Source organism: Mucilaginibacter rubeus (assembly GCF_003286415.2).
GTDB lineage: Bacteria > Bacteroidota > Bacteroidia > Sphingobacteriales > Sphingobacteriaceae > Mucilaginibacter > Mucilaginibacter rubeus_A.
Genome location: NZ_CP043450.1, coordinates 692059 through 749729, shown reverse-complemented (window position 1 = coordinate 749729; position 57671 = coordinate 692059). Strand labels below are relative to the sequence as shown.

The window sequence follows — 57671 nt, the reverse complement described above, 5'->3', positions numbered from 1 at the left end:
TCGGTAGGTGTAAAACCTATCCAGGGCGCGTGATCAAGCGGCGACCATACGTTTGCCCCCGAACCGGGGGCATTAACGATGATCATGAAGCAAATGGTCATACCACGGAAAACATCAAGTGCAGTAAATCTTTCGGTTGTTGTAGCCATGTGCTGTTATTAATTAAGGGGTATTGAATATTCTTTAATTGACCGGCCCGCGGCTTCTTCGGCCGCGATCCGTGTTTTATTGATACCATTGCCGTCTTCATCATAAACCACCACCTGGTTTAACCCGGGTTTAAGCCAGCATTCGGGGATATAAAGGCCTTTCATATCCAGTTTTTCGGGGTACCGGCCCAGGTTATGACCGTTAATCCAAACAGAGCCATGGCCTAAACCTTCAGGGTCAAAACGCCAGATGAAGGTGTTTCCATTTGATGGTGGTAAACTGAATGTTGTACGATAAAAGACCGGCGCGTTTTTCATTTGTTTAGCAGCATCGGCCATTGTCCAACCCTGAGCAGCCAACGCGTCGCCGGGGCCTCCCTTCAGTTGCCAGTTGGTTACCGCTGTGGCATCACCAATGGCGTTGATTTTTACAGGCTGATCGATACCACCTTCGTTTGAATAATTCTCGATAAAGACCGTAAGATCAACCGGATGTTTTAATATTTCGGCATCGGTAATATTAACTTCAAAAGGCTGGTTCCAGCCATCGTGATGTGCTACCTGTTTGCCATTGATAAATACAGTGGCGTTTTCATCAACGCTTTTAAACAGCAACTGTATTTTAGCAGTACCTGCAGACTGCTGCGGAATGGTGGCGTGGAACCATGCGTAACCCTCTTTCAGGTTAAAAACATCATTGCCTATTTTATATTTTTTGTACACCGATGTATCAAATGCCGGCGGCCCTTGTTTTACATCATCTTTTTTGCTGGCCTTGGCAAAATACCAGTCGCCAAGTTCAGAAATAAACGGCCCTCCCTTTTTGATAAACGCCTTGCCGAAAAGCCCTTTGCTATCCACCTCATCTATTGGCCCAAGGTAGGCAGCCAGTTTGTCGCGCCCGTCATGTGCCGCGAAAACGGCTAACGTATGTTTCCCTTTTGTTAGATTAAGGGTTAGCTCATTATCATTCAGCTTCCACTTAGCGGCAGGTTTACCATCAATAAAGGCTTGTCCCCTGCCACCGCCTTTTACTTGTAAGGTATATTTTCCGTTGGATGGGATATTTAGCGTAGCCCTGTACCAGGCATCAGCGGTTACATCAGCGTCCGCACCCATAGGTTGCGGATCGGTTGATTTGAGCCAGCCGCTTGTATTAACATTGGTTGCAGCGTTTGTAGCCGCGGTTTTAAATTGCCAGTTAGATAGGCTGATAGTTTGCTGTTGGTTACTCTTTTGCCCATCAATGCTGAAAGCAATCCCTTTACTATCAGTATATAGTATCGCTTTCTGAACTGCATTTTGCGCCAAAGGAGTCTCCGTGGTTAATTTAAACTGCTCATTTTTTATAGATGCATCACCAACATAATTCAGCCCCGTGATAATGTAGTTTTTGCCGTCCGTTTCGGTGATCCATGTTTTATCAGTCAAAGTGCGGTTCATTGCTACAATCCGAATGGTTCGTGAACCTGCGTTGAAAGTATATTCAATAGGCTTTTCGACGGTTGCAACCATTGACTCATTAATTAACACGCTATTATTGTCAATTTTTACAGAACCCGATGCTGATGACGCTTTAACTTTAGTATCGAAACGAAGCAACAACGGATCGCCGGCTTCAGCATCAACAACTATCGTTGTGGTGTTAGCCTGTTTAACAATAGCAAATACACGGGTGAGCACCCAATCGAGGGTTGCATCCTCATTAAGTTTATAATTATGTACTAAAGGATAAATTTCTTTAGGCTGCAGGTTGATCTTTTTACCAGCAAACAGATCTTCGCTGCCTTTGATATTTAATGATGTGCTTACTTTAGCTATCCCCGGATTATCCAGGAATATTAGATCACCAGCTGGACTTGTGCGGGCGGATACTTTTATAGCAGTATCAGCCGCGATGCCTTTATAATTGTCCGACGCATTGGTACTATTCTCCAATACATCCTGAAAACTACGCGAAAACCAGGCGGCACGTTTAAAGGTATAATAGATAGGCCGTAAATCACCCGCCTGACCGATACCTGTGCCATAATCGTACGAAGCGGCATCCTCATCATTATTGGTATAACCAAAGTTTGAACCGCCGTGTGCCATGTAGTAATTATAACCGTTACCTCCATGAGCGATAATTTTCCAGGTACGCCTGTCATAAAGTTCAGCATCACCCGGCTTAGCACCGTATTGAGAATACCAAACGGCCCAAAACTCGGTAGAGAACCATGGGTTTGGACGTTTATCATCGTCAAGTTTTCCATCGCCGGCCGGGTCGCTGGCATGATGTAAGCCGCTGAAAAAATATGGAACCTGCATACCCATATTCAAAGCTTTTGCCTGCAGATGTTTAAAATAACCATCGGGCATTATAGTTCCCCAACCGTTGGGATGCTCGTTCTCCAACTGAACCAATATCACAGCGCCGCCTTTATTGATTTGCCTTTGGAATACTACCGGCAAAAGATGATCAAAAAAGCGATCTACATATTGCTCAAAAGGCTTATTGTCCTCCCGTACCCTCAGGCCTTTTTTAAACTTAAGCCATATAGGGTAGCCGCCGTTATCCCACTCGGCACAATAATATGGGCCAACACGCACAATAGCATATAGGCCAAGTTGCTTTACAATATCCAGGAATTTACCCAAATCACGGTCGCCGGTAAAATTGAATTTACCCTCTCGCTCTTCATGAAAATTCCAAATGGTATAGATTTCGATACAATTAAAACCTGCCCGTTTGATCCTCAACAGTCTATCGTACCAAAGTTCGTGTGGTATACGGGCATACTCCAACCCGGCCGACGCTATGAACGTACGTTTACCGTTTACCAAAAAGCCTTTACTGTCAAAATCAATAAAAGGTTTGGCAATTGCAGAAGCCGGGAAAATATGATCGTTAGATCCCTGGCTGTGCGCTGTGGTAAAACCGGTTATTAGTAAAATGGATGTTAATATAGTGTAGCGTAGTCTCATGATTTTTTACAATCCTGTCGTTCAGTAAAACTAAAAAAGGCGTCATTGCGAGGTACGAAGCAATCCCCGATTAGCCGGGCCGTCCTGTATAGTTCGCGATTGCTTCGTACCTCGCAATGACGTTTTATTATGCTTAGTGAGTTCCCAAAATCGCCGCATTATACTTTGCAAACAGTTGTTTCGCTTTTTCAATCGGGTCGCCTTTAGCGGTGTCGGTGTAGGCATTATCATGTTTGTTTACCCATTGCCATTCCCAGTCTTTTACCTGTTTGTCAAAAGCTTCAGCGTTAAAGTCTGTTTTAGTTGATAATGATTTATCCAGCTGACCAAAATACAATGCCCAACGTGGTTTGTAATAGCCCTTGATTAAACCTGCCCATTGACGGTTTGAGTATTCCCTTAAACCGCTTTCCTTATCGCCCCAAAGGGTAACCAGGTCGCGGGCGTTAAATTCGTACAGATTTTTCTCTTTATCGGTTACTCCATTAGCCCTTGCTTCATTGATCCATTTGCCTAACAGGAAATCTTTACAGGTACTGAGCAGGGCATCCATATCATCCATCAGTTCCAGGAACTGGCTGCTGTATAATTTAAATTGCTGCTGATCTTTATTTTGATAAGCCTGTGCCATTTTCTGCTGTAGCGGACTTGCATAATTGGCCAATACCTGGCGGGTTACATCAACCAGATCATACTGAAATCCGTCGCTTTGTTTCAGGCTATCAGCAGCATTAATGAGTAATGTCCAGGCTTTAACCAATTGCATTGGGTCATAATCCAGTTTGGTAAGTACCCTGTCTATATATTTTTTCATTGTCGGTCTTGCTACGATGATCGATTCTGGTCCGCCTTCAGTTAAACCACCCGAATACACCGAATTTAGGAGGATATGCCATGCTTCACTGGCCTGGGTATTAACCTGTCCGTAGCGGCGTTGGGCATAGTTAGCAACCCAGGCATCGGCATCAATTGGCGTATCGCGCCATACGTTTTCCAGCATCAGGGCAAATAGGGCCGGGTTTTGCTCAATGCCCTCGGGTGTAACACCAATACCGCGCATATTTTTTGATTCGGGATCGTGCAGGGCGATGGCAGGATCGGCAGCTACATGGCGCATACGGCCAAACAAGCTGATATTACCACCAAAGTTTTGCAGCATACTCCAGATCCATGGCTTACCATAATAAGCCTCGGTACGGTTCCAAACGGGGTGGGCATCGCTGTACAGGTCAAGCACAATCATTTGCTCATTCGGCACAGCATTAAGCAAAGCCTTGATCTGTTGCGGCTGCCAAAATTTGTTGTTGTAGTGGAACATCCAACCCTGCATCACCCAAATAGCTTTAGGATCTGCAGCAGCCATCGAGTTGAACACTTTTTTACTCATGCCATCCAGGTAAGTAGAATCATTGGTTGGTGGCACGTTTTCATTAAAAGTATCAGCCGAGTACAGATGATCGGTACCAAACTCTTTGGTTTGTGCTTCTATATATTTTTTACCGATGGTTTCAAACATCGGATCGTCGGGGTCAAGTATAAATACATCGGGAAAACCGGCATCCCAGTTGGTTCTTTTAACCTTAGCACCGGGGAATTTATCTTTAAATGATGGTGGCACGTGGCCGGTAAATGACGACAGAACAGGTGTCATCCCAAATGAGCGTTCACGCTCCAGGATCTTTTTTTGTAATGCTTTGTGCGAGTCCATCCAATGCTGCGGCAGCGGGCCACCCCAGGCGTCAATGTTTCCCATCCAAAACCATGAAAAGTAAGCAGGGCCGCTAAAAAACTCATCCAGTTGTTTATCGGTAAAGCCCATGTCTTTGTAAACGGTTTGCCAAACGGCTTCTTCGCCGGTTATGGCCAGTGGCATGTTAATACCATTCAGGGCCATCCAGTCAATTTCTTTTTGCCAGCGGGCCCAGTCCCACCAGGCCATGGTATAATTAAAAGTGCAATAATTTAAATAGTAGCGGTATTGATAAGGCGTAGTTTTATGGATAAGGCCCTTAACTGCTGGTAAGGTAGCAGGCAAATTAAGGTTAGTGCCATTCCAGCCGATATCGCAAAAGCAATAATTTTTAAGATAGTAGTTTAATGCCGATGCTATTGACAGGCCATTGTTACCTCTTAGCACAATTTTACCATTACGGCTTTCCAGCTCAAATACATCTTTGCCGTTCTGTTGCGGGATAGCCTCAACAGTAAACAAATTACTCTTGCCGGGTATTACCCTTTCAATAAAATCATAAGAGGCTTTCTGATCAACCTGGGCATGAGCATTAAAGCCCAATGCAATAATAGCAGCTACAACAAGTAAACACTTTCTCATTCAATAGATAATTAAGCGACGGCATTGGCCGGAATAAATACCGGCAACAGGGGTTATCCCTATCGCCGGTATGAGGATATTATTAATTAAAATTAGGGTTCTGTACTAATACGCCTTTACTCTTATCAATCTCAACCTGAGGGATTGGGAAGTAATAGTTTTTAGGGCGAACAAAGGTTACCGTTTTGTTTTGATCGAGCGGAGCTTTAGATACAGCAAGGTTATAAATGGCTGCTATATCCACAATTTTAGCTTTATCCCAACGCATCAGATCCTGGTGACGCTGATCTTCGCCGGCCAATTCAACACGGCGCTCGTGGATCAACTCTTTCATGCCAGCTCCTGAAACCGGTTTCAACGAAGCCGACGCACGGCGCCTGATCTGGTTGATCAGCGCGTCACCTGCTCCAGCGCCTTGCGTACGGATCAAGGCTTCGGCTACCAACAAATAGATATCGGCAGAGCGCATTAACGGAACAGCATAGCTATGATCAACACCGCCACCGGCAGCAGCAGTATTGAACACTGCATACTTTTTGAAAGCAAAACCGGTAGCAGAAAGATCGGCCGTAAAGGTTGTTAAACCGTTGCCATCGCCCAAATCAACTTTGTCGCCAACACTTAATAAAGTAGCTTCTTTACGCGGATCGCCTGCCTCAAACTCATTGGCAAGGCCTTGCAATGGCTGACTAAAGCCGTAACCGCCCCACGGACGCGGGATGTAGTAAACGGTAAAGTCGTTTTGTACCACGTTTTGTACAGCCTGAATTGAGAAAAGTAACTCAGTACTGTTTTCATTTGCACGGGTAAAATTATCAGTATAATTTGCAGCAAGCGCATAAGCAGGGTTCGAGATCACTTTTTGCCCTGTAGCGATAGCTTCAGGAAGTTTTTCCCAATACATATAAAGCTTGGTCAGTAAACCCAACGCGGTTCCTTTGCTCACCCGGCCACGATCAGCAGCAGCATAGCTTTCAGGCAACAGATCAACCGCTTTCAACAAATCGGATTCAATTTGTTTGCGAACATCTTCTATAGGCGATTTTGGAACATTGAAATTCAGTGAAGTATAATCAGCCTCGGTAATGATAGGAACATCACCATGAATGATCATTAAACGCCAGTAACCAAAAGCCCTTAAAAAGTAGGCCTCACCCATGCTGCGATTTTTCACATCGGCAGAGATAGCGGTTATTTTAGGAATGTTAATGATACAGTTGGTAGCACGGTTAATTTCCTCATAACGCCATTTCCACGGATAGCGGATAGCTGCGTTTGAAGCATCATAGGTCAGGTTTTCGATAGCCTCGTCTTCGCCGTGGTCACCAGAGCGCCAGTAATCATCAGATGGCGTATCAAATGTTGATTCGGCATGGCCTATATAATCTTCTTCAGGTAAAATACTGTAGATACCGGTTACCGCATTAACAGCGTCAACTTCATTACGGAAATAATTGGTTGAGCTGTAAACACCTTGTTGCTTTAAATCAAGCGCTTTTTTACAGCCGCTGCCCATCAGGGCCAGTGACACAAGCGTATATATTAGTTTGTTTGATTTCATGATGATGTTATAATTTAACTGTTACACCAAATGTTATTGTCCTTACCGATGGGTATTGAGCTACGTCAACACCTCTTTGCAAATTGCCGTTGGTATAACCCAACTCAGGTGTATAACCTTTATATCCGGTTATAAAAAACAGGTTTTGACCGGAAGCATATAACCTTACACTTTTTAAAGTTGCCTTTTTAGCCCAGCTAACAGGAAGCGTATAACCTAATGTGGCATTTTTAAGGCTTACATAGCTTCCGCTTTCAACAAACAGATCAGATGTGCGGTAGTTATCATTAGCACGGTCAAGCGATAAACGAGGAATGGTATTGCTGGTACCCGGACCTGTCCAACGACCCAAAGTTTCGGCATAAAGGTTAAACGGATAAGTTGGGTCGATACCCTGCATCCTATCGGCATTGTAAAGGCTCACACCAAATACACCGGTAAAGTTTGCCGAAAAATCAAAGCCTTTGTATGATATACTGCCCTGTAAGCCGGCAGTAACTTTAGGGTTAGGATTACCCAGGTTGGTGCGGTCGTTACCGTCAATCAAACCATCACCATTCAGGTCAAGGAAACGTACATCACCAGGTCTGATGCTTGCTTTACGCGGGTCATTTTTTAGGGCCGGATCATTATCAATGTCGGCTTGTGTCTGGTATAAACCGTTGGTTTTCCAACCGTAAAAAGAAGCTATTGGCTGGCCTTCATAGGTACGGGAAATTTCCTGGCTTGAACGACCGTAAACAGTTGAACCTACAAATGTACCTTCGCCATTTAACTTAGTTACCTTGTTTTTGATATATGAAGCGTTAGCGCCAACCGAGTATTTTACTTTATCGGCACCACCATGGTAGTTAACTTCAAACTCAATACCCTTGTTGTTCATGGTGCCAATGTTTTGGTTAGGGATATTTACCGAACCGGCCGCACCCACAACAGGAGGTGACAGAAGCATATCCTTGGTATTTTTATTGAACCAGGTTAAAGTTGTTGTTAACTGGTTATTTAAAAAACCTGCATCTAAGCTAATGTTAGTCATAGCAGTACGTTCCCAGGTAATATCCGGGTTGGCAAGGCTATAAACTGCCGCGCCTGTATAGCCTGTACCACCAAAGGTATAACCGTTATTTTCATAAGTACTGCCTAACCTGATTAAGCTGGTATATTGGAATGTACCAATGTTTTGATTACCAAGCTCACCATAACCACCCGATAATTTCAGGTTGCTTATCCAGGTTATGTTTTTGATAAATTGCTCGTTAGATAGCCTCCAGCCCAAAGAGAATGCCGGGAAATATCCCCATCTTTTTGATGGTGCGAATTTAGACGATCCGTCTGCACGGAAAGTTAAAGTAGCCAGGAAACGGCTGTCGTAATCATAAAACAACCTGCCGAAACCTGATTGTAATGATGATTCATCCGGCACTACGCTTGAATTAAACTGGCTGTTACCTAAACTAAGCACGCGCTGATCTTGTGAAGTATCATCATATCCAATCCGCCATGCATTAAAACCATATGTTTTAAAGTTTTGGTAGGAGTAACCACCGGTAAATGTTACGTGGCTTTTGCCAAACACCTTATCATAGCTCAGGAACGACTCAATTAATTGTGATGACAGCTCACCCTCATTTTGTGTTAGCTGCGAGGTGGTATTTTGCCTGGCCTGGTTAACATCAGCTATACTGAAGTTGTAAGCACGGTTTAAAGTACCATCATATGCGTAGTTTACACGCAGTTTTAATTCTTTTAGGAAAGAGATCTCGGCAAAGGCATTTGCAAGTGCACGATATTTTTTATTAAACCTGTCTGCCTCCTGTATGGTAGCATAAGGGCTATTTATATCTCCTAACTGGTTGGCAAATGCTTTTGACGTACCGTATGTTCCATCAGGATTAACCAACGGAATGGCAGGATTAAAACGTAAAGCCGAGAAGATCAAACCTGTTTGCGAGTTGTTATTATCAAACCCAACATTGTTGGCATAGCTTAACTGGATATTCTCGCCCAATTTTAACCATTCGGTTACTTTATGCTCCGAGTTGAAACGTGTGCTGAAACGTTTGAAGTTGGTTTTATCGATTATACCATCTTCATTATAAACCGAGGTAGACCAATAGTAGTTAGATACCTCATTACCTCCCTGCAGGTTAACATCGCCATTAATTACGTGGCCGGTTTTCATGATAGCCCGTTGCCAATCGGTTCTTTGAGTAGCGTAATACTCATCGTTCCATGGCGCGTCGATAGCAACGCCATCATTGGTATAACGCTCTCTTTTTAGCTGATAAAGCTGCGGAGCAGTTAACAGGTTAAGGTATTTGGTGGTGTTAGAAAAACCGTTGTAAAAATTGATATTGGTGGCTAATTTCTGATTGTAAGTACCTTTTTTAGTAGTAACCAATACAACGCCGTTAGCTGCACGCGTACCATAAATAGCTGCTGCCGATGCATCCTTCAATATATCAACCGAAGCAATATCGTTAGGGTTGATATCGCTTAAAGCGTCGGGATTGCTGGTAGGCACACCATCAACAACAATAAGCGGGTTGGCGTCATTAAGCGTACCAGTACCACGGATCCTGATACTTGAGGCCGCACCCGGCGAACCATCATTACGCACAATGTTTACACCAGCCGCACGGCCGTCTAAAGCCTGAGTTGCTGACGCTACGGGTAGATTTTGAATATCGCTACCCTTTACGCTGGCTACCGCGCCGGTAACATCAATCTTTTTGGTAGTGCCGTAACCAACTACAACAACCTCGGTTAAGGCAGATGGCAAAGCAACCATGGTTATATTCAAAGTTTGGCTTCCGGTTATGGTAACCACCTTTTTTTCAAACCCGATATAAGATATTTCCAACACGCCGTTAACCGGTGCATCAATGCTGAAATTACCATTTATATCTGTAGTGGTACCCTGATTGGTACCCTGTAGGCGAATGTTTACGCCAATAAGCGGTTCGCCTTTGGCGTCAACAACCTTACCTTTTACAATGGCCAGGCTTTTGGCTTCTTCATGATTAGCAATGATCACCACATGATCTTCATTCATCTTGTAAGCAAGCTTATCATCAATGATAACGGCAAGTAGCTCGTCAATTGTCGCGTCTTTCACATCAAGGTCAACCTTACCCAACTTTTTGATGGAGGCGTAGTTGTAAAAGAAGCGGTAATCGCTTTGTTTTTGAATTTTAGTAAGGATACTGCTTACTTCAGCCTGCTTCAGGCTAAGCGTAAATTTCTGCTGTGAGTATACTTTTGCAGAAACTTGCACACAGGTAACCAGGACCAATAAAAATACTGCTTTCATCAGCAAAATAACTTTGAGACATACGGGCGCGCCACGAAGCGGAAACACCCTTCTTGTTTTTTTCATTACATTTGTTTTGAAAATAAATGGATGGAGTAAGCGCTGTATTACAATAGCTTACTCCGTTAATAAAATCCTATTTGTTTGCAGGGAGGAGTGGCAGCTCTTCCCTTTTTGTTTGAGGATATTTCAGGAATCTGATAAGTAAGTTTTCAATATCATAAGCTGTTGGTTAGTGGTTAGTTAGTTTATTTGATTTCTATTTTTCTTTTTTTGACAGGTAAACGGTTTGCCCCTCTATCCTGAATTTGAATGGCGTTGTCAATTCAATAATGCCCAAAGCTTCCTGTAACGACTCTTTATCAAGCAAACCGCTTATCTGCTCAGTACGCAGCTTCTGATTTTCAAATACAACCTGCACGTTGTATTTGCGCTCAATTTGTACAGCCACATCTTCAAAGGCCTCATTGGTGAACAGTATCCTGTTATCAACCCATGCGGTTTCTTTTACCTCGTCGGGCTTAACATCCGGCAATTCGGTTACCTGGTATTCAATTTTACTCTCTTTAGGCTTCGCGCTTTTAGGCTCCCTGTTATTAACAACAATCAGCTTTTCATTGGGCAAGAGGATAATCCTTTTCTCGGGATTGTTTTTTAATTCAACCTGTACCTTGCCTTTTAACAGCGTAGTTTCAACTGTTTTATCATTATTGTATGCCTTAACATTAAACACCGTTCCTAATACCTTTACAACAAGTTTAGCCGTGTGTACCAGAAAAGGTTTCTTCGCGTTTTTAGTTACCTCAAAAAAGCCTTCGCCGGTAAGACTTACATCCCTGCTGTTTTTTTCAAAAGCTTCGGGGTATGAAAAAGTGCTCCCGGCGTTTAGGGTAACCTGTGTTCCGTCGGGCAGTTTCAGCTTTTCGGTTTTACCGTAAGGCACACGAATTTCATGTAATATATTCTCGGCGGTCAGGCTGTCCTGCTGCTCTGTTTTCTTGTAAAACAAAGCTCCCGCCGCAACAAGTAACAATACAGCGGCAGCAACCCATTGCCACCTGAACATTGGTTTTACCTTAGCATCATTCGCCGTATTTTTATTTGAGCTTTTAATCCTGTTCCAGATCTCCTCCAGGTTGCTGTTAACCTCTTCCGGTTTTGTTTCTGCCAACTCAGCACCATTTCCTTTTAATGCATTGGTAACCTGGTACGTTTTTTTATAGTCGGGAAATTGTTCAAGAAACATGTCGAGTTCGGCCAACTCCTCAGCATTGGCAGTTTTGCCCATACTTTTGGCCATTAACTCAATAAACCTGGATTTGCTCATAGTAATACGGTGTTCTGCGTTAAGGACACAGCTCACCCAGGTTTTTCCTAAAAGAAATTAAAATATTTTTTGAGGGGGGATTGATTCCAACATTTTTCAATTTGCTTTCTAACTAGCCGAGAGGGTAGCCTCTACGAGGCAAAAGATTATTAATTTGATTTTTGCTACAAACAGGTATCCCCTAACGGGGAATTAAAAACAACAAAGACATTCATAAACGGTAATTGAATCGCGTACTTCCCACTCTGCTTTTTTATCCTTAAATCAAGGATTTAACTATTCCCAAGCGCCTCATCCAATTTCTTCAAAGCAATAGCAAGCTGCGCGAATACGGTTTTGTTAGAGAGGCCAAGAATATCGGCTACTTCGTTACAGGAAAGCTCATCTTCCTTAACCATTTTAAAAATGAGTTTGCAACGTGAGGGCAAACTATTTACAGCAGTTAAAACTCCGGCTTGCAGCTCTTTACTAATGAGCAATTGCGACGGATCAACCGATAAATGGAAATAATAAGTTTCGGCAAGCTGGGCGTCGCGGTTCCTTTTCGAGTTATTGCTGCGGATATGGTTAAGACAGGCGTTTTTTATCGCCACATAAAAATACACTTTGGGGTTCGTGATCCTATCCAACTTATGCCGTCCTGTCCAAACGTTTACAAAAAGGTCGTTGATGATTTCCTCGCAAGCTTCCTTATCGCCCAGAAACGAATACGCAAACTGATTAAGACCATTGATCAGCAGCTTGTACAGTTCATTAAAGGCAGATTCATCATTATTGTAATGGATAGAATCTATAAGTTCTTTAATCTCCAATGTTGAGCGGCTTGCTTTTTACGAGAACAGTTAACTGAAATAATGTACAATTTTAAGTAAAAAAATCTTCATCAAAAGTATTTTAGGTGGATTTAAGAAGCCGGGTTTGTTTATCAGACCAAACCGTAGTTTGCAATTCCCCGGCTCTATACCCATCGGGAATATTCGCGGTTTAATATGTCTATTTCAGCCGATAAAATGTCCGTTTGTGCCATAAACCCATGTTTCCATATTGAAACCTGCTATATTTTAGCGGTAAACGGAAATAATTGGGGCGTTTGGTCAAAACAAATTAAAGTTTGGCGGTGGTTTTAGCAACACAACGGCAGATTTGGCCAACAGGCCATAATTAACTATATATTTGCCCGGCAACCATTTTATTTCCGCAAACCCGTTGCAATAAATGAAAGACACAACATTTAAAATCTCTCCCGGAATTATATGGAGCAGTTCAATTTTCCTTGGTCTGCTGGCTTCTGTTCCTCAAATAGCCGAACGCCATTTTAAGCCTGCCGAAGCTGCGGTAAACTCGGCGGTAACAGCCGCGTTTTCGCTGTTTGTATGGTATTACAATATCTATACGTTGCCAAAGCCATCAAACAATAAACAAATAAATAAAAGCATCTCCTACTCCCGGCTGCTCACCACATTGGTAATAGGTATGGGTGTAATGCTGGCTTTAGCTTATATACAGCAGCTGATATTAACGCACATGAATTTTGGCCCGGTAATGCTGATGATTGAGGTTAGGGGTATACTCATTAACCTTGTGTTTTACATGCTGATAAACCTATTATACCAAAACTACCAAAACCAGCAGGTTACTGTTGAACTGGAACGTATTAAAGCAGATAACCTTGGCGCTCAGTACGAATTGCTTAAACAACAGATCAACCCGCATTTCCTGTTCAACAGCCTTAACACCCTGAAAGCCATGGTTGAAACCGGCGATCAGCACTCGGTAGATTTTATCCTTAAGCTTTCCAACTTTTATCGTTTTACGCTGGAGAGCCGTAAGTTAGATCTCATTCATTTATCAGAAGAGCTTGATATCGTAGACGCGTACAATTTTTTGCTGAAAGCACGTTTTGAAGATGGCTTTATCTTTACCAACACCATCGATGATCAATACCGCGGGACACTGATACCCCCGTTTACATTGCAATTGCTCATCGAAAACTGTATTAAACACAATGTGGTATCGCTTGATCATCCCCTGCATATCAAGCTGTATACCGAGGGGGATACCATTGTAATGGAAAACGAAATTAAACCCAAACGTTTTGAAGAGCCATCAACAGGAGTTGGGCTCAAGAATATTAACCTGCGTTACGATCACCTGCTTGATAAACAAATAGAGATCATTGCTGAAGATAGAATATTCAAAGTTAAACTACCTATTATACATGAACATTATCATCATTGAAGACGAGCTAAAGGCAGCCCGTTCGCTTGAAAGCATCATATTAGAGTTAAGGCCGCACTCAAAAATTGTCACCAAGCTGCAAAGCGTTGAAAGTTCGGTTGCCTATCTTTCTGAGAACAAGCAACCCGATCTTATTTTTATGGATATCCAGCTTTCGGATGGTTTATGCTTTGAGATCTTTAAATCGGTAAAGGTATCATGCCCCATTATTTTCTGCACCGCCTTTGATGAATATTCGTTAGAAGCCTTTAAAGCCAACAGTGTTGACTACGTGCTTAAACCTTTCTCCAAAACAGATATTGCCGATGCCTTTAAAAAGGTAGATGAACTGCGGAATTTCTTCCAGCAGGGCTCAACGCCTGATATCAGCAGTCTGCTATCGCAGATTACTCCCCCGGCAGGTAAAAAAAGCTTCCTGGTATTTAAAAACAATAAATACATCACCATAGCTACCAATGATATCGCTTTCTTTTACATCCGCAATGAGCTGTCAACTATCATGACCTTCGATCAGCAGGAATATGTTGTTAACCAATCGCTCGATCAGATCAGCGGCCAGCTCTCGCAAGATCAGTTTTTCAGGCTGAACAGGCAGTACATCGTAAATTTTAGCGCGATAAAAGAAGTGGAGCACTATTTTATGCGCAAGCTGTTTGTGAAACTAACAATTCCAACTCCGGAGAAACTGCTCATCAACAAAGAAAAAGCACCGGTATTTTTAAGCTGGTTGGAGAATAGGTAGTACTAAGTCAGCAGTCTTGAGTTTAAAAACGGTTAAACAAACTGTTATATCCCGCTCGTCATTGCGAGATACGAAGCAATCCCCTACTTTACAGGGCAGACTTGTATAACCCCTATGCCTATTGGGGATTGCTTCGTACCTCGCAATGACGGCTTCTATATGTTTTAAATAGCTTCTTCATATAAAAGAATAACTCAGAACTTTCGGCTCAAACAATGCCCAACTGAGCTTGCAATATGTCCGGTTGGGCTTTTTTATGCTGTTTTAGCGGCCATTTCGAGGCTAATTTTGATATAAATTAAAAATCGAGAGATATGAAAACGCTAAAAATTTTAAGCTTTTGTGTTGGTGCTGTAGCACTGGCGCTTGCTACTGCCGCATATGCCGCCCGTAAAGTAGACTCTGTTAAAACTGTAAGCACCGCTACGCCGGGTAAAGGTTTTGCTTTGGTTGAATTGTTTACTTCAGAAGGTTGTTCAAGCTGTCCGCCGGCAGATGAGCTGCTGGCCAGGATCCAGAAGGAAACACAGGATAAACCGGTTTATATACTGGCCTACCATGTTGACTACTGGAATAGTCTTGGCTGGAAAGATATATTCAGCAATGCCATGTTTTCAAAACGCCAGCGGGAATACAGCGCTTATTTAAATGCCCAGGTTTATACCCCGCAGGTTATTGTTAATGGTAAAACAGAATTAGTAGGTTCAGATGAGCCTGTACTTCGTGAGGCTATTTCCAATGCTTTAAACACAGCCCAAACTGCCCAGGTTACTTTAAAAGCGCAACAAACAGGCGATAAGCTTGCTGTAAATTACGAGCTATCCGGGAATACCGATAAGCAGCAGTTGCTGATAGCTATCGTACAAAAATCGGCCATAAGCAAGGTTGCCAAAGGCGAAAACGAAGGCCGAACTTTATCCCACGCCCAGATAGTGCGCGACCTGAAAACAGTTACCTTAAACCAGGCAAAAAAAGGTGAAACCACCATTAACCTGCCTAAAGATTTTAATCAGCAAGGTTGGGAAGTGGTAGGTTTTATACAAAAAAAACCCAACGGCGAGATTTTAGCCGCCACTAAAGCAACCTTGACAAACAACGCTGTAGCTAAAATATAATAACATAAATTTTAACATCATGAGCAAGTTGAAACAAGGCCGGTTATTAGTAGGCTTCCTGTCACTGTTCTCATTATCATTTTTAACCAGGGCGCCGTTCGAGCGCAACCCTCAGGATTGTGAATTGATCTGCGTTCCGGAAAAGAGAAAAAAACCGGCAGAAAATAATTAAATCTCCAATAAACAGCATCGGCCCTAAAAATGGGCCGATGCTGTTTTAAATAAATACTATCATGAAAACATTACTGCTAATTGCCATAACAACCTTTTTAAGTATTGGTGCTTATGCCCAGGCCAATGAACTAAACTGTACCGAACAAGCGTTTACTTTTAAAATAAATCTGCCTGCCAGCGGACATAACTATTCATCTAAAATTGGCCGCTTTGCCCCTGCTCAGCAATCATCAGATTTCAAACTGCCAGGTGCTTATACCGGTAAACAAAATCAGGCGGAAACTATCCTTCTATTCAGCTTTGTGAAGAAACCTGGTGCTTCCATTGATTATTCTTCGGCTGATACGATCATGCTTAAAAAGATGACATTTCTATATCCTAAAATAAACAACGTAACAGGTAAATTTACCTACACAGTCTACGATCATTTTAAGCTACTACCAATGCCTGTTTTAAACGCTTTAGCTCCGCTTTTAAACTAATCATCATTAACATAAAAAACCAAACCAATGAAACTCAACTATTACGGTCACTCATGCTTCTCGGTGGTTGCCGGGGGTAAACACATTTTGTTTGATCCCTTTATTTCGGGCAACGAACTGGCTAAAGACATTAACATTGATGAAATTAAAGCCGATTACATTTTTGTTTCGCACGGTCATTATGATCATATTTTAGATGTGGTAACTATAGCCAATAATACCAACGCCATGGTTGTGGGCATTTACGAAGTATATGATTATATCAGTAAAAAGGGAGTTAAAAACGTGCATCCTTTAAACCCGGGTGGTAAGGTGACCTTTGATTTTGGTACCGCGAAATCCTTCATCGCCCAGCATTCGGCCAGCTTTCCGGATGGCAGTTATGCCGGTGTAGCTTGTGGCTATGCTTTAAAAACAGATGACGGTAACCTTTATTACAGCGGCGACACGGGCCTTACCCTTGATATGGAACTGGTAGCTAAATGGGTGGATCTTGATTTTGCGGTTTTCCCTATTGGAGATGTATTAACTATGGGCGTTGATGATGCTATTGAAGCAGCAAAACTTGTTAAGGCCGATAAGGTTTTAGGTGTGCATTACGATACCTTCGGCTTTATTAAAATAGATAAAGACGAAGCGGTAAAACAATTTGAACAAGCCGGCCTAAAGCTGTTTTTACCGGGCATAGGCGAGAGCATAGATATCTAAGAATACTGATTTTCTATATACAAAAAATGCTGCCTCGGAAACCGAGGCAGCATTTTTTTTGATTTTAAAACTCCCCGTTTAGGGAGCCTGGGGGGCGAGGCTTATACCAGGTTGATCTCAACGTTGATGTTACCGTAAGTTAATTTAGAATACGGACAGGTCCTGTGCGCTTCTTCAATCAATGCTTTGGCTACTTCTACATCCAGGCCCGGCAAGCTTACATTTAAACGGGCTTGTAAAAAGTAAGCGCCGGTAGTAATACCCAAATCCACTTCGGCGTCAATAGCCAGTTCGGCAGGGAGTTCGATCCTTTTTTTAGCGGCTGCCAAACCGATAGCACCTTCAAAACATGCAGACCAGCCGGCCGCGAATAGTTGTTCTGGGTTGGTGCCCGGTTTTGGTGTTCCGGGAGTTGAATGTTTAATATCCAACTGACCATCGGTACTAACAGATGAGCCGCCATCGCGACCGCCAACTGTGCGTACTTTATCGGTATATAATACTTTATCTATTTTATTAGCTGAGATATCTTCGATAACCTTGATCTTATTGATAGCTGATTCTTGAATAGTTTCCATTGTGTTATTTATTTAAATAGTTTTTGTTTTTTGTATGCTCAAAGATACCCTGATATCGGCCCGGCGCCTATCAGTAACTATGCGAGCCGGACATTCCATATCACGAACCGGACATTCTTTAAGCCGAAAATCCAATCGCCCAAAAGCACTATTGAAACTTTTAATTACAATCGATAACGAATAAAGAAAATGGGCTATGCTTTACGCATAATTATTCTAAATAAATTTGGATACTACGTTTATAAACAGCATTTTTAGATAAACCTTTGTTCGTAAACCGATTGAAAAAATTTATTGCCCTGATGTTGCTTAGCTTTCACCTGCTTAATATAGGCGGGCAGTTGGCATTGCATCAGTTTATGGTTTATAAAAGCAATAAATACTTTGCCGAACAAACAGCCAAAGGCTTTTATAATGTCAAGGACCTTACCGAGGTAGTTATCCCTGTTGACATGCCCGGCATTCGCGACTGGCAGCATTACGAGAATATTCACGGGCAGATCCAGTTTGGGAATAACAGCTACAATTATCAAAAAATGCGCGTGACCAGTCGTGCCATTTATTTGATGTGTACCCCTAACTATGAAACCACCCGCCTGGCCGATAAAAACATCATTAACGCTAAGGATGTAAAAGAGAACCCGGTACCGCAAAAAGAGCATGTACCTTTTGGTAAAATAACAATGCAGGACAACCTTAATTTCACTTTTGTGCATTTTGAGTTTAGCTGCCCTATAAAATATACGCAACAAACCGTTGTTCACCCTGTTCAACAGTTAATTCCTGCTCACCAGGATATTCCGGAGCAACCGCCAAAGGCCGTTTGCTAATCTTCTCCTTGTTTTAATTCATTTTTTGGGGTAGCGGTTGTACCGTTACTGTTGCATTATTTCTTTTCTGTCGATAATTTATTCATGGCTCAATAGCTATGAAATAATGTTGTGCTGATTGCTGTAAATAATCCTTATACAGGTATACCTCTCCCCCAACCTACAAACATTCAATTAATTATTTATGCCTTATATTACCCTTGAAAGCCATTTGCCGGGCATTACCGGCCTATTGGAGTATGCCAAAGAACCGGCACAACCTATCCGTAACCTTACGCAGTTTTTATTGCGCGGGCCATCAACCCTATCCGAAGCCGACCGCGAGTTGATTGCCACCGTGGTATCACACAACAACCAGTGTACCTTCTGCACAACGGCACACACTGCAGCCGCCGATCTGCTGGCAGGCGAAGCCGAAACCGCGCAAAAAGTAAAGGAAAATATTGAAACCGCCCCGGTTACCGAAAAAATGAAAGCCCTGCTTACCATTGCTAAACTAACCGCACAAAACGGCCGAAATGTTACAACCGAAGCCGTTGACAGGGCTAAAGCCGCCGGAGCCACCGACATTGAGATACATGATACAGTACTGATAGCAGCTTTATTTTGCTACTACAACCGCTATGTTGACGGATTGGCTACCGCCCTACCCGCCGATGCCGGTTACTATAACGTACTTGCCGAACGCCTTGTTAACCATGGCTATACCCGCCTGCCCCAAGGCTATGATCATTTAAAAAAATAACCCTAACCCTAATTAAGTAAACCCAATCACGATGAAAAAACTTTTATTCTTTATATTACTGTTCGCCTCAATAAACCTGTTTGCGCAGGAAATTAAAATAACGGGGAACATTACCGATGTCGCTACAGGTAAACCTGTTTCCGGCGCAAGCATTACTGTTAAAGGAAAGCTTACCGGTACCACTACCGATTCGAAAGGTAACTACACTTTAAATGCAAACAAATTAAAGCTGCCTTTAACCATCATTGTATCGGCGGTAGGCTTTGAAGTACAGGAAAGCCAGGTAACATCTGCCGAAAGCAACATCAGCATAAAGCTAACCCAACAGGCTATTGTGCTTAACGAGGTAGTATCATCAGCAACGCGTATCAACCAAAGCATTTTGCAGTCGCCGGTAAGTATCGAAAAAATGAGCCTTAAGGCTATTAAAGATAACCCTTCGTTTACTTTTTACGATGGTTTGCAAAGCGTTAAAGGCATTGAATCGGTTACCAGCAGTTTAACCTACAAACAAATCAACACCCGCGGTTTTAATAGTACAGGCAACAGTCGCTTTTTACAACTGGTTGATGGTGTTGATAACCAAACGCCCGGCTTAAACTTTTCGGTAGGTAACCTTTTTGGTGCTTCGGATATTGATATCGAAAGCGTAGAAGTTATCCCCGGCGCGGCTTCGGCTTTATATGGCCCGGTGGCTTTTAACGGCCTGCTTTCACTTAAAACCAAAGACCCGTTCAAATACCAGGGCTTAACCTTGCAGGTAAAAAGCGGTCTCAACCACTTTGGCGAATCGGTTGTTAAGCCACAGGGACTGTATGATTTTGCAGCCCGTTATGCCAAAGCATTCAACGATAAATTCGCGTTTAAAATCAACGCCTCATACCTGACGGGTCGCGACTGGTACGCCGACAATTATACCGATGTAAGCGCCTCAACCCCGGCTGCCCAACGTGGCCCTAACAACCCCGGCCGCGACGCACTTAATATTTATGGTGATGAGGTTACCAAAACCCTACCCGGCATTGGTTTGGTATCCAGAACAGGTTATGAAGAAAAAGACCTGATGAACTATAACGTGTACAGCCTGAAACTGAACGGTGCTTTACAATACCGTTTCAGCAATAACCTGGAGGCTATTTACCAGTACAATTACGGCCGCGGTACCGCAAGCTATACAGGCAGCAGCCGTTTTGACCTTAACAACTTTGTGTTACAAACGCACAGGATTGAATTAAAAGGCAGCAATTTCTTTATCCGTGGCTATTCGGTTGAAGAAAACTCGCACGATTCATACAATACCCGCTCACTGGCCCAATTCATTAACCGCGACTGGGTGAAAGACCTGAACGGTAATACTGTAACACCTGATAAAGCCGATGATACCTGGTTTACCCGTTATGCCGCGGCATTTAACGGTTCGGTAAGTGGTGTTACACCCAACAGCAATTCGGCAGCAAGGGCTTTTGCCGATCAGGGCCGCTTTTTACCGGGAACAGCCGAATTCAACGCCGCTAAAGACGCCTCTATCCACAACTATGGTTTAAGCGGCGCCGGTGTTTTCAGTAATAGTAAGTTTTATCATGCCGAAGGCCAGTATGACTTCACCAGCGCCATTAAAGTATTTGAGCTTTTAGCCGGTGGCAGTTTCCGCGATTACAGGATGTTTACCAACGGCAGCTTGTTTGATGATAAAGATAAACGTGTAACCATTAAAGAATACGGCTCATTTGTACAGGCAGCAAAAAAACTGTTTGACGATAACCTGAAACTGACAGCATCACTACGTTACGATAAAAACGAAAACTTTAAAGGCAGCTTCACCCCTCGTTTTTCGGCAGTTTATACTGTTGATAAAACCTCAAACTTCAGGGCATCATACCAAACCGGCTTCCGGAACCCAACCCCTGTTGATCAGTTTATCCACCTTAACGTAGGCCCTATCACCATCTTGGGTGGTGCGCCTAATAACAGCAAAGGTTTAAATGTTTATGAAAACTCGTTCACCTCATCATCGGTAAGTGCCTTTGGAGCGGCGTTTGGCAAAGCGGTACAAAGTGGAACACCTTTCCCTCAGGCTATTGAACAAAACAAAGGTCTGCTTCAAAAAGCAAGTGTAGCCTATATCAAACCCGAGCAGCAAAAAGCGTTTGAAGTGGGTTACAAAGGTTTAATGATGGATAAATTACTGGTTGATGTAAACTACTATTATAGCAGCTACACCAATTTTATCCTGAACACGGTTGTCATCCAGCCAAGCAATCCAATTCTTGGTTCTGATGGGCAGGTGACAACTGCCTCCGCAACTGATATTCCTAACGGTAAAGTTCACGCGTTTCAATTGTACACCAACGCTCCCGATAAAGTATCGGCCCAGGGAGCAAGCGCGGGCTTAACTTATCTACTTAATGGCGGTTACGCTTTGGGTGGCAATGCAACCCTATCGGTGTTTAACCTTCGCAACGCTAATCCTAACAATATTGCTGCCTTTAACACACCAAAATGGAGCACCAACGCCACATTTGGTAACAGCAACGTGATTAATGATTTTGGCTTTAACGCTGCCTGGCACTGGCAAACAGCCTATGACTGGTACGGAACCTTTAATGGTACCCGTCCGGGCCGTGTAGATGCCTACTCTTTAGTTGATCTTCAGTTCAGTAAAAAACTGCCAAAATTCAAGTCAACAATCAAATTGGGCGGCAGCAACATCTTCAATAATAAAGTATACCAATCGTACGGTTCGCCGGCAATTGGCGCCATTTATTATGTATCAATAGTATTTGATGACCTTTTAAAATAAAACAACATGAGCACTTTAGCAATTGATGAGCAGGTTTTAAAACCTCAAACAAACCTCAGCGCCGCATACAGGGCGGCGCTGTTTGTGATCTGTTTTTTCAGCACTGCACTTGGTGGTTCGGTTTCAACGCTGATGTCGGTTTACCTGCCTGTAGTGGTAAAAGACCTTCAGGGTGCTGTGCCTGCCGATGAGATCAACGCCATAAGCGGGTACATCAACGCCATTTTCATTTTTGGATGGGCCTTTGGTGGCTTTACCTGGGGTGTTATCAGCGATAAAATGGGGCGCAAAAAAGCCCTGCTGCTGGCCATTGGCAGCTACGGTGTATTTACCATTTTAACCGGATTGATGCCAACCTGGTGGGGCGTGCTGCTTTGCCGCTTCTTCAGTGGTTTTGGCGTGGGCGGCGTTCTGGTAACTTCAATTACGCTGGTGAGCGAGGTTTGGCCTAACAAAAGCAAAGCCGTGGTTATCGGGATTCTTTCTATCGCGTTCCCTGTAGGTATTTTCTCGGCTGGGGTAATTAACCTTATCGTATCATCGTGGCGGTCGGGGTTTTTAGTCGGGGGTATTCCGCTTACACTGGCTATCATAGGCGCACTGGTTTTGAACGAATCTGAAAACTGGCTTAACTATCGCAATGATATCGCCAACCGCGAAAACCCATTAAATAAACTGCTCTCCAAAAGCCATCGTCGCGAACTCATAGTGGGTTCGTTAACCTTTGGTACCATGCTGATAGGTTTATGGGCCATATTTTCATGGCTGCCAACCTGGGTACAAAGCCTAATTACCGATCACGATGCGGCTAAAGAACGCGGCCTAAGCATGATGTGCCTGGGCATGGGTGGTTTAACAGGTGGTTTCTTTTCTGGCTGGCTGGTTAACCTGTTATCCATCAGGCGCTCTATGGTGATCTGCTTCGCGGTTTGCGCAGGCATGTCATTCATCCTGTTTAAAACCAACAGCACATTCAGTTCCGTCATTTATATCGAAATAGCCGTGCTGGCCTTGTTCTTCGGTGCAAGTCAGGGTGTATTATCAGCCTATATACCCCAATTATTCTCAACCGGCATCAAAGCTACAGCCACAGGCTTTTGCTTCAACATAGGCCGCATATTCACGGCTACAGCAGTATTATTCGTGGGTGTACTGGTATCGTCATTGGGTGGCTACGGTAACGCTCTGTTCATATTCTCGCTGGTATTTATCATAGGCTTGTTGGTAGTATTATTTGTACGGGAGAAAGCTAAAAGCTGAAGGCCTAAGGCCAAAAGCTTAGAAAAGAAATTAAAAAATCATCAATTTATTAAATCAATAATTCATTAATTAAAAAATATGGCACACATCAATGTACCCGAAGGCGTTCCGGGCATCCGTTCGCTGGTAATGTTCAGGCCCGAAACCGGTCAGTATTTGTATGAACTGGCCGAAGTATTATTGCGCGGAGAATCAACCTTAAGTCCGGCCGACCGTGAGCTGATAGCAACTTATGTATCATACCGTAACAATTGTACGTTTTGTTACAGCAGCCACGCGGCTGCCGCCCGTTGTCTTTACGAAGACGACGCCCTTATTGTTGACGAGATGCTGCGCGACATGACTGAAGCCCCGATCAGCGCCAAACTAAAAGCATTGTTAAACATTGCAGGCAAAGTGCAGATATTGGGTAAAGAAGTAAAACAGGAAGATGTTGACGCCGCACGTGCAGAGGGAGCTACCGACCGCGAGATCCACGACGCGGTATTAATAGCCGCTGCGTTCAGCATGTTTAACCGATATGTTGATGGTCTGGCCAGTCTTACCCCTACCGACCCGGAAGCTTATGCCGAAATGGGCAAACGTATGGCTAAAGGCTATGTATTACCACAACCGCAGCATTAATTTTTAACCAGACAGCTATGGCACATATAGAATTAAATAACGATCTGCCCGGCATCCGTGGGCTGATGTTTTACAGTCCGGAAACAGAAGCCCCGCTAAACGCCCTTGCCGAGCAATTGCTTCGCGATGATAACAATTCCTTATCGCGCGGAGAACGTGAGCTGATAGCCACTTACGTATCCTACCTTAACGATTGTTTCTTTTGTCAAAACGTGCATGGCGCAGTAGCCGGGTATTACCTTGGCTGTAATATTGACGAAATAGACGCTATCAAAGCCAATTTCTCCGCAGCCGACCTATCGCCAAAGATCAAAGCGCTGTTGGCCATTGCCGGTAGCGTACAAAAAGGCGGTAAACATGTAACCACAGATCAAATCGAAGCCGCCCGCGCGGAAGGCGCCGATGATAAAGAGATCCACGACACGGTGCTAATTGCAGCCGCATTTTGCATGTTCAACCGTTACGTTGACGGCTTAGGCACATGGGCACCACAAGACCGACAAATTTACATAAACCGAGCGCCCGAACGCGCAGAGGTTGGCTACATATCAAGCATTTTTAAGAAAGTTTAATACCTAACGCTTTATTCACATCTACAGCCCGAAGTTAAAAGCTCCGGGTTTTTTTATTAAACGCTATTCGAAGTCTAACGCTGTTCGATGTCTCCGACTTCGGATAGCGACTTAATTACGTTTTCATCCCTCATAACCAGCCAATTGAAACAGTAATATTACTTTGTAAATTAATTTAAAAAGTTAATTTTAGTTATGCTTACCACCAATTATAAACCAGTTAAAACCCTGCTGATCACAGCACTTATTGCCTTGCAAGGCCTGCAAAGCAATGCCCAAACCAAACCGGGCACAACCGAAATAACCAAATGGCAATACGGCAAAACCGGAGCTGTTTCCCTTACTTATGATGATGGTTCCATGAACCAGTTCAGAAAAGCCCTGCCGGTAATGGAACGCCTTAAAATGCCCGCCACATTTTTCATTATCACAGGTTCCATTCCCGGGTCCAAATACCATGGGAAATTTATAGGTCGCCCGGTAAAGGATATCATTAAAGAATCGGCAACGGTGCCTACTAATGATCAGAACTTTTTTGAGCGATGCTCTGCCGCCGGATATCTGGGTTACATGGGCACCATAGCCTCGCATACACAGGCCGGAAGTTTGTACGATAGCGGTAAAAAGGAAAAAGCTTTTAAGGTTCTGGATGATATTTATGCCAAAGCCCGCAACGGAGAATTGAAACCCGGTTATGAACCTAACGATGAGTTTAAACAATCTGTAGGTTCAACCTGGGATGATTTCAGGAAAGACGCCGCCGAAGGTTATGAATTTGCCAGCCACTCCATAACCCACCCCAGCATGCCCGGTCTTGATGAGCCCAACCTGCTTTGGGAGCTGGAAAAAAGCAAGGCCGATATCCTGGCACAGCTTGGCCCCAAACATACCTTTTCGGCAGAGTGCCCCTACGGTTTTGAAAACGACCGAGTGATGAGTTACGCGCTCAAAATTTACCCTGCCCTGCGCAACCGTATGCCTGAGCCGTGGTTAAAAGAAATTGACCGGGCAAGTAAACAATCACCCGGCTCAACCGATAAAGATTATATCCAATGGCAGCGTGGCGCTACTACTAAAACGCCTTTACCCATGATGAAGCTTTGGGTTGATACTACGCTTAACCATACCAATACCTGGCTGGTACTGGTATTTCACGGTATTGACGGCATGGGTTACGAAGCCCTGCCAAGCACCCTGCTTGATGAATATTTTCAATACATCAAAAGCAAAAACGATAAGCTTTGGATAGCTACTTTCGGTGACGTAACCAGATACATCCGCGAGCGCCAACATGGTAAAGCCGTGGCTTCGGCAGTAGGCAATAGCATCCAGGTTAAGGTAAGCCATAATCTGGACGATAAAATGTACTACCTGCCGGTAACGCTTAAAACTTATGTAGCGTCCAACTGGACGAGTGCGACTGTTACCCAGGGTTCAAAAAGTAAAAAGATTAGCACAGCTAAAGATGAGCAGGGCACTTACGTGCTATACCAGGCTCAACCGAATGCAGGCATGGTTACGCTGAAGAAGGGATAATTATATTAGAAATTATTTGATGCTGAAGCAGGCTGGTTTTGTTAAAACTGACTGCTTCAGCATCAAATAACAATTGCGTTTTAGTTCAATTGCAAAGTTTGCGGGCCGAACTCTTCAAAATGGATCAGTTGTTTATCGATACCTTTTTTAACCAATTCGCGGTAATGCAGTTCAATAAACCCGGCCGGGCCACAAATGTAATACTCTGTGTTTGGCTCAAATATCTCGTCGCTTAATTGATTAAGATCAACCCATCCGGCGTATAAATCATCAGCACCTCCTTCTTCAACCTCGCTGTAGAAAATGTGTTTTTTAACTTCCTCGTTTTTGCCTTCCCAGTGTTCAATAACTTCTTTAAAGGCATGCACATTTTTATCGCGGCAACCGTGGATCCAGGTTTTCGGTCGTTTACTGCCGCTTTTGATCAGGCTTTCCAGCATACTCATTAACGGGGTTTGACCAACGCCGCCGCTTATGAAAACAATTGGATGGTCACCATCGCCATTTAGCACAAAGCCGCCTGCCGGTGCCGATACCTCTATGATATCGCCCTCATTAACAAAATTATGCAAACGGTTACTGATCATGCCATCGGCAAACAGTTCGGTGCCAGCCTCGCGTTTTACAGAAATACGGTAATATTCGCCGTTTGGCGCACTCGAAATGCTGTACTGGCGCGGCTGCAGCAAATTAAGCTCGGGTAAAAACAAACGCACACTTAAAAACTGACCGGGCGTAAAATCCGGAACCACCCCACCGTGAGTTGGAAACAGGTAAAAAGAAGTGATCTCGGTCGATTCTTTTACTTTTTGCTTTACTACAAATGGCCTCCAGCCGGTCCAGCCGCCCTTTTTTGCTACTTGTTTGCTGTAAAGGTTTTGCTCATGGCCCGCCATGATGGCCGCCAGCTGGTTATAAGCAACAGTCCAGGCTTCCAATAGTTCCGGAGTGGCGGCATCACCCAATACTTCGCTGATAGACGCAATCAGGTGCCCGCCAACAATGGCATAGTGTTCGGGCCTGATATCGAGACTGGTATGCTTCTGGCCAATACCGTCAAGCACAGGCATTAATACGCCCGGATTTTCGATATGCTCGGCATAAGCCAGCACGGCCATGGCAAGGGCAGTTTGTTGTTTGCTGTTTTGTTGGTTCCCCATGTTAAACACATTTTTAAGTTCGGGATTGTGGGTGAACATCCGGTTGTAAAAATGTGTAGTTAACAATACTCCATGCTCCTTCAATACAGGCACCGTGGCCTTAACCAACTCTTTTTGTTCTTTAGTAATCATCGTTTTAACAGTATATATTTATCATTAATTGCCGCACCTGTTAGCCTTGTATTAAAAAGCAAATACTATCCTCAAGGGCCAGCAGGCTGTGCGGCACGTTTACAGGTATTTCAAAATCAGCATCGCGTTTCAAATCAACCGCCCGTTCATGCTCGTTGTAGGTTACATGACCTTCAGTAATTATGAGCCTGGCCGGTACAGCGGTTTTATGTTCTTTCAAAACCGCACCTTTTTTCAGGCCGATGACCATCATTTTATAGTTATCACTTTGCTTTAATATTTTAGCCACCGGCCCTTTGGCCAATGGCATCTGCTCCCGCACTTGTTCAATTATCATATCAGTTAATGTTAGTAGTATCGGGCTCAAAATATTTGATCTGAGCACCGTTGGCCAGTACAATCCAGGCCTTAAAATCATCTATTATTTTAAGCATGTGCTGCTCATTGGCTGGTATCAGGAAGGTTTCGCCTTTGCTGAGCTCATAAGTTTCGCCCGCGTAAATGAGCAGGGCATTTCCGTCTTCCACAATCAAATAAGCATCAGATGTGGCTGTATGCCTTTTCATGTTTGCGCCGGCGGTTAGCTCAATTTTAACCACCTGGAAGTGTTCATTTGTTTGAAGCTGTTTCATAACTTGATTTTTAATCTAATAGCATTCACTACATAATCACCCTGCCTGCCCCGCCTTTCATGTTGGCCAGTTTGCTCATAAACATCGCTGCCATTAAACCAGCCCTGTTTTTAGCGTCATCAGCCATTGGGCCTGCAAAGTGCGCGTCTACCGTTTGGGTAAATAGTTCCAGCCAGCGGTCAAAATGAGCATTACCTATAGGTAACGGCGCATGTCTGGCAAAGGGGTTACCTTTAAATCCCGGAACACCAAACAAGGCGGCATTCCAGAAAGCGTACATTTTATCAAGGTGCGGCTGCCAATCGTCTTTAATCACCCCGGCAAAAACGGGCCCCAATAACCCGTCAAGCCGCACCCTGCTATAAAATTCATCAACCATTAACTTAATTGATGTTATGTCTTCTATGTCGTTCATTCGTTTTTGTTATTTCATTATTACCCCACGTCATGCCGAACTTGTTTCAGCACCCCACCTGCTAAGCACACCTTGTGAGCGTCGCTTGTATGATGGGATCCCGAAACAAGTTCGGGATGACGTCGTGTTCATTATTTACATTTCAAGTACCGCTGGTTCGAGCCAATCAGGAAAAAATCCTAAATCGAACATCCGAAATCCGAAATCATCAGTGCGTTACCTCCGGCCCGGGCTATCCGCTCATACGCCTGCAGGCATTACGCTCATGGCCGGTATCCGCTGCTATCCCTAACGCGGGGGTAGTGATCAGAGATTAGTTTACTGCTAAAACCTATCCCGCCTAATCACTAATCTCCAAACCCTACAACTTCACGGCCAGCGATGTGATAATGAAATAACCCGTCCATGCCACAAATAACACAATGCCTACAATCAGCCACCAGGGGATACTTTGCGGTGTTTCACTACCCTGCAGCATAAATGTTTTCTGATCGCCTTTGCCATAGGCATTGATCATCAGGGGCAATACCCCTTCTACAATCTCATCTTTCTTTAAACCTTCAATAGCTATCGCCGGGCCATTACGCACCACAAAGGGGATCAGCTTTATACCTTCTTTACCCTGATGGTCTTTACTTACTACTTTGAGTACGTGGTTGCCATCGGTCAGTTTGCGGGTGTCCAGATCAAAGGTTACCGGTGCCGGGAACTCTCCTATCGGCTTCGGATCTTCATCTATAAACAGGGTTACAAAACTTTGATCTCTCATGGCTTCAGGTCGTTTAAAATCATCCGTTTAATATGTTCTTCGTTCTTTTCGCCAGGTTTTATAAAACATTTGATGGTTGCCACCAGCACGTACAGCGTAAAGACTACCATGACAAGTACAATAAGGTAATCCCAGTTACTATCGGGCCCGGCGCCGTGGGTTATGCCTCCAAAACTGGCGGGTTGTTGTTTCTTGCAAGCTTCGCAGGCCATGACATCCAGTTTAAGGATGACCATAAGCAGCAGTATGATATATCTTTTCATGTTGAGGTTCTGATTAGTTTACTTTTTAGCAGCTATTGTTTCGGGTTTACCAAACGAGGCGATGATCTTTTTCACATCATCAACCGTCACTTGTTTAGAATTGTTGCCCCAGTTGCTGCGTTCATGATTTACAATGGCAGCCACTTCTTCGGGCTTAAGATTGTTATTGGTGCCCACGGCAGGCATTACGCCATAACCTTCACTAACACGGCCATTATAGCCTTTCATGATAATGGTTACCTGCACTTCAGGATTATCATCCAACACTACCTTGCTGCCTTTCAGCGATGGAAAGGCGCCCACCAATCCCTCGCCGTTTCCCTGGTGGCATGACTGGCAATTGCTTGCATAAAGTGCCGCGCCATCAAACTCCGGTTTAGCGGCAACGCCTTTGCTTGGAGCAGCCGCAGCTTTTTCAGCGTCGCTTTTCCCATATAGGAATATCGGTACGGGTTTACCATCGGACAGGGTAATTTCCTTTAACGATCGCAGGTACGCTACCAGCGCCACGGCTTTATGCGTAGCTACTATTTTGCCTGTTATGCCTTTTTTAAAATCATCGGGTACATTCACTACCACGTCATTTGGCCAAGCATAATCCTTGATATCAAACAGCCACTCGTATGAAGGCATAACTGATTCTGCCACTACCGACCGTGGGTTAAACAAATGCAAGTAATGCCAATCGTTACTTGGCTGCCGGGTCCCCACGTTGGTTAAATCAGGCCCGGTACGTTCCGAACCCATGAGGGTTGCGGTGTTACGCCAAACATCGGTACGGGTAATGTTGGCATAATCGGCAGCTATGTTGGGACGTTTGCCCCAAACTTTGTCCATATCCACATTACGTACCTGCTGGGTATGGCAGGCCACACATCCCTCGGCAATAAATACCGCCTTACCTTCGGTTTCAAGTGCATTCAGCGGCTTACTACCCGGCAGCGGGGCATTATTATTCTGACTGGTAAACGCAGGCCCTATCGCCACAAAAAATGTGAGCAGCACAAAGAAGCATAACGCGGCAGTAAAAAGTTTTTTATGGTTGTTATAAATTTCCATGGCTATCAGATTTCAGCGTTAACGGGTACGTTCTTTAATTCATCAAAAACTTCCTTCCTGATATCGGGATCACTTTTATGCCCCGAAAACATCACATAAATGTTCCAGGCAAACACCAGGTGCGATGCCCACATCAGCGAGCCACCAATGGCACGCCATAGCCAGTAAGGGGCCATAAGCACTACACTGTCAATAAATGGTTTTCCCTCGCGCCAGGACATGCCTTTCAGCGTACCGCCTACCATAAGGGGAATAGTGTAGAACAATAAACCGATAAAAGCCATCCAAAAATGCGCGCCTACCAGGCCCTGTTTCGGTTCGTTACCGGTAAGTCTTGGTACTATGGTATAAATACTTGCCCAAAGAAAAAAGGCAATGATACCGTACATGGTAAGGTGCGAGTGGGCTGTAGTAAAATCGGTAAAGTGCCAGATGAGGTTAGTCTCCCTGAACGCTTCGGCGGTTCCTTGCGTTGAGCCGGTGAAATAAAACAGGATGCCAATGATATAAAACGGCAAGGTATAGCTCCGTCCTATTTTATTAAAATTACCCCTGAAAGTCATGATAAAATTAGTAGTGCCCGAAAATACCGGGATCAGCATTCCCATACTGCCTACTATAGCAACCGTTTGCAGCCACCATGGTATCGAGCTGAAAATGAAATGGTGCGTACCTATCAGCGTATAAAACAAAATCTGCGACCAGAAAGCCAAAATCCCCAGACTATAGGAGTAAATTGGCGTATTCAGTTGCTGCGGTAAAAAGTAATAAACTAATCCAAGGTTAAAGAACATAAACCACATGCCCACGGCCTGGTGCATATAATAGCCTTGAATAATGGTTTCACCAAGGCCGTTCTGGTAAAAGGGCAGATAGCCAACCGTTACAATCACTGTTAAAAACATCATGGCCGAAACAATGTACCAGTTAGAAATATAGATCTCCTTGGTTTTACGCTGCGCTATGGTTTGGATATAATTGGCGAGGCTTACCACAATACCGCCCGCGAAAAGTGCCATCACCGGCCATATATATTCACGGTATTCGCCGCCACCGTTGTTGATACCGGCCATGAGCATACCGCTGCCCAAAATAATGGCGGCATTCATGAGTATGAGCGAGTAATATCCCCGCTTTATGCTGTAAACCGCTGTATTACTTACCGTGCTCACCACATAGTAACCCAACCCCAGCATAGCCATTGACGACCATCCCCAGAAAACCATATTGGTATGTACCGGCCTTAAGCGGCCAAAACTCAGCCAGCTGATATGATCGGCATCGGGCGATACGAACTTGATACCTATGTACTCGCCAATTGTTGTACCCAGCACCAGCCACAGCGCGGCGCTGCCCAGGTACCACATAATCAGCTTTACCAGTTTGGGATCTGTTTGGTGCTTATGCGCCGCTTTACGCTTGGAAGCAAAAAACCGCGGACCATGAACTTCATCAATATTAAGCAGGATACCTTTTGAATCTTCGGGCGCGATTGTTCCGGCAAGTTCATTGTTAGTTAGGCGGTAGTCAAGCGCGTGTTTACGTTTGATAATTTCATCATAAATAGCATCGTCATGATCAACGGCATCGGCAAGCTCACGTGTTTCTTTTTTTACGCGGCGATAGCGGGTTTTAGCCGCCAGGTTACGAATTTTTAAAGCCACCAGGAAAACGGTTACCACCAGCGGAATAAAGATCAGCGTAAGCATAATGATCATACCGGGGCTGGTTAATATGTTTTTATTTTCGCCTGGTGCCTGCGCATGTACAGCTAATGATGAAAGCACAAGCAGCAGCGCCATAACAGCCGTAAAACCGTTGTTACCGCCTTTGGCTTTGCTGATAGCCTTTTTACGGCTGTTACGGCGGCTTATCAATTGATCAAGCTGACGGCTATCCAGTCGGTTTATCTGGCTGAATACCCATTTGTCTCCGTATTTTTTATAGATGGCTTCATCTTCTCTCAGACCATGTGCCAGGCGGATAAGCCAGAGCAGTAGTAGTAACAAAAAGAAAATGGTAATTCCAATAAGGATGCTGGCACCGGTATTAAAGACGGGATCGGGCTTCAATACATCGGCTGCATAGGTGGCCGCGCCGGGGATCAACAGCAGCACTCCTATCAGGATAATGGTTAAGTAGATTTTGAGTTTCATATAAAATATATTAATACCTTTTTATCTTTTAAATTGATCGTTTTAATACATCTATAATTTCATTAGTTAAGAAATTCAAATGATTTTGACCTCGCCTGTAACCTTTTGGGCGGGTTAGGTTATTTTTTTAATACTACTATTCCCAGGTTCAGATCTTCGTTGAACTGGCCTATGGTGATAGATTCAAGCATGTTTTGTAAACGGTTCCTTACGTCTAAAAAATCATGGTGCAAAGGGCAGGGATTTTTTGATGAACATTCTTTCAGTCCTAAACCGCAATCCCTGAATATACCCCCGCCATCAACCGCTTCTATAACATCTGACAGCGGGCGGGAAAGGTTTTGCGCATCAAGATAAAAACCGCCGTTAGGCCCCTTTACCGATTGAATGATGCCTCTTTTGCTCAGATCCTGAAGGATCTTGGCCAGGAAATGCTCGGGAGAATCAATATTTACAGCTATTTCCTTTATACCTACCCTACTGCCATCGGCGGTTTGCTGGGCTATAAAAAATACTGCCCTTACCGCATACTCACATGTTTTTGAAAATATTCCCATTGCTTTATAAAGCAAAAGTAGTTATTTCAATCAACAATAAAAGACATTTTTATCTTTTATTATTTCCTTACTTAAACATGACTGTTTAAGCCATCAATTTCAGGGCCTCCTGCCCGGTAGTATTAAATTTACTTTGCTGACTAAGCGGCAGGCTAAAAGAGAACACAGCACCTCCGTTTTTTCCGTTCTCGGCCTTTACCGTACCGCCGTGTTTTTGAATAATGTTTTTCACAATATATAAACCCAGGCCCTTACTGTTTTTTTGCCTTACCGATTTTTGATTGCACTGGTAAAATTTCTGGAACAATACCTGGCCATTCTCTTCATTAATGCCTACACCCTGATCGTGAATGGATACTTCAACATCGTTCTCATTACGATCGATATTGACGTTGATGTGCGAACATGGCGGCGAAAATTTAGCCGCGTTTGTTAAATAATTGATGAGTACCTGGGTAATCTTGTATTTATCCCCTCTGATAAAAATGCTGTCGGCTGTTGGGTATTTACAAAAACGATGACCGGGATACAGGATCTTCATTTCGCCAAGTACGGTATCAACCAGATCATTAATATCAAACAAACTAAAATTGAGCTGTGCCGACCGATCATCACTGGTTGAGGGCGACAGGTACTCGTCAATCAGTTTTGTCATCCCATTAATATGCTGATCAACCATGTTCAGCAGCTTTACGGGTTGTTTATTGATATTGTGCGCAAGGTGATTGATCAGAAACTGAGTATTGAGTTTAATAATAGTTAAAGGTGCACGCAATTCGTGGTTTACAATGGCCATGCTCAGGCACTCTTCATTAACTTTTTGAGTTACATCTTCAATGGTGCCAATCATTTGTTCGGCGGTGCCCCACCTGCGTGAGTATAATACCCCCGAAAGCTGTACCCATTTTTCGGTACCATACGGGGTCACTATTTGCACTTGTTTTTCAAATTTGGTTCCATTAAAGCAGGCTACCTTAAACTCGTGGATCAGTCCGCTCAGTTGTCCGGGTTTTATCAGTTCAAAAAGCTCATCAATATGTTCGTCATATCCTTTTGATAGTTCAAGGATCTTGCGCATCCGCGGGCAAAAGGATACCTTGTTTGATTTGAGTTGAATTTTCCAGTTGCCAACGTAAGCCCCTCCTATGGTTTGGTCAGGTATTACACCCGTCCGGTTTTCCATATTTTTGATTTCCCTGTTCATGTGGATATGTTTTTCTTATCTTTTATTTTATTACTGATAGATTTAACCTGATTACATTATTAAATTTTGACCACAACCGTAACGACATCCCTTTAATGTACGATCGGTAATCGCTCATCAAAATGCCCTTCATATCATAGTTAGTTAACCTGATAGCATACACCAAACTGCAGTTATCATTTGCGTTTGAGGCCCTGCGATGATAGGTTTCCAGAATCTCAAAATCATCGGGCGAGATCAGCTCGTTATATTGAAGGCACCTGATGTGCTCATTCTCGATAACAAAATCGTGACTAAAGCCCCGCTCCTGCAGATCAATAATGAGATTTACCAATTGTTCATCATCGTAACGCATATCATCAATTAAATAGGTGAAGCTATCAGTTCATTTTCGATGGTATTACTTATTGTATTGCTTTTATAAAGCCATAGGCGGCCTTGTAAAGTCATGTAGAATAGCAGAAGTGATGCTTGCGCTAAAACAAGCGATACAGGAATGCCTGTGGTTACGTTGGAATTGTTGTTAAACAGTAGTAACGCCACGTCGGCCAAAATAAAACCGATACTCATTTGCTTAAGCACAGGCTTATCGGGTACAAGCATAATGATTAGTAAAGCGAATTTTAAGGCGCAGATAGCGTACAATGCCACGATGAAAAGTTCGGCAGGAACTAAAGGTTCCATTATACCTGTACTAAGTTTAATAAACAAACCCGTTACCATAAACATGAGTACACTTACAAGGAAGGTTACCACGAAGCAAATAAACTTTTTCATAGGCGAACATTACAGGTTATCAAAAACAGCTTAACCAATGATTAATTATTAACTGTTGATTTAACAATGTAAAGTTCGGGCTGGAGTTGTCCTAAATCAATGTACTAATTATGGTTTCAGTAGTACAAATTACGTATAGCCTAAGGCGATTAAGTGTTGATATTACACGCGATAGTTTTAAGCGTCGATGTTCCCGAATTTCTTTTCGGCCGGGAAAACAAACGTGATCACTACGCCATCGTTGTCTTCTATTTTTAAATTTCCGTCGAGCTGCTTACTCAGCGCCTTCATCATTTCCATACCTAACGATGAAGCATCTTTAATATCAAAATCTTCAGGAAGGCCTATCCCATCATCGGCTATATTAAGCATCATGTTATTATCATCAATTGTACCGAGAGAGATGTTTATAAACCCGCGCCTGTTCGGAAAAGCATACTTAATGGAATTGGTTATAGCTTCATTGAGCATCAAGCCAATAGGTATAGCCTGGGTAACGTCCATTTTTGCGGGTTCGATCTGCTGCTCAAACCTGATACCGCGATCATGTGCGTTATAACTATCTGCAAGATAATTAACCAGTTCGTTGATATAAACCGCTATATCGATATACGCTACATTTGAACTACTGTATAGCTTTTGATGGATGAGCGCTATAGCCTGTACCCGGTTCTGGCTTTCGCGGATGGCGGCAAGCGCCGCGTTATTCTTCAAAAATGCTGATTGTGTATTGAGCAGGCTCATCACTATTTGCAGGTTATTTTTAACCCGGTGATGCACTTCCTGTAATAACCAGTCCTTTTCGTCCAGCAACCGGTCGTTATCAGCAATTAAATGTTGTAATGCCTGATTTTGTACATTAATTTCATTCTGTTTCAGTTGCAACTGATTGTTGCTGAATTGCCTTTGCCTGTACCCCATATAAGCTATGATCAAAATGATAATCATGGCAACAATGCTTATAGTTATAGTATCCCACTTAATAACGTGCGGGGCACTGTTTACCCATAGCGCGTTGAGACGTCCGGAATACTGCGCCGGTGAGTTTGTGGATATCAAAAGCAACAAACTTGTAAGTATCAGCTTACAATAAAACCGGGGCGAGCTTATATTGATATTCACTTGATATTATTTTTATGACCAGCCTAAACCAAACAGATCCTGCTTGAAAAGCGTGCATTATTCACATAAATCTGCACTCAAATTCAACTTATAAAAATAATATGCTAACTAAAGCCCACCGATGTATTAATCAGGGATTTTGATGTATAAATTACATATTGTTCCGCCATCTGTACAACTAAACAGCGTATTAATTTATATCATTAAAAATCAGAATATCAGATATCAGCTTTTTCGATTTTAAGCTTTTTCATTCGTGAGTGTAAAGTGGTTGAAGGCAGGCCCAGTATTTCGGCAGCCCCACCCGGCCCTTTAACCCTGCCTGCTGTATGCTTAAGTACATGAATAATGTGTTGGCGCTCGCATTCATCAAGCAATGTTACCTCAGTTGCGGGCACTTTATCAACAGGCGGTGATACGGTAATTGCTTTGGGTAAAAACACTTCTTTTAAGGTATTTCCTGATGCCATGAGTACACTGCGTTCAATCAGGTGTTCCAGTTCGCGTACATTGCCCGGCCATGAATAGGCCGTCATTTGTTTTAAAACACTATCAGCAATTTTATCTATCCGTTTACCAAATTTTTGTGCAAACTTATTGATGTAATGCGTAATAAGCAGCGGAATATCCTCCGCACGTTCCCTCAAAGGCGGCAGGTTTATCGGGAAAACATTAAGGCGGTAAAACAAATCGATACGGAAGCCACCGCTATCAACCTCGGTAAGTAAATTGCGGTTTGTGGCCGTTATAATGCGTACATCCGTTTTAATGGTTTGATGCCCGCCAACACGCTCTATCTCCTTTTCCTGTATCACCCTTAACAGTTTAACCTGCAGGTCGGGAGGCAGTTCGCCTATCTCATCTAAAAAAATAGTACTGTTATGTGCAAGTTCAAATTTACCTATCCTACGCTCGTTGGCACCGGTAAAGCTTCCCTTTTCATGACCAAACAGTTCACTTTCAATTAAACTTGCAGGCAGGGCGGCACAGTTTACCTTTACCAGCATTTTATCCTTACGTGGCGATGCGTTATGAATAGCCCTCGCAATTAACTCTTTCCCTGTACCCGATTCGCCCAATATCATTACGGTACTATCCGTTACGGCTACGCGCGATATCAGGTTAAAAACATCCTTTAACCCACCATTTTGGCCAATAATTTCGCCATGATTGTAGGCAGTATCTATCTGCTGCTGCAGGTAAAGCTTTTCTTCTTCAAGCTGGGCTTTAAATTGATCTATTTGCTTTAGCTGACTTTCAATTTTTTCATAGGCCCGTATATTGGCAACGGCTATTGATATCTGAGAGCAAAACGCCGTGAGCAAATTAAGCTGCGATGGTGTAAAGGTATTTTTCTGCCCCATCCATATAAACACGCCGCCAATGCATCTGTCATTTTCACGCAAAGGCACCGTCACTAATTCGCGCGAGCCGTTTTCATAAAAAAAGTTAATATAAGGAGGTACAAAATCGCGGAGCAGCAACGCTTCAAGATCATAAACAAGTGGATCCTCCGAATTTAACAGGATATCATAAATGCCGTCTTCCAGCATATACTTTTCGGCAGCCCTTTCTTGATAATCCTGGTGGTTTCTGGATTCTTCTGTTAAGTTATATAGATAAGCGCTGTGTGTATTGCCATCTTCGTTCAGCAACGATATCACCATCTCCCTGTAAGGAAAAAGAGCGCCCATTTTTTCATGCACAACATCTAAAAACTCATTCTTATTGCGGCAGGCCACAAAATCATGGCTTACCGATAACAGGAAAGTTTTTTCCTTCTCGCTTTCCAGAATCTGCTCATTAGCAATGATATTAGCTGTAGCTATTGAAAGCTGGTTACTGATACCTTTTAAAATATCAAAATACTGATCCGGGAAACTATTTGCAACATCCGAAAAAAGTGATAAAACCCCGGTAAGGTGGGCGTTGATATTAAAAGCTACCATGAGTACTTCCTTTATCCCCAACTGCAGGTTTTTCTTGAATATGGCAGGTAAGCGACCTGTTTTCTCTTCGGCCTCAAGATTAAAAACCAGGGGTACATCCGCGGCGGTTACCTGATTAATGATATTATCAGCACGGATATCAAAATCATCGAATAGTCCCGCATAACCGGTATCATATGATGCTTTGGAATCAGGATCGATCAAAAACGGACTTGTTTCGCCCGTTACTGTATTAACAATACCAATACCGCAATGCGTGCAGGTAAACAAGATTTTTAAACGCGAATTAATAACATTTAACAGATCGGTGCGCCCCCTTACCCTCGCCATATCGCTGCCGACAGACAACAAAAAAGCAATATTACTTTCCTGCTTTTTCATAATACCTTTTAACAACTCGCTTTCGGCTAACATAGGATACTTACAAGGCTTGGTAGGGTTGAAAATACCATTATAAAGATACGATATTTCGCTCCCCAATCAGGGATATCATGATATTTCGTTACAAACGCAGCATTAATAAACAATTAAAAATCTGATTATCAATTAAATATAAATACCGGCACGAAATTAGATTAGTACCACATGCATTACAAGCTTTAAACTAAGCCACCATGAAACAATTAAACGATTTTGCACCACGCCATTTTGAGAAAACATCCAGTTGTCTCCCTTTTAAAATCCATACCATTGAATGGATTAAAGAGAATGGCATCGATCTTCCAAATGATTATTTCATGCTGGTATGGATAGTGGTCGGTACCGGTTACTATAGGCTTAATTTACAAAAAGAAACGGTGCACACCAACCAGTTGCTGCTGATAAAACCCGGACAGGTGCACGACCTTAGATTCGGCGATGGCTTGAAAGGCTATGTTATATCATTCACCGATTCGTTTCTGGACATGGAGGATTACAGCCGCGAACCAATTTACAATCCTATCTACCAAATGTTTAACCAAACCAATAACATTGCTATTGACAATGAGCTGGCCGATGACATGTGTGATATCACCGAAATAATGATGAAAGAATATAGCAGGCATAATCTTTACCGCTCCGAAATATTAAAACGCTATTTCAAGATCTTCCTGATCTATCTTTCCCGTCAGTTGGAGTCAATAGAGCAGGCACCAAAGCAATCGCGAAATACCGCTATCCTGCAAAATTTCATGGCCCTGCTTGATAAAAACTTCAGGGAATATAAAATGGTTGCCGATTATGCTGAAAAACTATCGGTAACTCCTAATTACCTTAACGAAGTGGTGAAAAAATTAACAGGCCAGCCGGCCGGATATCATATCAGGCAACGCGTAGCTGTAGAAGCCAAACGTCAGGCCATACATCCGGATAACTGTATGAAAAAAATAGCTTATGACCTGGGCTTTTGCGACATGGCACACTTTAGTAAGTTTTTCAAAAACGCCACAGGGGTCAGCTTTTCTGATTTCAAAAAAAGGGGTACAGTATTGCAACCTGTTTTTTAGCGATAAACCTTTTAATTATTTAATCAATCAATCAACGTCATGTCAGAATCAGTACAACTAATCCCGGGCAATTCCTTAATAACTGCAACACCACAGGAAGGGCGCGAGCTCGCCATTAAAATGGCCCGCCTTATTATCAAAGTAACCCAGCCAGATGATGAAATTCGTGGAAGGCTCCGTGGTGTATACGCCGAAGATGCCGCTATGCTTATAGCCGTTGGTCAAACTGTGGCAACCGAATTTGCTACGATAGCGGCAGCTAACAATTATTGGAGATAAAAGTACAATATCTTTCTGCTGCAAATTGAGAATATCTATTTTTAAGCCTGGTAACAAATTGTGCATACACAGGTAATTATTATCGGCGCCGGACCAACCGGCTTAATGGCTGCCTGCCAACTGGCGCGCTTCAATATTGATTTTATTATTATTGATACCAAACCCGCGCCTACTCACGAGTCGCGGGCGATGCTGGTTACTGCCCGCAGCATGGAAATTTACCAGCAAATGGGTATTGTTGATAAGGTTCAGGAGCAGGGAAATGTGATCAGCAAATTTGCTATTTACATGAAAGGCCGGGAAAAAGCCACACTCCAAACCGCCGAAGCAGGTTACGGACTTACCGATTTCCCAAACGTACAGGCTTTTGAACAATTTAAAAACGAAGAACTGCTTTATGAACAGCTTAAAGCAACAGGCCACGATGTTTTATGGCGAACCAGCCTAATAAGTTTTGAACAAAACGAAGACCTGGTTTTTGCCAACATTTACGATAAAAGTGATCCGTTCAGAAAAATAGTGGTCAAAGCCTCATACCTTTTGGCTTGCGATGGTGCCTCCAGCGTAGTCAGGCAACACCTTGCATTGGATTTCGCAGGTGGCACCTATCAAAACAAATTTTTTGTTGCCGATGTACAGCTCAACTGGCAGCAACCGTTAAACAAGTTGATCGCATCCTTATCCCGCTCCAATTTTTGCGCTTTTTTCCCAATGTATGGTGATAACAATTACCGTATACTGGGCACCTTGCCCGAAAGTTTTGCGGGTGTTGATGATGTTAGCTTTGATGATTTAAAAGACGTGATTGCCGAAAACATAAAGCTACCGCTTAACATCAACAAGTTAAACTGGTTTTCGGTTTATAAGCTACACCATCGTTGTGTTGACAGTTTCAGGATAAACCGTTGTTTTTTATTGGGCGATGCCGCGCACATTCATAGCCCGGCAGGTGGGCAGGGCATGAACACAGGCCTGCAGGATGCGCATAACCTGGCCTGGAAATTGGCTCTGGTACTGCAAGGTGTTGCCGGCGAAAAGTTAACCGACACCTACCATACCGAGCGATATCCTTTTGCCCAATGGCTCCTGAAGTTTACGGATAGCATCTTTGCGTTTATGACAGGGCGTAATTGGCTTATATACCTGGTGCGTACCTACCTTATGCCCCTCGTTTTACGAATGGTGTTATCAAAAAAACGGATAACCCGGCGTATGTTCAGGGTACTTTCTCAAATTTGGTATTCGTACAAAAATAGCCCCTTATCGCGGCAATTTATCAAGCAAAACCTGAAGTTTAGCGCCGGCGACAGATGCCCCTATGTTATAACGGAGATTGATGGCCAACCGCAAAGCATTTATCATTTACTCACCGAAGCAAAATTTCACCTGCTGTGTATTGGTACTAACCTAGATGGCGGCCAAATGCCAGATCATTTATTACCCTATATCAAAATAGTTAATTTACCCATTAATGAAGGGTGGCAAAAACTCGGCGTAAAAACCAGTTTATATCTTTTAGTAAGACCTGATAATTACATAGGCCTGCTTAGCGATGAAATTAGTCCGGCTTTAATAAGCGGTTATTTTGATACATTCAAAGGTAACTGATCTGCCCCGAAGAGTTAACCGGCGTTAGGCCTCATCGTATATAAAATCGATACTCCAGCGATAAGTGGCTATACTGGCCAGTAATAAACTACCCGCGCTATCGGCCCAAACCGAATAAGTAAAAGGGGCCTTGATTCCCGAAAACACGGTCATGCATAGGGCAAAAGTGAGCGTAAGGGCAAAGCTTGTATACGCTGCTGTACGGATCTTAAAACCTACAATAAACATAATGGCTATAGAAACTTCGGCCACGGTTGCTAAAAAACCCATAACGCCTGCCATCCATCGGCCCAGATATGGCATAAGCGTATTGGTATAAACCACAAAATTGTCCCAACTACCCCAGCTTACCTGATTTTGTCCTGCAGGGCCTAAAAAACCTAAACGGTCGGCCACGGGTAATAAGAACCCAATAGCCAGAGCAAAGCGGAGATAAAGTTGTGCTATTTGAAGGGTATTTTTCATCTGTAAACATTTAAGCACTAAAATACAGGTTTAAAACCCCGCTTAAAAACGCAAAATCCATGTTTACACAAATAAGATAAAAGTGTCATCTTTTTGTTGAGAGATGGAATATTGAACATTTATCCAGATTTTCTACAGAATATGGGGGTAGTATCGCACCATTCACATGCCTGCGATAAGTATAGTAAAAAGGGCCGCTGCCTACGTAACATCGTTGATGGAAGAAAATCTTCCGGGAAACATGTATTTCCATAATTTGGGACATACACAAAGGGTTGTAGATGCGGCAATTGAAATTGCCGGGCACAGCAAACTAAAAAAACCGGAGCTAACTATTCTAACTATAGCCGCCTGGTTTCACGATACCGGCTATCTTTACCATTACAAGGGCCACGAAGATACCAGCATGATCATTGCGGGTACATTTTTAATGCAGCACCATTATAATAACGATTTTATACAACAGGTATGGGATTGCATTGAGGCTACAAAAATTCCGCAGGCACCTAAAAACCTGATACAACAAATCATTTGCGATGCAGATATGCGGCACTTTGCTTCACCCGATTATTTTGAATGTGCCCAAAATTTAAAACGGGAATGGAAGATACATTTAGATAAGAATTTCAGTGATGAAGAATGGCGCAGTTTAAACCTTAGGGTTTTGCAACACCATCAATACTTTACTGACTACGGCAAAACAGTATTGCAATTTGAAAAAGATAGCAATATTGATTTGTTGAAGAAGCAGGCTTAATGTTTTTTTACCGTTTCTTTTCGTACCCGGCTCAATGTTTCAGGAGTGATGCCTAAATATGATGCTATCATAGCCTGCGGCACCCTGAGCGACAGATCGGGGTATTTCTGTACAAAGTCCAGATATTTTTGTTCGGCAGTGAAGGATATAGCCGCATGGATGCGGTTTTGACTGGTGATAAAGCTTTTATTAATAATAGCATTTACCATATCGTTCAAAGCCGGGATCTCCTGGCAAAGCCTGTCGAAGTTTGTTTTGGTGATCAGTATCAGTTCAGTATCCTCAATGGCGTCAATATTATTTTTAGATGGCTCACCGGTAAGCAGGCTGGCACGGTCGCCCGTCCACCAGTTTTCTTTTGCAAAGCTCACTATGTTTTCGCGACCGCTTTCATCAACACTGTAAAAGCGCACCAGGCCCTTGGTTATAAAAGCGTTATACTTCCAAACATCACCTTCCTGTAACAAATATTGCCTTTTACGAAGCTTTTTGTAAATGCAAACGGCCTCAATTTTGGCATATTCAATTTCGGTTAAGGTTGTTTTCTGACTGATGTATTCTTTAAATAGCTCGAACATATAAAAGCAAATATCCCCTTTATCCGGGGATATTTGCTTTAGTTAGGGTCATATTTTTATACGCAGCTTATGCTGTGTATTTACTTAACCATTTGGTTTTGATAGCGGCACGGGCATCAATAAATTCCTGATCGGTACCTTGAGCCACGGCATCAAGCGGGTAACGCAAAGGGCGACTACCTTTTTCCATCTCAACCAGATGTAATATACCATCGGCAATAGTTTGCGGATCCATATTAAACTCGGCCATTTTACTAAAAAGCGCTGTACCCATGGCGTTGAACTGCTGTACCGAAGCCTCACCATATTCAGCAACAACTTCCGGTTTATCGGCATGGATACCTGCTTTGCTGCCATTATTCATTTCGGTTGGATAAACACCTGGCTGAATGCTCACGTTTTCGATATTATAAGCGGCAAGCTCATCCTGCAAACCTTCGGTAATACTTTCCACCCCAAATTTTGAAGCAAGATAAGGGATCATAAACGGCAGGGTGTGGCCGCTTGCACCTGAGGTAATGTTGATGATCAACCCGTTTTTTGCAGCGCGCATGCCCGGCAATACTGCAAAGATGGTGCGCAAGGTTCCGTAAAAATTAACTTCAAACATTTGTTTGATCTGGTCTATAGAATAGCCTTCCAACAAGCCGAAGCCAGAAACCGCGGCATTATTCACCAACACATCAATATGGCCGTATTTTGTTAGGGTGTATTCAAAAGCTGCTTTAACAGAAGCATCATCGGTAATATCTACCTCAACCACTTCTACGTTTGGCAGGGCAGATAATTCTTTAGCTACAGCTTCGTTTTTGCCATTTATTCCGCGCATACCTGCTATTACGGTATGGCCTGCATTTGCAAGGGTTATTGTGGTTAACTTACCAAATCCTGTACTTGTTCCGGTTATAAAAATTGTTTTTGACATTTTGTATCGTTCTTTTGTTGATACAAATCTACTGCGGCGCTACAACCTGCACATTGATGTTTGATAAGAACGAAATTGATATTTGTCAAGAAAATGGGGAGTATACCAGATCGTCATTGCGAGGAACGAAGCAATCGCGAACTATGCCGAGCGACTCTGTAAGTTTGGGATTGCTTCGTACCTTGCAATGATATTATTGTAAGCTATTGATTATTAATAGTATTTTTTTGATTCACTTTTATAAACAGGGCGTTGCCTGCGGCCCGTGCTATACGCTCATACTACACAGGCATTAGCCACAAGGCCGGTATCCGCTCCTATCACTAACGCGGCCCCCTCACACCATCGCTAAAATATACGCTATACTTAATAACGTTTTTTTTCAGGCCCGCCTGATGGTTACTCGCAATGAGGTTGTTTCTAAAACAGCCCCCCTACTTAGTTCCCGACGGCACAGCCAAAGGTTGCCCATCTTTCAGCGGTACGCCAAAATTGGGTGAACCATCTTTATTCCAGGTGAATTTTTGAGCACGAGGTGAACGTTTATTACCGCAGCCCTCGTTAGGATTTGAATTGGCATGATACAGGATCCAATCCTCCCTTCCATCCGGCGACTTAAAGAATGAGTTATGCCCCGGCGCATATACGCTGTTTTCAGGTGATTGCTTAAATACCGGTTCTTCTGTTTTTATCCATGAGGCGGGATTTAGCAGGTCACTATTTTTAGATGCTGTAAGCATGCCCAAAGCATAAAAGTCGGTCCAGCAGCCACTGGCCGAGTAGATCAGGAATAGTTTATTGCCATGCTTTAATATCTCCGGCCCTTCATTCACGCTTACATGTGCTGGGTTGCCGGAATCGTGTAAGTCGCCATTAGTTTCCCATTGATAAGCCGGACTGGATACCTTCACGCGTTCGCTGCCAATGGTCAGCGCATCCTTCATTTTAGCGATATAGATATTCTGCTGACCGTTATGGTCACCTTCCCAACCCGACCAGATCATGTACCAGCTACCATTGTTTTCAAATACCGAAGCATCAATAGCCCATTTATCAGTACTATCGGCTATTTTCCCTTTAAACTCCCATGTGCCTTCAGTTGGATCGGCAGACTTGTTTTCCAGTACGTAAATGCGGTGGTTGTTGTTATCGCCATTATCGGCGGCAAAATAAACATACCATTTGCCTTTAATAAATTGTAACTCAGGTGCCCAAAGCTCCTTTGAATGGTCTGTTCCTGCGGGTGGCGACCAAACCGCTTTTTTAGGAGCAGTACTCAATTTGGTTACATCCTTAGTTTTCCAGATAACGATATTACCCCCGGTTGAGTTAGTATAGTAGTAAAATCCATCTTTATAAATCACCCATGGGTCAGCACCTGATGGCAATAGTGGATTGGTAAAAGTTTTATCGGCAGTGTTTTGTGCAATAGCAGCACCGCAAAACATAAGTAACAGCAAACAGGTATTGAAGATTTTTTTCATGAGGCTGAAAGGTTTTAGCTTGGTTTATAACGCGCTAAAAGTCTGCAAAAGATTTTATAAAAACAACAAATGTTAATAATACATTTATTATACAATCAGCCAGATCAGTACCTATGCTTTTATCGGTTGGGATGAGCTACGAATAAAAACCTGGGTAGGCAATACTGTAGTTTCAAACTCGGTGACAGGCCGTTTGCTTTCGATAATACTGATGAGCATTTCGGTTGCCTTTTTCCCCATTTCAAAGCCGGGCTGATAAACGGCACTCAGCGGTGGGTTCAATACTTCGGCCAATTGGGTGTTGGTAAAACCAAGCAAGGCAATATCGGCAGGAATGCGGTAACCTAATTTATGCAGGAGCGATAAGGTGGTCGTGGTGATCCTGTCGGATGCAGTAAAGATAGCGTCAGGTTTACTATCGGCAAACAACTCGCTGAGTGCGTTCTCTATCTCGGCAAGATCTTTACCCCCATGCGGGCAGTATTTGATCAGCTTTTGATCAGGCGTTATACCATGTTGTTCAAGCGCCTGCCGATAGCCCCTTAGGCGTTCTGCAGTAATGGATACATTTACCGAACTGGTGATATGAGCTATTTTGCGATAACCCGCATTAATTAGCTGCGTGGTGGCATCATAAGCACCTGCAAAATTATCGGCAACTACCTTGTGTGTGTCAATTTCATCACTCACCCTATCGAAGAAAACTATGGGCAAGCCTTTTTTATGAAGTTCTTTGAGGTGATCGATATTATTGGTTTCGGTTGAAAGCGAGATCAGCAAACCATCAATAGAACGAAAAGTTAAGTGGCGTACGTTTTGCAGTTCCAGGTCGTACGATTCATGGGTTTGCGTAATGAACACATTATACCCTTTACTATGCGCAACCGATTCGATGCCATTGATCACCTGCGAAAAAAACTGGTTATCAATAGTTGAAACTACAATACCGAGGGATTTGCTGTTGCCCTGCTTCAGGCTTTGCGCGTTAAGATTGGGCTGATAGTTAAGTCTTTTGGCACACTCTAATACAAGTGCTTTTGTTTTTTCGCCAATTTCGTGACTGTCTTTAAGTGCCTTGGAAACCGCCGAAGGTGAGATCCCTAATTCTTTAGCAATATCCTTTATAGTAACTCCGCCAAAATTCATTTCGTCCCCTTGCTTATGATCTTAAAATTAACAATCCAATTTATATACCGGATAGTAAACATAAGAAAAATAAGTACTACAGGACATAAGTACGCATTATTACATTGATAGCCATATAATTAAATTCAGGGCTTATTATGTAACATTAACTCCCTCCCTCGGGAGGGGTGCGTTGGCAATGTGCAGTGAAAGGGAGGGGTTTATGCAGCATTTAAAAAATAAGTCTATAGGTGAAACCCCTCCCTACACCCTCCCAGGGGAGGGAATCGCACATGGCCTCGTTTCTTTCGGCAATGAAATCAGCGAAATAATACTTCGCTATTTCACAACCACTATAGCCATACCATCGTGCTCCTTGGTACCTACTGTTTGGATAATGGTAGCCGTCACTTGCTTATTATCGGCAAGTGCCTTGTTAAAACGTTGCACTCCGCTAACCCGTTCATCATCGCAATTATCGTCAAGCACCTTACCTTCGCGGATCACATTATCAGCAACGATAAGGGTACCCGGTCTTGAAAGCTTAAGTGCCCATTCAAAATACTCGGTATAGGGTGGCTTATCGGCATCAATAAAAATCATATCAAACGGACCTTCATCTTCGGCATCAAGAGCCGCGAGACTATCCATCGCCCTGCCCACTTTAATATCAACAACCGGATCTAAACCAGCCTTAATAATATTCTGACGGGCAACGTCGGCATAAGCCTGCTCCAGTTCAAGGGTGATGAGCTGACCATCGGCAGGTAATGCACGGGCAAGCCAAATGGTGCTGTAGCCGCCAAGGGTGCCTATCTCCAAAATCTTTTTAGCATTACATAACTTAGCCAGTACCTGTAAAAACTTGCCCTGGTTAGCCGATACATTGATACCCGGGATACCGGCGTCTTTCATTGATTTTAGCGTACCTTTCAGCACCGCATCCTCATCGCCCAATAGGTTACCTATATACTCATCAACCGATTCAAAAAGTGAAGTATCCATAACGTTATTTTATTTATGATAAAATTAAATACTATTTACCAAAAACCACTTTCCCGCCCGCTACCGTCATCGTTACTTTAATATCGTAAATTTTATCAGAGTCGATGGTAGTAGGATCCTGATCAAGCACTATCAAATCTGCAAGCTGACCGGCTATCAACCTTCCTTTTTTCTCTTCCTCAAACGTGGTATAGGCGCCGCCATAGGTGTAGGCTTTAATGGCATCTTCGGCATCAATACGTTGGTTTGCACCGATAACGATGCCGCCATCCTTAGTTTTACGGTTAACGGCGCTGCCCAGCCTGATCATTGCCGGATATGGCGAAATAGGCGCATCGGAGTGCAGGGCATAAACAATACCCATATCCATTGCTGTTTTAGTTGGGTGCAGCATAGCCATCCGTTTTTCGCCGTATACCTGCATTTTCTCGCCCAGCTCATACATATAGCAATGAAACACAGGCACAATTCCGTCAGCCTTGATTTTATCCAGGATACCCTGGTTAGTGATACTACAATGCTCAATACGGTGACGGGCATCGCCACGAGGGACGGCCTTTTGGGCTTTTTCGATAGCCGAGATCACCATATCAATCTCGCGGTCGCCATTGGAGTGGCAGGCAATCTGTAACCCCGCCTTGTGAATGGCCAGAAAAAGGCTGTCGAGCGATGCCTGGCTCCGTGCAGGCGGAATACCATAGTAATCTTTTTTCCCGGTAACCCGGTTGATCATATCATAAGGTTCGTACAACCAGCAGGTTTTACCGCTTAACGAGTTACCGTGTATTACCTTTACGCCCTGGATACGCAAATGATCGGTATTGCTGCGTTGTATTTTACCATTGATCAAATCAGCAGCATAAGGCGTGCCCATGAGTACATTAAACCGCATGGGGAAACCTTCGGCAACCAGTTTGCGATAGATAACCACCTTTTCGGGCGTTGTCCAGGCATCACCTATGCTGGTTACACCACTGGCCAGTACGTTGCTAAAATATTTACGATAACCCTCCATCTCCTCATCGGCAGTTGGTTTAGGCGGGTATTTGATTTGTTTTGATTTGTGCAGATAAGACGCGGCGACTTCCTTACAAATACCATCGGGACGCTTGCTGTTTGGATAACGCTCAAAAGCACCACCGGCTGGATCTACGGTATTTTCATCGATGCCGTTCATTTCCATCAACATAGAGTTCGCTGCAGAGAGGTGCCCGCTCACATGCGAAATAATAATAGGATGATCTGCAGATGCTTTATCCAGGCTATCGCGGATAGGCTGCCCGCCCAGTTTAGTTTCGTTATAGCCTACTCCTCTGATCAGCATCCCTTTAGGAGTAATGGCAGCTTTACGTTTAAGCAAAGCGACCAGGTTTTTCATGGATGTTACCGTGTCCAGTTCAAGCGTGGCATAGGGCTTATCAAAAGTATAAAGCGGAGCCGGGTGTTGATGCACATCGTTAAAACCGGGCAGTACAGTTTTCCCTTTCAGGTCGATAACCTTTGTGTTTTTATCGATGTACTTGCTGATTTCCTGAACCGAACCTTCGGCCATGATCTTATCACCGGCTATGGCCATAGCCTGGGCACGGTCGCCTTTTTGTTTCAGGGTAACAATATTGCCGTTGATTAAAACCAGGTCGGCTTTTTGCGCGAAAGCAGCTATGGAAAAGGCTAATAAAAACGCGGAAAGACAAATATATTTCATGTTGATGTATAAACTATTTTAAACAAAAAGCAGCGGGATAGCTTCGATAGTAAACTGTTCGGGTTCAAGCACCATTACGCCGTTATTGAACATGGAGCGCGCCACACACGGGCCATAAAGCCATTGCATTTGATCAGACAGCTTGTATTTACCAAAAGGATTGCGCTCGATATGATCATCGTTGCAAATACTAACCCCCTCAAAATGCATGTGCCCGCTAAAGCCTGTACGGCAACCGTTTTCCTCTATAAAGCTCAGGTGCTCATGGTACGCATCCGCTTCCTGCGGAAAACAGGCTTTCACCCCATGCAAATCCGGATAGGCAAAATGCGAGAAGAATACTTTATGCCCGTTAAAATCGCGCACGGCAAAATCAGGAACTGTTTCCAACCAGGCCTTATCCCCCCGGGTCATGAGGGCGTTAAGCTGCACCTCTTCAAAAAGCAGCACACGGCCATCGCTCCATTTCTTGCGCTCAAAAAAGTCAAGCTCATACCAGTTTGCAGGGAAACCCAGACCGCCATCATATTTGGGCAGCTTTTTTACCTGGTATAAATCATTATTGCCGATAACTACCGTACTGCAGTTGGCACGGATCATGGCTATACACTCATGAGCACTGCGGGTATCCAGATAGTAGTACGTATTTACCTTGTACCCTACAATATCGCCAAGGCAAACCACCTCGGTACAACCGGCTTTTTCCAATGCATCAAAAGCCTTGCGTAAGGCTACAATATCTTCATGGATGTCGCCTAAAATCCCTATTTTCATTTTTGAGCCGAAAGCGGAAGGCTGAAAGCTAAATGCTATTCCCTTCCTGTTTATAATTTATACGCCGGTGTTCAATGTGTTTAGTTCTGGTTGTTCGGCAGCTAAGGGCTGTATGGCAAGGCTGTAATCAGCACGGTATTTTACAATACCCTCCACAAAAACATTCAATACTGATGCAAACGACTTTTCGCTGCTGAATGCCACCAGATCGGCCTTTTTACCAATTTCAATACTACCAGTTTCTGTGTCAAAATTTAACAGGCGCGCCGGATTTAACGATACCATGTTAACCGCCTTACTCGGACTAATACCGTTACCTATCATTTTCACCACACTGCCCAACATGGTCGGGAAATGATAATCGCTGCAAAGGATATCGCACAGGTCTTCAGCAATAGCGTCGATACTTGAAAGATTACCGCAATGCGAGCCGCCCCGGTAGTAATTTGGTGCGCCAAGGCAAATCCACAAGCCCAATTCTTTAGCTTTACGGGCCGCAATTAAGGTAGTAGGCATTTCTGATAAAGTGGCGCCGTAGTATTTACCTTCCTCAACATGCTCGATAGTAGTGTCATCGTGACTGCCAAGAATGTATTTATCCTTAAACGTTTCGTAGATCTGCGCACGGTTATTGATCCTGCTTGTTTTATCTATCTGTTTTTGCAAACGTGCCATAGCCTCTTCCGGCGTTATGCCGAATGCTTTGGTACGCAGCTCAATCTGCTGTTCTATGGTATATTGCCTTTGGCCCGGAATATGATCGTTGTAAACCACCATGTACAAACTTTCCAGTTGGCGCATAGGCTCCAGGTAATTCAGCAATCCTTCAGAGTTTGGATCGATGCGGGCATGCAGAAAGTGACGTACCAGCAACGAATGGCGTGTTGCATCAATCTGCCGCGAAAGTTCCATAGCCTCGCTCAGGCTCCGGTTTTTCTCTTCGTTATCAGAAAAACTCACGGCGCTAAACACGGTAGTGATACCACAGGCCGCCGCTCGTGCATCCATAAAATGAAGCGCGAACGGCAATGGAAATCCTGCACCCGAACGCGGGTAAAGCTCTTTCTCCAAATAATCGGTATGGATATCTATGCAGCCGGGAATAAGCCACTGACCTTTCAGATCAATACCTTCGGTAAAATATTTATCCTTTATTATTTCGGCTATAATACCGTTTTCAATGATAACCGAACCGATGAAATCTTCAGTTGGCGTAACGATGCGCGCATTGGTGAGCAGGTGCGTGTTCATTTTATTATCAGATATATTTTATCACTGGTAAAAATATACTCCAATTATTAGCGCGATATTAGGGTGAGGTGAGTAGTTGATTGGAGCCAACCATGTCATTGCAAGGCTCCAGCCGAGTGGTAGTTATTCCCAGGCCTCTGGCCTGTATACGCCATACTTATTTACGGCGGCCAGAGGCCGCTTGATAGTTGCCACTCGGCTGGAGCCGAGCGGCTATGTCTATTCTTTATTCTGAAAATTCATTAATTCTGAAAATTCTGATTCAGACAACCTACCCCAGCTTCCCTTCACCCAAAATCCTTTTCCTTAAATAATCGGATAACTTTTCAACCAAAATAACCAGTATAATAATGATGGTGATAAGCGCGGTTACGTCTTTATAATGCAGCACACTTTTAGCCATCTGTAATTGGAAACCGATACCGCCGCCACCAAAAATACCCAGGCCTATCGCCGCACGCATGTTTACATCAAAGGCATACAGCAAATTGGCGATAAATGAAGGCATAATTTGGGGTATAATGGAGTACCGGATCACCTGCAGGCGACTTGCCCCTACCGAAAAGATAGCCTCTCCCGGACCGCTCTCTACATTCTCGATAATTTCGGTAAAGAGCTTGGCAAATGATCCTATGGTAACAATAACCAGCGTAAGCACACCAGAAAACGAACCCGGGCCAACGGCTATTACAAACACCAGCACCACAACCAACGCCGGTATCACCCGCAGCATGGATACAAATACCTGTGTTATGATACGCACGGCTTTATAAGGCATCGTGTTGGATGCAGCCAGAAAAGCAAGTACAAAGGCTATGAGGCCGCCATACAAAGTACCCAAAAATGCCATGGACAAGGTTTGTAATATAGATATGCCTGTGGATGTATTTTCATACAGGATCTGGTAATTGGGCATAAACATTTCGCCAAGCAAATCGCGCACATAATGAAACTCAGTAAAGATCATTATGGGGTTAAAGTTCAGATAAATGCAGGCTACCAGGATAACAATAGCCGATACCATAAAAATGGTTGCCTTTTGCTTATACCTTTTTGAAGGCATGATAATATCAACCGTACTCATTGCAGCGCCCCCTCTACTTTAAACTTTTTCCTTAACATGTATGATAAGCGCTCGGTACAGAAGATCATGACCATAACCACAATCATGGCAGTAAACGCGCGGTGGTACTGTAGCATACTAAACGAATAATCAAGTTCATAACCAATGCCACCAGCCCCAATCGCCCCTAATATTACCGATAAGCGGATATTGATCTCAAACCTGAACAGCGCGTAAGAAACAAGATTGGGTATAATCTGCGGCATTACGCCAAACCAGATGATCTGTAGTTTGTTGGCCCCTAATGACTCCATCGACTCGATCATTGCCGGGTCTATCTCCTCAATAATATCGGCCAGCAGTTTGCCCAACATCCCTATGCAGCCCAAGGTTAACGATACGATGCCCGGCATCGAACCTAATCCAAAGGCTGCGATCAGCAACAGCAGGATCACTATTTCGGGTACCGACCGCTCCAACCCTATCAGGAAACGGGCTGTATTACGCACCCAGCTATGGGAGATATTGGAAGCCGCCAGTACAGCAAACACTACCGAAAGAATGGTGCCGAATATAGTACCTAACGCGGCGATGGTAATGGATTGAAATGCAGGTTCCAGCATATCTTTGAACGCGGCCCAATCTGGCGGGAACATAAATTGCAGAAAGGATAAGCCTTTAACAATACCTGTTTCCAATTTGTCAAAAGTGGCCCCGCAAACTATCGCGGCCCCTTCGGTAACTGCTATGAGCAAAATGAGCGGGAGCACAAATTTGCGGTACCGCTTAAAACTGTATGTAGCCTGGCCTTTCATATCCTTACAATTTCGGGTGTAGGTACGGCGTGCTCATACTGCTCCATCTGCGCCAGTTCTTCGCCGTAAATATCTTCGAGGGTTTTGTTGGATAACTTGGGATCGCCATCGTAAACAACCTGTCCGTCCTTTATCGCGATGACCCGCGTACAATATTTGGCAGTCATTTCGGGTTGATGAAACACGCCTACAACCGGGATATTTTCTGATAACGGACGGATCAGCTTCATGATCACCTTGGCATTGCTTGGATCCAGGTTGGAGATAGGCTCATCCGCCAGCAACAAGGTAGGCGACTGAAAAATAGCCCTCGCAATAGCTACGCGCTGCATTTCGCCACCGCTTAAACTGCCCGTACGGTTTTGTGCCAGGTGAGCCATCTTTACTTTTTCCAGGGCCAGCAGTGCTTCTTCAGCTTCCTTGTCGGTAAAACCATAAACCAGGCTCCGGATGGTACTAATCTGCCCTAACCGGCCAATCATTACATTCTCCAGTACCGATAGCCGTTTCACCAAATGGTATCCCTGGAAAATAACGCCTATCCGTTCGCGCACATGACGCAGTTGCTTTTTGCTGATCTGACAGATGTCGTGCTTTTTACCGTGCTCATCCTCCACCAATACCGAACCTGCATCGGGTTTTAACAAGCCGTTAAGGCACCGAAGCGTAAGCGTTTTCCCCGCCCCACTTGGCCCCAAAATCCCTACAAACTCTCCTTTTTTAACGGTAAAATCGATACCGTTTAACAACTTACGCCCATTGGGCAGTGTTTTGGTTAAACCTTTTACTTCAATCATCGCGCTTTATGCTTTAGTATACTGTTTTGTTCATAGTTGATGGTTCATGGTTGATGGTTCATAGGTACATGAATAAGAGCCAAAATACACTATCAAACTCTTTGCTATAATCTATGAACTTACTTTTTGCCATGATCCATGAACCATCAACCATGAACCCTTTTTTACTATGATCCATGAACCATCAACTATGAACCCACTCTATGAACTAATTACTTAACTACGTTTAGGTCTTTAATTCCGGAGGCTATTGCTCTGATGCCGTTATACATCGAATCCTGAACGGTCATGTACGAGTAGCGTTCGGGCTGGGAGTGCAACAGTTTCATATAAGGCAAAAAAATACCCGGCTCATCTTTGGCCAGGTTCACATATAAGTTTTGGATCTTTTTAACCAGCTCCTTATTCAAGTCGTTACGTACTACAATCGGGCTGCCTACAATAGGTTTAGATTGCCATAAAACTTTGATCTGATCTGCCTTTACCAAACCCTTCCGTTCAGCAATCTCCAAACCGAATTCGGTAGCGGCACAGCCAACATCTACCTTACCAGATGCCGCGGCAAGCACCGATGCCACATGATTGCCCGCAAAAATGGTTTCCTTAAAAACGTTTTTGTCCGGGTTTAAACCAATGGTGGTCAGGTACGCCCGGGGTATTAAATGCCCCGAAGTTGAAGCCGGATCGGCAAAACAAAGTGTGATGTTTTTGGAACGTTTTTTTAAATCGGCAATACTGTTAATGCCGGTGCGGATATTGGTAAAAATGGTACTGTGGTACATAGACTGTTTCCCATCTTCGCCCGTGGTTATTATAGGGGTAATATCATGCTTTTGCGAGGCCAGCACATACGAAAAAGGACTCAGGTAAGCTATATGTGTTTTCTTTGCCCTTAACGCTTCAATTACCGATGTATAATCGGTAGTGTAAATGAACTCTATCGGCATACCAAGCTTTTTTTCAAGATAATGCTGAAAGGGTTTTATCGCTCCCTTCAATGCTCCGGGATCATCGCTGCCATAAAGCGTAACAATAAGCTTATGAGGAATGCCATTAGCATCCAGATCGGCACTATCACGACAACCGCCGGATACCAGTAACGTACATAATAAAATCAAACACGTTATCAGATTTTTCATCGTTACAGCGTTTTATTTTTGCTTCAAATCCTTTATACTCCCCGCTATTTTGCGCAACTGGTTATATGCCGAATCCTGAATAGGCACGTAAGACATTTCATGCGGGTTGGGCCAGTACAGCAAAACGTATTTTTTAAAGGCTTCAAAATCGTCGTGGTTGGCGTTCAGGTAAGCTTGCTGTACTTTATTAATAAAATCTTTATTCAGATCGGTTCTGATGGCGATAGCATCGTTTACAATCGGCGGTGATGTCCACAGGATCACAATATCCTCGCGATTAATAATATGCTCACGGATCAGCTTTTCCAAAGCCAGTTCGCTGGTAGAGCAGCCCACGTCTACTTTCTCCGACTTCACACTCAAAATAGCGGCGGCGTGGCTACCGGCAAATATGGTTGCTTTGAATGCTTTATCCGGATCGAGGCCAATGGAGTCGAGGTAGCCACGCGGAATAAGATGGCCCGAAGTTGAGGCCGGGTCGGCAAAGCAAAGGGTAAGATTTTTGGCGCGGGCTTTAACATCGGCCATGGTTTTAAGGCCTGTTTTTTTATTGGTAAAGATAATGCTATGGTACACCGTAGGCTTGCCCTTAATACCAAGCGTAACAATAGATGCCAAACCCGGCTTTTGCGTAGCCAGTATATAAGCGTAAGGCGTTAAATGCGCCATGTGGATCTTTTTTGATCGCATGGCCTCTATCAATGCAGGATAATCGGTAGTGTAAAAGAACTCTACTTCCATTCCCAGTTTTTTGGAGAGATAGGCCGCGAAAGGATCAAGCGCCTCACGGTATTGAGCCGGGTTATCACCCCCATATGAGCCTATGAGCAACTTACCGGGTACGCCATTGGCATCCAGATTGGCCTTGTTTTTACAACCGCTTACGGCGGCCAACATGGCTACAACCAGCAAAAAAACATTAAATGTCTTCATGTTTAGTTTGCCTTTAAACTTTTAATGCTGCCTGCTATTTTCCTCAAGCCGTTATACAGTGTATCGTTAGCCACCATATAGCTGCGCCTTGTGGTATCTTTTATAAAGATTTTTACATAGGCTTTCAATATCTCCGGGCGCTCTTTGTTCATATCCAGGTAGGCCTGCTGAATCCGTTTTTGAAGATCTTTATTGATATCACTTTTAACTACAATTGGATCGCTGACAATAGGGTCTGATGTCCAAAGCACCCTGATATCGCCATCATTAATCATTTTGGCTTTAGTCATCAGCATAAAAATGAGATTAGTTGTACAGCCAATATCCGTTTTACCCGATTTTACTGATAATACCGAAGTAAGGTGGTTACCCGCGAAAATGGTTTGCTTAAAGGCGGTATCGGGGTTAAGACCGATAGCGTTTAAATATGCTCTCGGTATCAAATGCCCCGAAGCCGAAGCTGGCTCAACAAAACCAAGAACAAGGTTTTTGGAGTGTGCCTTTACATCATCCATGGTTTTGATATTGCCATGGGCGTTGGCTATAATCACACTTTTGTACGTTGTTGGCTTGCCGTTATTGCCTAAAGTAACTAAAGGAGTTAGTTTTAAAGTACGGGTGGCTATCACGTAAGCAAAAGGCTGCATATCGGCTATATGGGCCTTATTGGCACGTAACGCTTCTATCACCCCGGTATAATCATTACTGTAAATCAGCTCAACCGGCATATTTAATTTCTTCGCCAGATAATCACGCATTTGTTCGCGCACCTGTTTTATCCCTTCTACCCCTTCCGATTGTACAACGGCTATGGTAAGTGTTTGGGGCACGCCGTTGCTATTCAGCGCAGTTTTATTTTTGCATGCCGAAAATGCCGTTAAAGCAATAAGGGCAGCAATGATCAGTTTTTTCATAGGAGATTATTAACAGTACTTATCAATGAATACTTCTAAATTGAGCAGATCGTTAAAGTTTTGTTCCAATGTTTCGCGGTCCCAGTTCCACCATTCGCTGGCCAGCAGCTTTTCGATAGTGGCATCGTCAAATCGCTTTTTGATCACTTTTGCGGCCACGCCAACAGCTATTTCATAAGGGCCAACATCTTTAGTCACTATGGCTCCCGATCCAATGATGGCTCCGGTACCAATATTTACGCCCGGCATAATTACCGCGCCATGGCCTATCCAAACATCATGGCCAATGGTACATTTATGGTCCCGGCGCCACTGAAAA

The 57671-nt window shown here is 43.6% G+C and carries 55 protein-coding genes (2 of these 55 only partly in view); 17 read left to right on the top strand and 38 right to left on the bottom strand.

Annotation, left to right across the window (positions count from 1 at the left end; translation table 11 throughout):
• The 7 genes from DEO27_RS03030 to DEO27_RS03000 form a co-directional block, all read right to left on the bottom strand.
• Positions 1 to 149, bottom strand: partial view of an acyltransferase family protein gene (locus DEO27_RS03030; protein ID WP_112569600.1) — the 5' portion only. 979 nt of this gene lie to the left of the window's left edge; 149 of the gene's 1128 nt are visible here — the first part of the coding sequence; its start codon is at positions 147 to 149; the stop codon falls past the left edge of the window.
• Positions 150 to 158: 9 nt separating this feature from the next.
• Positions 159 to 3116 carry a beta-galactosidase gene (locus DEO27_RS03025; protein ID WP_112569598.1) on the bottom strand — a complete coding sequence of 986 codons (2958 nt, stop codon included), beginning with the start codon at positions 3114 to 3116 and terminating at the stop codon, positions 159 to 161.
• A 133-nt stretch (positions 3117 to 3249) separates the two neighbouring features.
• Positions 3250 to 5448 (bottom strand): alpha-N-acetylglucosaminidase, encoded by a 2199-nt coding sequence (locus DEO27_RS03020; protein ID WP_112569596.1) that lies wholly within the window; start codon positions 5446 to 5448, stop codon positions 3250 to 3252.
• An 82-nt stretch (positions 5449 to 5530) separates the two neighbouring features.
• Complete coding sequence (locus tag DEO27_RS03015; protein ID WP_112569594.1) at positions 5531 to 7009, bottom strand: RagB/SusD family nutrient uptake outer membrane protein; 1479 nt, start codon at positions 7007 to 7009, stop codon at positions 5531 to 5533.
• Positions 7010 to 7016: 7 nt separating this feature from the next.
• Positions 7017 to 10388, bottom strand: a complete 3372-nt coding sequence (locus tag DEO27_RS03010; protein WP_112569592.1) for a SusC/RagA family TonB-linked outer membrane protein — start codon at positions 10386 to 10388, stop codon at positions 7017 to 7019.
• A 193-nt stretch (positions 10389 to 10581) separates the two neighbouring features.
• Positions 10582 to 11649 (bottom strand): FecR family protein, encoded by a 1068-nt coding sequence (locus DEO27_RS03005; RefSeq protein ID WP_112569590.1) that lies wholly within the window; start codon positions 11647 to 11649, stop codon positions 10582 to 10584.
• A gap of 272 nt (positions 11650 to 11921) precedes the next feature.
• Positions 11922 to 12461 (bottom strand): RNA polymerase sigma-70 factor, encoded by a 540-nt coding sequence (locus tag DEO27_RS03000; RefSeq protein ID WP_112569588.1) that lies wholly within the window; start codon positions 12459 to 12461, stop codon positions 11922 to 11924.
• 403 nt (positions 12462 to 12864) lie between these two features.
• On the opposite strand from DEO27_RS03000, the gene DEO27_RS02995 reads away from it, so the two are divergent.
• The 6 genes from DEO27_RS02995 (at position 12865) to DEO27_RS02975 (ending at position 17108) form a co-directional block, all read left to right on the top strand.
• Positions 12865 to 13887, top strand: coding sequence for a sensor histidine kinase (locus DEO27_RS02995; protein ID WP_112569586.1), 1023 nt, complete (start codon positions 12865 to 12867; stop codon positions 13885 to 13887).
• Positions 13868 to 14629 carry a LytR/AlgR family response regulator transcription factor gene (locus DEO27_RS02990; RefSeq protein WP_112569584.1) on the top strand — a complete coding sequence of 254 codons (762 nt, stop codon included), beginning with the start codon at positions 13868 to 13870 and terminating at the stop codon, positions 14627 to 14629. Before DEO27_RS02995 ends, DEO27_RS02990 begins: the two co-directional genes overlap by 20 nt.
• A 314-nt stretch (positions 14630 to 14943) precedes the next feature.
• Positions 14944 to 15744, top strand: a complete 801-nt coding sequence (locus tag DEO27_RS02985; protein WP_112569582.1) for a DUF1223 domain-containing protein — start codon at positions 14944 to 14946, stop codon at positions 15742 to 15744.
• A 19-nt stretch (positions 15745 to 15763) separates the two neighbouring features.
• The gene (locus DEO27_RS31280; RefSeq protein WP_190295305.1) at positions 15764 to 15916 is read left to right on the top strand and encodes a hypothetical protein; all 153 of its coding nucleotides are present in this window, start codon (positions 15764 to 15766) and stop codon (positions 15914 to 15916) included.
• Between the two features lie 61 nt (positions 15917 to 15977).
• On the top strand, positions 15978 to 16400 hold the full coding sequence (locus tag DEO27_RS02980) for a hypothetical protein (protein WP_112569580.1): 423 nt from the start codon (positions 15978 to 15980) through the stop codon (positions 16398 to 16400).
• A 27-nt stretch (positions 16401 to 16427) separates the two neighbouring features.
• Positions 16428 to 17108, top strand: a complete 681-nt coding sequence (locus DEO27_RS02975) for a metal-dependent hydrolase (RefSeq protein ID WP_112569578.1) — start codon at positions 16428 to 16430, stop codon at positions 17106 to 17108.
• A gap of 101 nt (positions 17109 to 17209) precedes the next feature.
• Here the strand turns inward: DEO27_RS02975 and DEO27_RS02970 are convergent, their stop codons facing one another.
• Positions 17210 to 17686 carry an organic hydroperoxide resistance protein gene (locus tag DEO27_RS02970; protein WP_112569576.1) on the bottom strand — a complete coding sequence of 159 codons (477 nt, stop codon included), beginning with the start codon at positions 17684 to 17686 and terminating at the stop codon, positions 17210 to 17212.
• Positions 17687 to 17967: 281 nt separating this feature from the next.
• Between DEO27_RS02970 and DEO27_RS02965 the strand changes: the two genes are divergently transcribed.
• The 7 genes from DEO27_RS02965 (at position 17968) to DEO27_RS02935 (ending at position 26053) form a co-directional block, all read left to right on the top strand.
• Positions 17968 to 18516 carry a hypothetical protein gene (locus DEO27_RS02965; RefSeq protein ID WP_112569574.1) on the top strand — a complete coding sequence of 183 codons (549 nt, stop codon included), beginning with the start codon at positions 17968 to 17970 and terminating at the stop codon, positions 18514 to 18516.
• A gap of 184 nt (positions 18517 to 18700) precedes the next feature.
• On the top strand, positions 18701 to 19261 hold the full coding sequence (locus DEO27_RS02960) for a carboxymuconolactone decarboxylase family protein (protein WP_112569572.1): 561 nt from the start codon (positions 18701 to 18703) through the stop codon (positions 19259 to 19261).
• A 31-nt stretch (positions 19262 to 19292) separates the two neighbouring features.
• Positions 19293 to 22061, top strand: a complete 2769-nt coding sequence (locus tag DEO27_RS02955; protein WP_112569570.1) for a TonB-dependent receptor — start codon at positions 19293 to 19295, stop codon at positions 22059 to 22061.
• Between the two features lie 6 nt (positions 22062 to 22067).
• A complete protein-coding gene (locus DEO27_RS02950) occupies positions 22068 to 23321 on the top strand; it encodes an MFS transporter (RefSeq protein WP_112569568.1) in 1254 nt (417 codons plus the stop codon).
• A 78-nt stretch (positions 23322 to 23399) separates the two neighbouring features.
• Complete coding sequence (locus DEO27_RS02945; RefSeq protein ID WP_112569566.1) at positions 23400 to 23945, top strand: carboxymuconolactone decarboxylase family protein; 546 nt, start codon at positions 23400 to 23402, stop codon at positions 23943 to 23945.
• Between the two features lie 17 nt (positions 23946 to 23962).
• Positions 23963 to 24517 carry a carboxymuconolactone decarboxylase family protein gene (locus DEO27_RS02940; protein ID WP_112569564.1) on the top strand — a complete coding sequence of 185 codons (555 nt, stop codon included), beginning with the start codon at positions 23963 to 23965 and terminating at the stop codon, positions 24515 to 24517.
• 195 nt (positions 24518 to 24712) lie between these two features.
• Positions 24713 to 26053 carry a polysaccharide deacetylase family protein gene (locus tag DEO27_RS02935; protein ID WP_112569562.1) on the top strand — a complete coding sequence of 447 codons (1341 nt, stop codon included), beginning with the start codon at positions 24713 to 24715 and terminating at the stop codon, positions 26051 to 26053.
• An 80-nt stretch (positions 26054 to 26133) separates the two neighbouring features.
• Here DEO27_RS02935 and hmpA read toward each other — a convergent pair whose 3' ends face one another.
• The 14 genes from hmpA to DEO27_RS02865 all read right to left on the bottom strand — a co-directional run bounded on the left by hmpA (position 26134) and on the right by DEO27_RS02865 (position 38629).
• Positions 26134 to 27345: an NO-inducible flavohemoprotein gene (hmpA, locus tag DEO27_RS02930; RefSeq protein ID WP_223818149.1), complete on the bottom strand. Its 1212-nt coding sequence runs from the start codon at positions 27343 to 27345 to the stop codon at positions 26134 to 26136.
• Between the two features lie 40 nt (positions 27346 to 27385).
• Positions 27386 to 27682 carry a hypothetical protein gene (locus tag DEO27_RS02925; protein ID WP_112569560.1) on the bottom strand — a complete coding sequence of 99 codons (297 nt, stop codon included), beginning with the start codon at positions 27680 to 27682 and terminating at the stop codon, positions 27386 to 27388.
• 1 nt (position 27683) lies between these two features.
• Complete coding sequence (locus tag DEO27_RS02920; RefSeq protein WP_112569558.1) at positions 27684 to 27977, bottom strand: cupin domain-containing protein; 294 nt, start codon at positions 27975 to 27977, stop codon at positions 27684 to 27686.
• 28 nt (positions 27978 to 28005) lie between these two features.
• Positions 28006 to 28392, bottom strand: a complete 387-nt coding sequence (locus tag DEO27_RS02915; protein ID WP_112569556.1) for a group III truncated hemoglobin — start codon at positions 28390 to 28392, stop codon at positions 28006 to 28008.
• Positions 28393 to 28753: 361 nt separating this feature from the next.
• A complete protein-coding gene (locus DEO27_RS02910; protein WP_112569554.1) occupies positions 28754 to 29161 on the bottom strand; it encodes a cytochrome C in 408 nt (135 codons plus the stop codon).
• Entirely contained in the window at positions 29158 to 29424 is a 267-nt protein-coding gene (locus DEO27_RS02905) for a hypothetical protein (protein WP_112569552.1), read from the bottom strand. Before DEO27_RS02905 ends, DEO27_RS02910 begins: the two co-directional genes overlap by 4 nt.
• 18 nt (positions 29425 to 29442) lie before the next feature.
• The gene (locus DEO27_RS02900; RefSeq protein WP_112569551.1) at positions 29443 to 30483 is read right to left on the bottom strand and encodes a cbb3-type cytochrome c oxidase subunit II; all 1041 of its coding nucleotides are present in this window, start codon (positions 30481 to 30483) and stop codon (positions 29443 to 29445) included.
• 5 nt (positions 30484 to 30488) lie between these two features.
• On the bottom strand, positions 30489 to 32639 hold the full coding sequence (locus DEO27_RS02895) for a cbb3-type cytochrome c oxidase subunit I (RefSeq protein WP_112569549.1): 2151 nt from the start codon (positions 32637 to 32639) through the stop codon (positions 30489 to 30491).
• A gap of 119 nt (positions 32640 to 32758) precedes the next feature.
• Complete coding sequence (locus DEO27_RS02890) at positions 32759 to 33196, bottom strand: RrF2 family transcriptional regulator (RefSeq protein ID WP_190295304.1); 438 nt, start codon at positions 33194 to 33196, stop codon at positions 32759 to 32761.
• An 85-nt stretch (positions 33197 to 33281) separates the two neighbouring features.
• Positions 33282 to 34400 carry an ATP-binding protein gene (locus DEO27_RS02885; protein ID WP_112569547.1) on the bottom strand — a complete coding sequence of 373 codons (1119 nt, stop codon included), beginning with the start codon at positions 34398 to 34400 and terminating at the stop codon, positions 33282 to 33284.
• Between the two features lie 22 nt (positions 34401 to 34422).
• A complete protein-coding gene (locus tag DEO27_RS02880) occupies positions 34423 to 34755 on the bottom strand; it encodes a hypothetical protein (protein WP_112569546.1) in 333 nt (110 codons plus the stop codon).
• Between the two features lie 8 nt (positions 34756 to 34763).
• Positions 34764 to 35177, bottom strand: a complete 414-nt coding sequence (locus DEO27_RS02875) for a hypothetical protein (protein ID WP_112569544.1) — start codon at positions 35175 to 35177, stop codon at positions 34764 to 34766.
• A 177-nt stretch (positions 35178 to 35354) separates the two neighbouring features.
• Complete coding sequence (locus DEO27_RS02870) at positions 35355 to 36299, bottom strand: sensor histidine kinase (RefSeq protein ID WP_146749999.1); 945 nt, start codon at positions 36297 to 36299, stop codon at positions 35355 to 35357.
• A gap of 218 nt (positions 36300 to 36517) precedes the next feature.
• On the bottom strand, positions 36518 to 38629 hold the full coding sequence (locus tag DEO27_RS02865) for a sigma 54-interacting transcriptional regulator (protein ID WP_190295303.1): 2112 nt from the start codon (positions 38627 to 38629) through the stop codon (positions 36518 to 36520).
• A gap of 233 nt (positions 38630 to 38862) precedes the next feature.
• Here DEO27_RS02865 and DEO27_RS02860 point away from each other — a divergent pair, with 233 nt between their 5' ends.
• Genes DEO27_RS02860 through DEO27_RS02850 form a run of 3 tightly spaced genes read left to right on the top strand, consistent with a single transcriptional unit; the run spans position 38863 to position 41622 of the window.
• Positions 38863 to 39735, top strand: a complete 873-nt coding sequence (locus DEO27_RS02860) for an AraC family transcriptional regulator (RefSeq protein WP_112569538.1) — start codon at positions 38863 to 38865, stop codon at positions 39733 to 39735.
• A gap of 39 nt (positions 39736 to 39774) precedes the next feature.
• Positions 39775 to 40014 (top strand): hexameric tyrosine-coordinated heme protein, encoded by a 240-nt coding sequence (locus DEO27_RS02855; protein ID WP_112569536.1) that lies wholly within the window; start codon positions 39775 to 39777, stop codon positions 40012 to 40014.
• A 60-nt stretch (positions 40015 to 40074) separates the two neighbouring features.
• Positions 40075 to 41622 carry an FAD-dependent monooxygenase gene (locus tag DEO27_RS02850; RefSeq protein WP_112569534.1) on the top strand — a complete coding sequence of 516 codons (1548 nt, stop codon included), beginning with the start codon at positions 40075 to 40077 and terminating at the stop codon, positions 41620 to 41622.
• 24 nt (positions 41623 to 41646) lie between these two features.
• Here the strand turns inward: DEO27_RS02850 and DEO27_RS02845 are convergent, their stop codons facing one another.
• On the bottom strand, positions 41647 to 42087 hold the full coding sequence (locus DEO27_RS02845; RefSeq protein WP_112569532.1) for a DoxX family protein: 441 nt from the start codon (positions 42085 to 42087) through the stop codon (positions 41647 to 41649).
• Between the two features lie 166 nt (positions 42088 to 42253).
• Here DEO27_RS02845 and DEO27_RS02840 point away from each other — a divergent pair, with 166 nt between their 5' ends.
• Positions 42254 to 42844 carry an HD domain-containing protein gene (locus DEO27_RS02840; RefSeq protein ID WP_112569530.1) on the top strand — a complete coding sequence of 197 codons (591 nt, stop codon included), beginning with the start codon at positions 42254 to 42256 and terminating at the stop codon, positions 42842 to 42844.
• On the opposite strand, the gene DEO27_RS02835 is transcribed toward DEO27_RS02840, so the two are convergent.
• The 15 genes from DEO27_RS02835 to DEO27_RS02765 all read right to left on the bottom strand — a co-directional run.
• Complete coding sequence (locus DEO27_RS02835; protein WP_112569528.1) at positions 42841 to 43422, bottom strand: Crp/Fnr family transcriptional regulator; 582 nt, start codon at positions 43420 to 43422, stop codon at positions 42841 to 42843. The genes DEO27_RS02840 and DEO27_RS02835 overlap by 4 nt on opposite strands.
• Before the next feature lie 67 nt (positions 43423 to 43489).
• Complete coding sequence (locus DEO27_RS02830; protein ID WP_112569526.1) at positions 43490 to 44347, bottom strand: SDR family oxidoreductase; 858 nt, start codon at positions 44345 to 44347, stop codon at positions 43490 to 43492.
• 434 nt (positions 44348 to 44781) lie between these two features.
• On the bottom strand, positions 44782 to 45831 hold the full coding sequence (locus DEO27_RS02825; RefSeq protein ID WP_112569524.1) for a family 43 glycosylhydrolase: 1050 nt from the start codon (positions 45829 to 45831) through the stop codon (positions 44782 to 44784).
• Between the two features lie 111 nt (positions 45832 to 45942).
• A complete protein-coding gene (locus tag DEO27_RS02820) occupies positions 45943 to 46977 on the bottom strand; it encodes a LacI family DNA-binding transcriptional regulator (RefSeq protein WP_112569522.1) in 1035 nt (344 codons plus the stop codon).
• 318 nt (positions 46978 to 47295) lie between these two features.
• Positions 47296 to 47961: an O-methyltransferase gene (locus DEO27_RS02815; protein WP_112569520.1), complete on the bottom strand. Its 666-nt coding sequence runs from the start codon at positions 47959 to 47961 to the stop codon at positions 47296 to 47298.
• Between the two features lie 31 nt (positions 47962 to 47992).
• Positions 47993 to 49666 (bottom strand): amidohydrolase, encoded by a 1674-nt coding sequence (locus tag DEO27_RS02810; protein WP_112569518.1) that lies wholly within the window; start codon positions 49664 to 49666, stop codon positions 47993 to 47995.
• An 18-nt stretch (positions 49667 to 49684) separates the two neighbouring features.
• On the bottom strand, positions 49685 to 50440 hold the full coding sequence (locus tag DEO27_RS02805; protein WP_112569516.1) for a metallophosphoesterase family protein: 756 nt from the start codon (positions 50438 to 50440) through the stop codon (positions 49685 to 49687).
• Between the two features lie 57 nt (positions 50441 to 50497).
• Positions 50498 to 51691 (bottom strand): alpha-D-ribose 1-methylphosphonate 5-triphosphate diphosphatase, encoded by a 1194-nt coding sequence (locus DEO27_RS02800; RefSeq protein ID WP_112569514.1) that lies wholly within the window; start codon positions 51689 to 51691, stop codon positions 50498 to 50500.
• Positions 51692 to 51962: 271 nt separating this feature from the next.
• Positions 51963 to 52754 (bottom strand): phosphonate ABC transporter, permease protein PhnE, encoded by a 792-nt coding sequence (gene phnE, locus DEO27_RS02795; RefSeq protein ID WP_190295302.1) that lies wholly within the window; start codon positions 52752 to 52754, stop codon positions 51963 to 51965.
• 17 nt (positions 52755 to 52771) lie between these two features.
• The gene (gene phnE / locus DEO27_RS02790; protein ID WP_112569510.1) at positions 52772 to 53569 is read right to left on the bottom strand and encodes a phosphonate ABC transporter, permease protein PhnE; all 798 of its coding nucleotides are present in this window, start codon (positions 53567 to 53569) and stop codon (positions 52772 to 52774) included.
• Complete coding sequence (locus tag DEO27_RS02785; protein ID WP_112569508.1) at positions 53566 to 54366, bottom strand: phosphonate ABC transporter ATP-binding protein; 801 nt, start codon at positions 54364 to 54366, stop codon at positions 53566 to 53568. The genes phnE (DEO27_RS02790) and DEO27_RS02785 overlap by 4 nt, the downstream gene beginning before the upstream one ends.
• A 212-nt stretch (positions 54367 to 54578) precedes the next feature.
• Entirely contained in the window at positions 54579 to 55505 is a 927-nt protein-coding gene (locus DEO27_RS02780) for a phosphate/phosphite/phosphonate ABC transporter substrate-binding protein (protein WP_112569506.1), read from the bottom strand.
• A 12-nt stretch (positions 55506 to 55517) separates the two neighbouring features.
• Positions 55518 to 56438: a phosphate/phosphite/phosphonate ABC transporter substrate-binding protein gene (locus DEO27_RS02775; protein ID WP_112569504.1), complete on the bottom strand. Its 921-nt coding sequence runs from the start codon at positions 56436 to 56438 to the stop codon at positions 55518 to 55520.
• A 2-nt stretch (positions 56439 to 56440) separates the two neighbouring features.
• A complete protein-coding gene (gene phnD / locus DEO27_RS02770; protein WP_112569502.1) occupies positions 56441 to 57352 on the bottom strand; it encodes a phosphate/phosphite/phosphonate ABC transporter substrate-binding protein in 912 nt (303 codons plus the stop codon).
• A gap of 9 nt (positions 57353 to 57361) precedes the next feature.
• Positions 57362 to 57671 carry the final stretch of an acetyltransferase gene (locus DEO27_RS02765; protein ID WP_112569500.1) on the bottom strand. 338 nt of this gene lie beyond the right edge of the window, so only the last 310 of its 648 coding nucleotides appear in the window; its start codon lies beyond the right edge, outside the window; the stop codon is at positions 57362 to 57364.

Excerpts from the sequence above, each read along its gene's own strand:
- DEO27_RS03025 (WP_112569598.1), bottom strand. The coding sequence starts at position 3,116 with ATGAGACTACGCTACACTATATTAACATCCATTTTACTAATAACCGGT.
- DEO27_RS03020 (WP_112569596.1), bottom strand. The coding sequence starts at position 5,448 with ATGAGAAAGTGTTTACTTGTTGTAGCTGCTATTATTGCATTGGGCTTT.
- DEO27_RS03015 (WP_112569594.1), bottom strand. The coding sequence starts at position 7,009 with ATGAAATCAAACAAACTAATATATACGCTTGTGTCACTGGCCCTGATG.
- DEO27_RS03010 (WP_112569592.1), bottom strand. The coding sequence starts at position 10,388 with ATGAAAAAAACAAGAAGGGTGTTTCCGCTTCGTGGCGCGCCCGTATGT.
- DEO27_RS03005 (WP_112569590.1), bottom strand. The coding sequence starts at position 11,649 with ATGAGCAAATCCAGGTTTATTGAGTTAATGGCCAAAAGTATGGGCAAA.
- DEO27_RS02995 (WP_112569586.1), top strand. The coding sequence starts at position 12,865 with ATGAAAGACACAACATTTAAAATCTCTCCCGGAATTATATGGAGCAGT.
- DEO27_RS02990 (WP_112569584.1), top strand. The coding sequence starts at position 13,868 with ATGAACATTATCATCATTGAAGACGAGCTAAAGGCAGCCCGTTCGCTT.
- DEO27_RS02985 (WP_112569582.1), top strand. The coding sequence starts at position 14,944 with ATGAAAACGCTAAAAATTTTAAGCTTTTGTGTTGGTGCTGTAGCACTG.
- DEO27_RS31280 (WP_190295305.1), top strand. The coding sequence starts at position 15,764 with ATGAGCAAGTTGAAACAAGGCCGGTTATTAGTAGGCTTCCTGTCACTG.
- DEO27_RS02980 (WP_112569580.1), top strand. The coding sequence starts at position 15,978 with ATGAAAACATTACTGCTAATTGCCATAACAACCTTTTTAAGTATTGGT.
- DEO27_RS02975 (WP_112569578.1), top strand. The coding sequence starts at position 16,428 with ATGAAACTCAACTATTACGGTCACTCATGCTTCTCGGTGGTTGCCGGG.
- DEO27_RS02970 (WP_112569576.1), bottom strand. The coding sequence starts at position 17,686 with ATGGAAACTATTCAAGAATCAGCTATCAATAAGATCAAGGTTATCGAA.
- DEO27_RS02960 (WP_112569572.1), top strand. The coding sequence starts at position 18,701 with ATGCCTTATATTACCCTTGAAAGCCATTTGCCGGGCATTACCGGCCTA.
- DEO27_RS02955 (WP_112569570.1), top strand. The coding sequence starts at position 19,293 with ATGAAAAAACTTTTATTCTTTATATTACTGTTCGCCTCAATAAACCTG.
- DEO27_RS02950 (WP_112569568.1), top strand. The coding sequence starts at position 22,068 with ATGAGCACTTTAGCAATTGATGAGCAGGTTTTAAAACCTCAAACAAAC.
- DEO27_RS02945 (WP_112569566.1), top strand. The coding sequence starts at position 23,400 with ATGGCACACATCAATGTACCCGAAGGCGTTCCGGGCATCCGTTCGCTG.
- DEO27_RS02940 (WP_112569564.1), top strand. The coding sequence starts at position 23,963 with ATGGCACATATAGAATTAAATAACGATCTGCCCGGCATCCGTGGGCTG.
- DEO27_RS02935 (WP_112569562.1), top strand. The coding sequence starts at position 24,713 with ATGCTTACCACCAATTATAAACCAGTTAAAACCCTGCTGATCACAGCA.
- hmpA (WP_223818149.1), bottom strand. The coding sequence starts at position 27,345 with ATGATTACTAAAGAACAAAAAGAGTTGGTTAAGGCCACGGTGCCTGTA.
- DEO27_RS02925 (WP_112569560.1), bottom strand. The coding sequence starts at position 27,682 with ATGATAATTGAACAAGTGCGGGAGCAGATGCCATTGGCCAAAGGGCCG.
- DEO27_RS02920 (WP_112569558.1), bottom strand. The coding sequence starts at position 27,977 with ATGAAACAGCTTCAAACAAATGAACACTTCCAGGTGGTTAAAATTGAG.
- DEO27_RS02915 (WP_112569556.1), bottom strand. The coding sequence starts at position 28,392 with ATGAACGACATAGAAGACATAACATCAATTAAGTTAATGGTTGATGAA.
- DEO27_RS02910 (WP_112569554.1), bottom strand. The coding sequence starts at position 29,161 with ATGAGAGATCAAAGTTTTGTAACCCTGTTTATAGATGAAGATCCGAAG.
- DEO27_RS02905 (WP_112569552.1), bottom strand. The coding sequence starts at position 29,424 with ATGAAAAGATATATCATACTGCTGCTTATGGTCATCCTTAAACTGGAT.
- DEO27_RS02900 (WP_112569551.1), bottom strand. The coding sequence starts at position 30,483 with ATGGAAATTTATAACAACCATAAAAAACTTTTTACTGCCGCGTTATGC.
- DEO27_RS02895 (WP_112569549.1), bottom strand. The coding sequence starts at position 32,639 with ATGAAACTCAAAATCTACTTAACCATTATCCTGATAGGAGTGCTGCTG.
- DEO27_RS02890 (WP_190295304.1), bottom strand. The coding sequence starts at position 33,196 with ATGGGAATATTTTCAAAAACATGTGAGTATGCGGTAAGGGCAGTATTT.
- DEO27_RS02885 (WP_112569547.1), bottom strand. The coding sequence starts at position 34,400 with ATGAACAGGGAAATCAAAAATATGGAAAACCGGACGGGTGTAATACCT.
- DEO27_RS02880 (WP_112569546.1), bottom strand. The coding sequence starts at position 34,755 with ATGCGTTACGATGATGAACAATTGGTAAATCTCATTATTGATCTGCAG.
- DEO27_RS02875 (WP_112569544.1), bottom strand. The coding sequence starts at position 35,177 with ATGAAAAAGTTTATTTGCTTCGTGGTAACCTTCCTTGTAAGTGTACTC.
- DEO27_RS02865 (WP_190295303.1), bottom strand. The coding sequence starts at position 38,629 with ATGAAAAAGCAGGAAAGTAATATTGCTTTTTTGTTGTCTGTCGGCAGC.
- DEO27_RS02860 (WP_112569538.1), top strand. The coding sequence starts at position 38,863 with ATGAAACAATTAAACGATTTTGCACCACGCCATTTTGAGAAAACATCC.
- DEO27_RS02855 (WP_112569536.1), top strand. The coding sequence starts at position 39,775 with ATGTCAGAATCAGTACAACTAATCCCGGGCAATTCCTTAATAACTGCA.
- DEO27_RS02845 (WP_112569532.1), bottom strand. The coding sequence starts at position 42,087 with ATGAAAAATACCCTTCAAATAGCACAACTTTATCTCCGCTTTGCTCTG.
- DEO27_RS02840 (WP_112569530.1), top strand. The coding sequence starts at position 42,254 with ATGCCTGCGATAAGTATAGTAAAAAGGGCCGCTGCCTACGTAACATCG.
- DEO27_RS02835 (WP_112569528.1), bottom strand. The coding sequence starts at position 43,422 with ATGTTCGAGCTATTTAAAGAATACATCAGTCAGAAAACAACCTTAACC.
- DEO27_RS02830 (WP_112569526.1), bottom strand. The coding sequence starts at position 44,347 with ATGTCAAAAACAATTTTTATAACCGGAACAAGTACAGGATTTGGTAAG.
- DEO27_RS02825 (WP_112569524.1), bottom strand. The coding sequence starts at position 45,831 with ATGAAAAAAATCTTCAATACCTGTTTGCTGTTACTTATGTTTTGCGGT.
- DEO27_RS02820 (WP_112569522.1), bottom strand. The coding sequence starts at position 46,977 with ATGAATTTTGGCGGAGTTACTATAAAGGATATTGCTAAAGAATTAGGG.
- DEO27_RS02815 (WP_112569520.1), bottom strand. The coding sequence starts at position 47,961 with ATGGATACTTCACTTTTTGAATCGGTTGATGAGTATATAGGTAACCTA.
- DEO27_RS02810 (WP_112569518.1), bottom strand. The coding sequence starts at position 49,666 with ATGAAATATATTTGTCTTTCCGCGTTTTTATTAGCCTTTTCCATAGCT.
- DEO27_RS02805 (WP_112569516.1), bottom strand. The coding sequence starts at position 50,440 with ATGAAAATAGGGATTTTAGGCGACATCCATGAAGATATTGTAGCCTTA.
- DEO27_RS02800 (WP_112569514.1), bottom strand. The coding sequence starts at position 51,691 with ATGAACACGCACCTGCTCACCAATGCGCGCATCGTTACGCCAACTGAA.
- phnE (WP_190295302.1), bottom strand. The coding sequence starts at position 52,754 with ATGCCTTCAAAAAGGTATAAGCAAAAGGCAACCATTTTTATGGTATCG.
- phnE (WP_112569510.1), bottom strand. The coding sequence starts at position 53,569 with ATGAAAGGCCAGGCTACATACAGTTTTAAGCGGTACCGCAAATTTGTG.
- DEO27_RS02785 (WP_112569508.1), bottom strand. The coding sequence starts at position 54,366 with ATGATTGAAGTAAAAGGTTTAACCAAAACACTGCCCAATGGGCGTAAG.
- DEO27_RS02780 (WP_112569506.1), bottom strand. The coding sequence starts at position 55,505 with ATGAAAAATCTGATAACGTGTTTGATTTTATTATGTACGTTACTGGTA.
- DEO27_RS02775 (WP_112569504.1), bottom strand. The coding sequence starts at position 56,438 with ATGAAGACATTTAATGTTTTTTTGCTGGTTGTAGCCATGTTGGCCGCC.
- phnD (WP_112569502.1), bottom strand. The coding sequence starts at position 57,352 with ATGAAAAAACTGATCATTGCTGCCCTTATTGCTTTAACGGCATTTTCG.